This window comes from Pseudomonas sp. 1L-E-NC-VB-C3 (genome assembly GCF_057291535.1).
In genome coordinates, this window is record NZ_JBXAWD010000017.1 from 56,654 (window position 1) to 114,324 (window position 57,671).

General features: G+C 58.7%; 48 protein-coding genes, 4 tRNA genes and 1 riboswitch (2 of these 53 running past the window's edge). Of the genes, 18 read left to right on the top strand and 34 right to left on the bottom strand.

Annotation, left to right across the window (positions count from 1 at the left end; translation table 11 throughout):
- Positions 1–378, bottom strand: partial view of a chemotaxis protein CheV gene (locus AC0Z5Z_RS23380; RefSeq protein WP_016773611.1) — the 5' portion only. Its footprint begins 555 nt before the window's first position; only the first 378 of its 933 coding nucleotides appear in the window; its start codon is at positions 376–378; its stop codon lies beyond the left edge, outside the window.
- A gap of 82 nt (positions 379–460) precedes the next feature.
- On the opposite strand from AC0Z5Z_RS23380, the gene flgA reads away from it, so the two are divergent.
- The 4 genes from flgA (at position 461) to AC0Z5Z_RS23400 (ending at position 3,063) form a co-directional block, all read left to right on the top strand.
- The gene (gene flgA / locus AC0Z5Z_RS23385) at positions 461–1,222 is read left to right on the top strand and encodes a flagellar basal body P-ring formation chaperone FlgA (protein ID WP_073472167.1); all 762 of its coding nucleotides are present in this window, start codon (positions 461–463) and stop codon (positions 1,220–1,222) included.
- Between the two features lie 162 nt (positions 1,223–1,384).
- Positions 1,385–1,711 carry a flagellar biosynthesis anti-sigma factor FlgM gene (gene flgM / locus AC0Z5Z_RS23390; protein ID WP_016773609.1) on the top strand — a complete coding sequence of 109 codons (327 nt, stop codon included), beginning with the start codon at positions 1,385–1,387 and terminating at the stop codon, positions 1,709–1,711.
- 48 nt (positions 1,712–1,759) lie between these two features.
- The gene (locus AC0Z5Z_RS23395) at positions 1,760–2,227 is read left to right on the top strand and encodes a flagella synthesis protein FlgN (RefSeq protein WP_485611701.1); all 468 of its coding nucleotides are present in this window, start codon (positions 1,760–1,762) and stop codon (positions 2,225–2,227) included.
- An 89-nt stretch (positions 2,228–2,316) separates the two neighbouring features.
- On the top strand, positions 2,317–3,063 hold the full coding sequence (locus tag AC0Z5Z_RS23400) for a flagellar brake protein (protein ID WP_041479276.1): 747 nt from the start codon (positions 2,317–2,319) through the stop codon (positions 3,061–3,063).
- A gap of 73 nt (positions 3,064–3,136) precedes the next feature.
- On the opposite strand, the gene AC0Z5Z_RS23405 is transcribed toward AC0Z5Z_RS23400, so the two are convergent.
- From AC0Z5Z_RS23405 to AC0Z5Z_RS23420, 4 genes are all read right to left on the bottom strand, one after another.
- Positions 3,137–4,531 carry an MFS transporter gene (locus AC0Z5Z_RS23405; protein WP_485611702.1) on the bottom strand — a complete coding sequence of 465 codons (1,395 nt, stop codon included), beginning with the start codon at positions 4,529–4,531 and terminating at the stop codon, positions 3,137–3,139.
- Between the two features lie 69 nt (positions 4,532–4,600).
- Positions 4,601–5,842 carry a glutamine synthetase family protein gene (locus tag AC0Z5Z_RS23410; RefSeq protein ID WP_191637002.1) on the bottom strand — a complete coding sequence of 414 codons (1,242 nt, stop codon included), beginning with the start codon at positions 5,840–5,842 and terminating at the stop codon, positions 4,601–4,603.
- Positions 5,843–6,149: 307 nt separating this feature from the next.
- Positions 6,150–6,842 (bottom strand): sensor histidine kinase, encoded by a 693-nt coding sequence (locus AC0Z5Z_RS23415; RefSeq protein ID WP_016773604.1) that lies wholly within the window; start codon positions 6,840–6,842, stop codon positions 6,150–6,152.
- A complete protein-coding gene (locus tag AC0Z5Z_RS23420; protein ID WP_016773603.1) occupies positions 6,839–8,443 on the bottom strand; it encodes a tetratricopeptide repeat-containing response regulator in 1,605 nt (534 codons plus the stop codon). The genes AC0Z5Z_RS23415 and AC0Z5Z_RS23420 overlap by 4 nt, the downstream gene beginning before the upstream one ends.
- Before the next feature lie 289 nt (positions 8,444–8,732).
- Here AC0Z5Z_RS23420 and AC0Z5Z_RS23425 point away from each other — a divergent pair, with 289 nt between their 5' ends.
- Entirely contained in the window at positions 8,733–10,013 is a 1,281-nt protein-coding gene (locus AC0Z5Z_RS23425; protein ID WP_485611703.1) for a lysozyme inhibitor LprI family protein, read from the top strand.
- 150 nt (positions 10,014–10,163) lie between these two features.
- Here the strand turns inward: AC0Z5Z_RS23425 and AC0Z5Z_RS23430 are convergent.
- Positions 10,164–10,240 (bottom strand) — tRNA-Arg (locus tag AC0Z5Z_RS23430).
- 298 nt (positions 10,241–10,538) lie between these two features.
- Between AC0Z5Z_RS23430 and AC0Z5Z_RS23435 the strand changes: the two genes are divergently transcribed.
- Both AC0Z5Z_RS23435 and AC0Z5Z_RS23440 read left to right on the top strand, forming a co-directional pair.
- Entirely contained in the window at positions 10,539–10,772 is a 234-nt protein-coding gene (locus AC0Z5Z_RS23435) for a hypothetical protein (RefSeq protein WP_056788077.1), read from the top strand.
- A gap of 20 nt (positions 10,773–10,792) precedes the next feature.
- Positions 10,793–10,972, top strand: a complete 180-nt coding sequence (locus AC0Z5Z_RS23440; protein ID WP_016773599.1) for a PA3371 family protein — start codon at positions 10,793–10,795, stop codon at positions 10,970–10,972.
- Here the strand turns inward: AC0Z5Z_RS23440 and phnN are convergent.
- Positions 10,947–11,516: a phosphonate metabolism protein/1,5-bisphosphokinase (PRPP-forming) PhnN gene (gene phnN / locus AC0Z5Z_RS23445; protein ID WP_056788074.1), complete on the bottom strand. Its 570-nt coding sequence runs from the start codon at positions 11,514–11,516 to the stop codon at positions 10,947–10,949. The two genes, AC0Z5Z_RS23440 and phnN, sit on opposite strands and share 26 nt — an antisense overlap.
- Positions 11,517–11,904: 388 nt before the next feature.
- Here phnN and AC0Z5Z_RS23450 point away from each other — a divergent pair, with 388 nt between their 5' ends.
- The gene (locus tag AC0Z5Z_RS23450) at positions 11,905–12,231 is read left to right on the top strand and encodes an Arc family DNA-binding protein (RefSeq protein WP_003178899.1); all 327 of its coding nucleotides are present in this window, start codon (positions 11,905–11,907) and stop codon (positions 12,229–12,231) included.
- Positions 12,232–12,487: 256 nt separating this feature from the next.
- Here AC0Z5Z_RS23450 and mgtE read toward each other — a convergent pair whose 3' ends face one another.
- Positions 12,488–13,930: a magnesium transporter gene (gene mgtE, locus AC0Z5Z_RS23455; RefSeq protein ID WP_016773597.1), complete on the bottom strand. Its 1,443-nt coding sequence runs from the start codon at positions 13,928–13,930 to the stop codon at positions 12,488–12,490.
- A 321-nt stretch (positions 13,931–14,251) separates the two neighbouring features.
- On the opposite strand from mgtE, the gene AC0Z5Z_RS23460 reads away from it, so the two are divergent.
- A complete protein-coding gene (locus AC0Z5Z_RS23460) occupies positions 14,252–14,764 on the top strand; it encodes a hypothetical protein (RefSeq protein ID WP_056788070.1) in 513 nt (170 codons plus the stop codon).
- 19 nt (positions 14,765–14,783) lie between these two features.
- Here the strand turns inward: AC0Z5Z_RS23460 and AC0Z5Z_RS23465 are convergent.
- From AC0Z5Z_RS23465 to ltaE, 7 genes are all read right to left on the bottom strand, one after another.
- Positions 14,784–14,860, bottom strand: a tRNA-Arg gene (locus AC0Z5Z_RS23465).
- A 72-nt stretch (positions 14,861–14,932) separates the two neighbouring features.
- Positions 14,933–15,009: transfer RNA gene (locus AC0Z5Z_RS23470), tRNA-Arg, on the bottom strand.
- A gap of 107 nt (positions 15,010–15,116) precedes the next feature.
- Positions 15,117–15,207 (bottom strand) — tRNA-Ser (locus AC0Z5Z_RS23475).
- A 62-nt stretch (positions 15,208–15,269) separates the two neighbouring features.
- Positions 15,270–15,458, bottom strand: a complete 189-nt coding sequence (gene csrA / locus AC0Z5Z_RS23480) for a carbon storage regulator CsrA (RefSeq protein ID WP_002554426.1) — start codon at positions 15,456–15,458, stop codon at positions 15,270–15,272.
- 187 nt (positions 15,459–15,645) lie between these two features.
- Positions 15,646–16,887: an aspartate kinase gene (locus AC0Z5Z_RS23485; protein ID WP_016773595.1), complete on the bottom strand. Its 1,242-nt coding sequence runs from the start codon at positions 16,885–16,887 to the stop codon at positions 15,646–15,648.
- A gap of 90 nt (positions 16,888–16,977) precedes the next feature.
- Positions 16,978–19,593 carry an alanine--tRNA ligase gene (gene alaS / locus AC0Z5Z_RS23490; RefSeq protein ID WP_423664223.1) on the bottom strand — a complete coding sequence of 872 codons (2,616 nt, stop codon included), beginning with the start codon at positions 19,591–19,593 and terminating at the stop codon, positions 16,978–16,980.
- A gap of 146 nt (positions 19,594–19,739) precedes the next feature.
- Positions 19,740–20,744 (bottom strand): low-specificity L-threonine aldolase, encoded by a 1,005-nt coding sequence (ltaE, locus tag AC0Z5Z_RS23495; protein WP_485611704.1) that lies wholly within the window; start codon positions 20,742–20,744, stop codon positions 19,740–19,742.
- A gap of 275 nt (positions 20,745–21,019) precedes the next feature.
- Positions 21,020–21,191, top strand: a riboswitch (FMN riboswitch).
- A 103-nt stretch (positions 21,192–21,294) separates the two neighbouring features.
- On the opposite strand from ltaE, the gene AC0Z5Z_RS23500 reads away from it, so the two are divergent.
- Entirely contained in the window at positions 21,295–21,804 is a 510-nt protein-coding gene (locus AC0Z5Z_RS23500) for a 6,7-dimethyl-8-ribityllumazine synthase (protein WP_024014011.1), read from the top strand.
- A 137-nt stretch (positions 21,805–21,941) separates the two neighbouring features.
- On the opposite strand, the gene astE is transcribed toward AC0Z5Z_RS23500, so the two are convergent.
- From astE to AC0Z5Z_RS23535, 7 genes are all read right to left on the bottom strand, one after another.
- Positions 21,942–22,949, bottom strand: coding sequence for a succinylglutamate desuccinylase (gene astE, locus AC0Z5Z_RS23505; RefSeq protein ID WP_150637549.1), 1,008 nt, complete (start codon positions 22,947–22,949; stop codon positions 21,942–21,944).
- 12 nt (positions 22,950–22,961) lie between these two features.
- A complete protein-coding gene (locus tag AC0Z5Z_RS23510) occupies positions 22,962–23,252 on the bottom strand; it encodes a hypothetical protein (RefSeq protein WP_016773591.1) in 291 nt (96 codons plus the stop codon).
- Positions 23,253–23,309: 57 nt separating this feature from the next.
- Positions 23,310–24,656: an N-succinylarginine dihydrolase gene (gene astB, locus AC0Z5Z_RS23515; RefSeq protein WP_406227189.1), complete on the bottom strand. Its 1,347-nt coding sequence runs from the start codon at positions 24,654–24,656 to the stop codon at positions 23,310–23,312.
- A 163-nt stretch (positions 24,657–24,819) separates the two neighbouring features.
- Complete coding sequence (gene astD / locus AC0Z5Z_RS23520; protein WP_191637001.1) at positions 24,820–26,289, bottom strand: succinylglutamate-semialdehyde dehydrogenase; 1,470 nt, start codon at positions 26,287–26,289, stop codon at positions 24,820–24,822.
- Positions 26,286–27,311: an arginine N-succinyltransferase gene (gene astA, locus AC0Z5Z_RS23525; RefSeq protein ID WP_024014014.1), complete on the bottom strand. Its 1,026-nt coding sequence runs from the start codon at positions 27,309–27,311 to the stop codon at positions 26,286–26,288. Before astA ends, astD begins: the two co-directional genes overlap by 4 nt.
- A gap of 51 nt (positions 27,312–27,362) precedes the next feature.
- On the bottom strand, positions 27,363–28,382 hold the full coding sequence (aruF, locus tag AC0Z5Z_RS23530; RefSeq protein WP_024014015.1) for an arginine/ornithine succinyltransferase subunit alpha: 1,020 nt from the start codon (positions 28,380–28,382) through the stop codon (positions 27,363–27,365).
- 246 nt (positions 28,383–28,628) lie between these two features.
- A complete protein-coding gene (locus tag AC0Z5Z_RS23535) occupies positions 28,629–29,849 on the bottom strand; it encodes an aspartate aminotransferase family protein (RefSeq protein WP_016773586.1) in 1,221 nt (406 codons plus the stop codon).
- A 304-nt stretch (positions 29,850–30,153) separates the two neighbouring features.
- Between AC0Z5Z_RS23535 and AC0Z5Z_RS23540 the strand changes: the two genes are divergently transcribed.
- Complete coding sequence (locus AC0Z5Z_RS23540; RefSeq protein ID WP_485611705.1) at positions 30,154–37,917, top strand: dermonecrotic toxin domain-containing protein; 7,764 nt, start codon at positions 30,154–30,156, stop codon at positions 37,915–37,917.
- Positions 37,918–37,931: 14 nt separating this feature from the next.
- Here AC0Z5Z_RS23540 and argR read toward each other — a convergent pair whose 3' ends face one another.
- From argR to acs, 7 genes are all read right to left on the bottom strand, one after another.
- Entirely contained in the window at positions 37,932–38,912 is a 981-nt protein-coding gene (gene argR / locus AC0Z5Z_RS23545) for a transcriptional regulator ArgR (protein WP_041479242.1), read from the bottom strand.
- A 249-nt stretch (positions 38,913–39,161) separates the two neighbouring features.
- Positions 39,162–39,926 carry an ABC transporter ATP-binding protein gene (locus tag AC0Z5Z_RS23550; RefSeq protein WP_485611706.1) on the bottom strand — a complete coding sequence of 255 codons (765 nt, stop codon included), beginning with the start codon at positions 39,924–39,926 and terminating at the stop codon, positions 39,162–39,164.
- A 27-nt stretch (positions 39,927–39,953) separates the two neighbouring features.
- A complete protein-coding gene (locus AC0Z5Z_RS23555) occupies positions 39,954–41,066 on the bottom strand; it encodes a succinylglutamate desuccinylase/aspartoacylase family protein (protein WP_056788052.1) in 1,113 nt (370 codons plus the stop codon).
- A 1-nt stretch (position 41,067) separates the two neighbouring features.
- Positions 41,068–41,766, bottom strand: a complete 699-nt coding sequence (locus AC0Z5Z_RS23560) for an ABC transporter permease (protein WP_024014019.1) — start codon at positions 41,764–41,766, stop codon at positions 41,068–41,070.
- Positions 41,763–42,452, bottom strand: coding sequence for an ABC transporter permease (locus AC0Z5Z_RS23565; protein WP_016773583.1), 690 nt, complete (start codon positions 42,450–42,452; stop codon positions 41,763–41,765). Before AC0Z5Z_RS23565 ends, AC0Z5Z_RS23560 begins: the two co-directional genes overlap by 4 nt.
- A gap of 91 nt (positions 42,453–42,543) precedes the next feature.
- Positions 42,544–43,317: an ABC transporter substrate-binding protein gene (locus AC0Z5Z_RS23570; protein ID WP_485611707.1), complete on the bottom strand. Its 774-nt coding sequence runs from the start codon at positions 43,315–43,317 to the stop codon at positions 42,544–42,546.
- 694 nt (positions 43,318–44,011) lie between these two features.
- Positions 44,012–45,967 carry an acetate--CoA ligase gene (acs, locus tag AC0Z5Z_RS23575; protein ID WP_056788049.1) on the bottom strand — a complete coding sequence of 652 codons (1,956 nt, stop codon included), beginning with the start codon at positions 45,965–45,967 and terminating at the stop codon, positions 44,012–44,014.
- 442 nt (positions 45,968–46,409) lie between these two features.
- On the opposite strand from acs, the gene AC0Z5Z_RS23580 reads away from it, so the two are divergent.
- The 3 genes from AC0Z5Z_RS23580 (at position 46,410) to AC0Z5Z_RS23590 (ending at position 49,187) form a co-directional block, all read left to right on the top strand.
- Positions 46,410–46,670 carry a DUF2790 domain-containing protein gene (locus AC0Z5Z_RS23580; RefSeq protein WP_007912695.1) on the top strand — a complete coding sequence of 87 codons (261 nt, stop codon included), beginning with the start codon at positions 46,410–46,412 and terminating at the stop codon, positions 46,668–46,670.
- Between the two features lie 550 nt (positions 46,671–47,220).
- Positions 47,221–48,471 (top strand): ribonucleotide-diphosphate reductase subunit beta, encoded by a 1,251-nt coding sequence (locus tag AC0Z5Z_RS23585; protein WP_016773579.1) that lies wholly within the window; start codon positions 47,221–47,223, stop codon positions 48,469–48,471.
- A 491-nt stretch (positions 48,472–48,962) separates the two neighbouring features.
- Positions 48,963–49,187: a DUF2188 domain-containing protein gene (locus AC0Z5Z_RS23590; RefSeq protein ID WP_038369622.1), complete on the top strand. Its 225-nt coding sequence runs from the start codon at positions 48,963–48,965 to the stop codon at positions 49,185–49,187.
- An 87-nt stretch (positions 49,188–49,274) separates the two neighbouring features.
- Here the strand turns inward: AC0Z5Z_RS23590 and AC0Z5Z_RS23595 are convergent, their stop codons facing one another.
- The 3 genes from AC0Z5Z_RS23595 to dcm form a co-directional block, all read right to left on the bottom strand.
- Positions 49,275–49,703 carry a very short patch repair endonuclease gene (locus AC0Z5Z_RS23595; RefSeq protein ID WP_485611708.1) on the bottom strand — a complete coding sequence of 143 codons (429 nt, stop codon included), beginning with the start codon at positions 49,701–49,703 and terminating at the stop codon, positions 49,275–49,277.
- 121 nt (positions 49,704–49,824) lie between these two features.
- Complete coding sequence (locus tag AC0Z5Z_RS23600) at positions 49,825–51,036, bottom strand: type II restriction endonuclease (RefSeq protein ID WP_485611709.1); 1,212 nt, start codon at positions 51,034–51,036, stop codon at positions 49,825–49,827.
- 161 nt (positions 51,037–51,197) lie between these two features.
- Positions 51,198–52,634: a DNA (cytosine-5-)-methyltransferase gene (gene dcm, locus AC0Z5Z_RS23605; protein ID WP_485611710.1), complete on the bottom strand. Its 1,437-nt coding sequence runs from the start codon at positions 52,632–52,634 to the stop codon at positions 51,198–51,200.
- 573 nt (positions 52,635–53,207) lie between these two features.
- Between dcm and AC0Z5Z_RS23610 the strand changes: the two genes are divergently transcribed.
- Both AC0Z5Z_RS23610 and AC0Z5Z_RS23615 read left to right on the top strand, forming a co-directional pair.
- Entirely contained in the window at positions 53,208–53,717 is a 510-nt protein-coding gene (locus AC0Z5Z_RS23610) for a BRO-N domain-containing protein (RefSeq protein WP_485611711.1), read from the top strand.
- 275 nt (positions 53,718–53,992) lie between these two features.
- Positions 53,993–54,979, top strand: coding sequence for a hypothetical protein (locus AC0Z5Z_RS23615; protein WP_485611712.1), 987 nt, complete (start codon positions 53,993–53,995; stop codon positions 54,977–54,979).
- Between the two features lie 47 nt (positions 54,980–55,026).
- On the opposite strand, the gene AC0Z5Z_RS23620 is transcribed toward AC0Z5Z_RS23615, so the two are convergent.
- A complete protein-coding gene (locus tag AC0Z5Z_RS23620) occupies positions 55,027–55,746 on the bottom strand; it encodes a DUF6933 domain-containing protein (protein ID WP_485611713.1) in 720 nt (239 codons plus the stop codon).
- Between the two features lie 77 nt (positions 55,747–55,823).
- Entirely contained in the window at positions 55,824–56,639 is an 816-nt protein-coding gene (locus tag AC0Z5Z_RS23625) for a sulfite exporter TauE/SafE family protein (RefSeq protein ID WP_485611714.1), read from the bottom strand.
- A gap of 112 nt (positions 56,640–56,751) precedes the next feature.
- On the opposite strand from AC0Z5Z_RS23625, the gene AC0Z5Z_RS23630 reads away from it, so the two are divergent.
- The gene (locus AC0Z5Z_RS23630) at positions 56,752–57,519 is read left to right on the top strand and encodes an AraC family transcriptional regulator (protein ID WP_485611715.1); all 768 of its coding nucleotides are present in this window, start codon (positions 56,752–56,754) and stop codon (positions 57,517–57,519) included.
- A 93-nt stretch (positions 57,520–57,612) separates the two neighbouring features.
- Positions 57,613–57,671, top strand: the beginning of a protein-coding gene (locus AC0Z5Z_RS23635; protein WP_485611716.1) for a helix-turn-helix domain-containing protein. Its footprint extends 259 nt past the window's final position; only the first 59 of its 318 coding nucleotides appear in the window; the start codon lies at positions 57,613–57,615; the stop codon falls past the right edge of the window.

Below are 57,671 nucleotides of genomic sequence, written 5' to 3' on the forward strand. Positions count from 1 at the left end.
GCCCTTGGGTGGCGGATGGATCTCTTCCCAGTTCATGTTGACGATGCGCTCCACCGAGCGGACCAGGAAACCCTGGGTCTTGGTGTTGTACTCCGTGATGATCACGAACGGACTGTTCTTGTCTTTCAACGCACCGGAGCCCGTTGCCATTGCCAGATCCAGGATCGGAATGGTCGCTCCCCGTATATTCGCTACCCCGCACACGACAGGACTGGATTTGGGCATCAAGGTAAGGGACGGGCATTGCAACACTTCCCGTACCTTGAACACGTTGATCCCGTAGAGCTGCGGCCCGTCGAGACGGAACAACAGCAGCTCGAGGCGATTCTGCCCTACCAGTTGCGTGCGCTGGTTCACCGAATCCATTACACCAGCCATGCCCAGACTCCTACATCAACGCCAAGTGTTGTTGCGACGCACATTCATTGCTAAACGGCACGGCGCTTGCTTTTTAACTCGTATGAACGCTCAAACGACATTTTCCCGACGCCTGACATCTTCCCTTCGCAAAGGGCTTTGCGCGGTGTCCGCCGTTTGCTGCTTGCTTGCTGGCAGTCCTGCCCATGCAGATGCGGTTACCTTGCCTGATATGCTTATCGGCGTGACTCAGGGCTTTCTTGAATTCACCGTAGAAGACTATTTGGCTTCCAGTCAAACCGAAGGCCGCTACGAAATCGAAGTCAACCAGCTCGACCCGCGCATGCGCATGCCCATGTGCGACAAGGAATTGACAGCGACTCTGGAGAGCCCGGCACGCCCGCTGGGCCGCGTCACGGTGAAGGTTCGCTGCGAAGGCAGCTCGCCCTGGACGGTGTTCGTACCCGCTCAAGTCCGCCTGTTTCGCGAGATCGTGACGACCACTCGTCCGCTGAAACGCGCCGGCATTATCGAGCCGCAGGACGTGACCTTGCGCGAGCGCGACGTCAGCACGATCAACCAGGGTTTCCTGACCTCCGTCGACGAAGCGATCGGGCAGAAACTTACCCGACCAACGGTCGCCGATCAGGTCATCACCCTGGTGCATCTGGAACAGGCCGAAGTGGTCCGCAAGGGTGACCAGGTGGTGATCACTGCGCGCAGCGGCACCCTTGCCGTACGCATGCCGGGGGAAGCGCTCTCCAATGGCGGCATGAAAGAACAGATTCGAGTAAAAAACCTTAATTCTCAAAGAGTTATCAAGGCGCAGGTGATTGCGCCGGGACAGGTCGAAGTGGCCATGTAAAAGCCTCGTGGAGAAAACTGGCGCCGATCCCGTCGCTTCCCTAAACTGTGCCGCAGCAGGTCTCGCAACGGCGCATGCAAGCTTATGGTTGATTGGGCCTAAAGTTTTTCAGGGGATAGCCGAAAACATGGCAAGCGTCCAAATTCCCAGAGGTTTTTTATCATGGTTATCGATTTCAACCGATTGAACAGTTCCTCGTCACTAACCGGCAGCACACGTACCAGCAACGCCAAGGAAAGCGCTGAAAACAGCCCCTCCGCGCCGCTGAATACCCAGGCCGAACAGGCCAATGTCGCCAAAAGCGGGGAGTCGGTACACCTCAGCAATGAGGCTCAACAGTTGCAGAAGGTCACTGACAAGCTGCGCGATCAGCCTGCTGTCGACAAAGCCCGTGTGGCCGAGTTGAAAGCCGCGATTGCCGATGGCAGCTATAAAGTCGACAGCAACCGTGTAGCCAGCAAACTGCTCAACTTCGAAGCCCAGCGCTAGGCTTTTGCCGGCGCCAGGCTTTTGGACGCTTAAACCCCAAGGCCAGCCATGCACGACACTAACTTATTGCAACTGATCAACGACGACTTTGCTCCAGCGCAACAATTGCTGGAGTTATTGCAAACCGAATCCCTCGCTTTGCATGGTCGTGACATGCCGTTGCTGGAAGAAATTCTGGCGACCAAGCAAGCGTTGATCATTCTGCTCGAGCAGCATGGCCGCAAGCGCAGCGAAATCCTCGCCAGCCTCAACCTGCCGACCGATCGCACAGGTCTTGAGCAACTGGCCAGTCACTCGAGCATTGGCGACCAGTTGCTGACCCAGGGCGATGCCCTGACCGCGCTGATCGCCCAGTGCCAGGCTGCCAACGTCAAGAATGGCCAGTCGATCCAGATCCAGCAGGCGACCACGGCCAATCAGCTGAAGATCCTCACCGGCGGTGAGCCGCCAGCGCTTTACGACGCCAGCGGGACCTTTGCCAAACCGGTCAAGCCGCGAACGCTCAGCCAGGCATGAGCCATTCGGTGACCCTGTACTATCCACCTGCGCAACATGCTGGCAAAATACTGGCCAGTCGTCTTATTTTGTCTGGAGATTGAAGAACCGTGTCCAACACCCTAAGCGCGGATGATGCTCCGCAGCCTCCGAAGGTGCTCACCACGCCACTGGAAATCTCCAGCAACCTGCGCCAGCTGCAAGACAGCCACGATCCACTGATCATCACCTTCCATGAACGCAGCCAGCGTTTTCAGAGTTACCTGATCAAGGTCGACCGCGAAACCGCGACGATCGCCCTGGACGAAATGATCCCGCGCGATGGCGAGCGCTTCCTGCAAGCGGGCGAACCGTTCAAGGTCGAAGGCTTTCATGACGGCGTGCGCATCGCTTGGGAATGCAACGGCACGCTGAACATCGAAGAATCCGACGGCGACCGTTTCTACACCGGCGACCTGCCGAGCGAAGTGGTCTACCACCAGCGCCGCAACGCCTTCCGCGCTGCGTTGAAACTCACCGACCTGGTCAGCGTTGAACTGGGCGGCGAAAAGCTCAAGGTTCCTCTGCACGGCAAGCTGCTGGACATCTCCGCCACTGGCTGCAAATTCCGTTTCGAAGGCGACATCACTGATCGCCTGCAACTGGGCCAGGTCTACGACCGCCTGATCGCCCCGCCGCTGTTCGGCAATCAGCCAACATCGGTCGAGCTGCGCTACCTGCACTTCGAAGAAAAACTCAACATCACCTTCGCCGGTCTGCGCTTCCACAACATCAGTGGCCAGGCTGCGCGCAACGTCGAGCGTTTCGTTTACCAGTTGCAGCGTGAAGCACGGCGTTTCGACAAAGACGATCTCTGAGTCGCAGCGACAAATAAAAAGGGCAGTCCTGTGCGGGACTGCCCTTTTTTATGCGCCGGTGTTTATGTGCGACTCAAGGCCTGCCACCACTGATATCCGGCGCAGGCTTATCGTCATTGCCGCTGTCCAGTTCGGTTTCAACGACTGCTTCCGGCTGCGCAACGGGCTCGGGCTCCGGTTCGGGCTCAGGAGTGACCGGCGCCGGATCCTGCACCATCTGCTCCTGCACCACCTGCTCATCAACACGCGGATCGAGCGCCGCCACCAGCGGCGAACTCGACATGCTGTCCGGCATTGCCACGTGATGCAGCGGTGCGTCGTCGACCTGATGCAGGTTGGTCACTGCTTTCGGACGAATCCGCCAGACCAGCACCAGCGCGAAGAAGCTGAAGAACGCATACAGGCTCTGACTGCCGAGAAACTTCATCAGCACACCCGCGAGCAGCGGCCCGATGCTCGCGCCGACGCCATAGGTCACCAGCAACATCGCGGTCAGCGACACCCGGCGATCGCCTTCGACGTGGTCGTTGGAAAACGCCACCGCCAGCGGATACAGGCAGAACTGCACCAGCGAACAGAAGAAGCCGACGACGAACAACACCTCCAGCGGCACCTGCGGCATGATCGCCAACGGCAACGCCGCCACCGCCAGAAACCCGGCAAAGCAGCGAATCAGCAATGCGCGGTCATAACGGTCGGACAACCAGCCCAACGGCCACTGCACCAGCAAGCCGGCAAAAATGCAGCTACCCATGAACAGACCGACCTGCTCGGTCGTCAGCCCCTGTTGCGAGGCGTACAGCGGCGCCAGACCGTAGAACGAACCGATGATCAAACCGGCGCCGAGCACCGTGCTCAGCGATTGCGGCACACGTTTGATAAAGAAGCGCGGCTCCATCGGCGCGGGGTGCAGAGGCGCCGGGTGAATCCGTCGAGTCAGCGTCACGGGCACCAGGCACAGGGCAAAGCACAGCGCCACCAGCATCAGCAGTTCCAGCCCGAGGCCGGGATGCATGACCAGAATCAGCTGGCCCAGCACCAGGCCCAGATAAGAGGCGATCATGTAACCGCTGAACACCAGGCCACGCTGATTGGCATCGGCCTGCTCGTTGAGCCAGCTCTCGATGACCATGTACTGACACATCATGCCCAGACCGACGATCGTCCGCAGCACCAGCCACGCCGGCAGCCAGTCCACCAGACCATGACCGAGCACCGCCGCGCCGACGATCCCCGCACACGCCGAGTAGGCACGGATATGCCCGACCCGGGCGATCAGGCGATGGCCGATCTTGCCGCCCAGCACCAGACCGAAATAGTTGGCCGCCATCAGCGCACCGACCCACAGCCCGTCGACATTGTCGGCGGCCAGACGCAAAGCCAGATAAGTAGAAAGAAGGCCTGAGCCGATCAACATCATCAGCGAGGCGAAATACAGCGCTCGAAAGGATTTCCAGATTTGGCGCATCGGCGTTCCGAGCGGCTCCTTGCAGTAAATACCGGGCGGTCAGAACGACAGCCCGGCAGCAGCGATACGTCAGGCCTGGGCGGCCAGCACACGGCGCTCCCAGGGAGTGATTTCATCAAAGAAGCTGGTCAACTCCATGGTCTTCGAAGCGATGTAGCCTTCGATGAACTCCGACCCGAACAGTTCCCTCGCCAACTGGCTACGTTTCAGACGCTCCAGCGCGGCGTGCAAGGTACACGGCAAGGCCAGATTATCCGGCACGGCGAACTCACCCTGGATTGCCGCGCTCGGCTCCAGCTCCTGTTCGATGCCGTGCAAACCCGCGGCCAGACTGGCGGCGATCGCCAGATACGGGTTGGCGTCGGCGCCCGGCAAGCGGTTTTCGACCCGACGTGCGGCCGGCGAGCTGGCGGGAATACGCAAGCCGGCGGCGCGATTGTCATGGGACCAGCAGGCATTGTTCGGCGATGCGTACGGATGACACAGGCGCTGATAGGAATTCACGTTGGGCGCAAACAGTGCGGTGAAATCGGCGAGGCCTGCCTGTTGCCCGCCGATGAAGTGGCGGAACATCGACGTCGGCTCGCCGTTCGAGTCAGTGAAGACATTCTTGCCGCTGCCGATCTCAACGATGCTCTGGTGAATATGCATCGAACTGCCCGGCGTGTGCGCCAGCGGTTTGGCCATGCACACCACGCTCAGGCCATGCTTGAGCGCGACTTCCTTGAGCAGGTGCTTGAACAGGAACGTCTGATCGGCCAGCAGCAGCGGATCGCCGTGCAGCAGATTGATCTCGAACTGGCTGACGCCCATTTCATGCATGAACGTGTCGCGCGGCAGGCCGAGGGCGGCCATGCATTTATATACTTCGCTGAAGAACGGTCGCAGGCCGTTGTTGGAACTGACGCTGAACGCCGACTGACCATCCTCGCGGCGGCCGTCGAGGCCCACCGGCGGACGGAACGGCTGAGTCGGATCGGTGTTCGGTGCGAAGACAAAAAATTCCAGTTCGGTCGCCACCACCGGCGCCAGACCGTGCGCGGCGTAACGGGCGATGACCGCTTTGAGCTGGCCACGGGTCGAGAGACTTGAGCTCCCCCCGCTCAGTTCGTCGGCGTCGCAAATCGCCATGGCACGCGGCTCGTCGCTCCAGGGCAAACGGTGAATCTGCGCAGGATCGGCGACCAGCGCCAGATCGCCGTCATCGCTGCCGTAGAACCGCGCCGGCGGATAGCCGCCCATGATGCATTGCAGCAGCACACCCCGCGCCAACTGCAAACGCCGCCCTTCGAGGAAACCCTCGGCGGTCATCACCTTGCCCCGTGGCACACCGTTCAGATCCGGGGTGACACATTCAATCTCATCAATGCCGGTCAATCGCTGCGCGAGTGAACCCTGGCCATCGGTTGTCATGACGCAATCCTTGTTGTTGTGCGAGCCGCGAACGGCGACCCGGACAAAATAGGCTGCGGCTGTTCGGAATATCAAGCAGCGCCCACAAAAATCCCGATCTTGTGCAGGAGCCGTAGGAGCTGACGAGTGCAACGAGGCTGCGATCTTTTGATCTTGCTTTTTAAAATCAAAAGATCGCAGCCTTCGGCAGCTCCAACACCAGACCTCAGGGCAAGTAGAGGCTGAACACCCCACCGCCCAACGGCCCGCCATTGCTGATTTCGGTGCGCCCTTCCACGCCGTTGCGCTGATGCAGCGCCGCGATGCGATTGGCGAAATACAGACCGAGGCCGGTGCTGCCGCTGCTGTGATTGATGCCCTGCACATAATCGGCCTGACGCTCGAGCATCTCTGCCGGATAGCCGTCGCCATCGTCGTTGATGCTCAACACCAGTTGCCCGGCTTCGTCGCTGACAGTAATCAGCAACGACTCGCGGGCGTAGCGAATCGCATTGTTGATGCAGTTGCCGAGCACCGAGGCGATCAGCTCGCGATCGAAGAAACCCAGCGGGCTCAACGGATCGACTTCATAGGTGGCGATGATGCCGCGACTGGCAAACACTTCCTGATGCGCGGCCAGTTGCGCCTCGATGAAATCGTCGAGTTCGTGATACGCCGGCTGCAGCGGCAACTGATTCACGCCAAGTTTGTACAGCCCCAGCAACTGCACGAGCATGCCGTTGAGGTGGGCGAACTCGAAGTCGATCACGCCCTGCTCCGAGCCGTCGCGCAGCTCTTTCGGCAGACGCGCCAGCCATTGGCTGTGCGCCTGCATCAGCATGGCCAGGGAGTTCTTCATGTCGTGAACGGTGGAGGCAATCACCGTGGAAAAATCCAGCGCCGGATCTATTGGGTTCATTCGCCAAACGCCTTGCTTTTCAGCTTCTGATAACGCGCAAACCGCGCGTCGGTGTCGGGCATCAGGCCCACCAGTTTCAGGCAGGCCCGACATTCTTCCAGCTCCGCCGACGGCACACTGGTGTCGGTGCCGTGCAGCAGCGACTGGGCCAGGTTCAGCGCGATACTGATGTTTTTCGGTTGCAGCTTGAGCGCCTTGCGGAACACTTCGCGGGCCTCGACCAGATTGCCGGTCTTGTACACGCGCACGCCCTGGCGGTTGAGATCGGCCGCAGCGTTGCTCGAACTGAGAATCGTCGGATCGTCGGTGAGCTTGGCGATGTCTTTCATCACCGCCGGGTCATCACCGTAGATCTCCGCGCAACTCTTGAGCATCGAAGTGCCCGCCTCGGCCTGACCGAGCATCTGCAACTGCTTGGCCACCAGCAACGCCGCCTCGGGACTCATGAATTGCTCCATGCCATCAAGGCGCATCAGCGCCTGTTCGGTGAGCTTGTCGGCGGTTTCGGCGTCGTTGAGCAACAGGCTGGTGGCTTTCATCAAACGCGCACGAATCTGCAGACCGGGGTCGCTCGGGTTTTCTTTGGCCACAGCGCTGAGGGTGGTGTTGATCTCCAGTCGCGTACGCGTGTCGAGCCCGCGATCGCTACCCTTGCTGATCAGCGCGTGCGCCAGGCCGAGATTGCTTTCCGGGTCCTTGAAACGCGACTGCGCGCCCTGCGCCACGGCCTGACGATAAGCGCGCGAGGCGGTTTCGAAATCTTCGTTGGCCATCGCCAGTTTGCCCAGCAGAGCCTGACGGCGCACCGCCAGCGGCGACAGGCGAATCGCTTCTTCGAGCACCCGCTGCGCGCCTTTGCTGTCGCCTTCAGCCACCAGCACATCAGCCATGCCGTCATAAAGCGCCGGCATCATCGGGAACACTTTCAAGGCCTTTTCATAAACTTCTTTGGCCTGCGAGACCTGCCCGCGCTTGAACAGCAACTTGCCCAATCCAGCGAAGGCCCACGGCAATGGACGGTCGGCAATGATGCCGTCGTAGAGCCGCTCCAGCGCTTCGTTCTGGTTCATGTCACGCAGGGCGTCGGCGCGGTAGCGCAGGCACAGCGGCGAATAGCGGATGTCCTGCTTGCACAAGGCAATACAGGCATTGAGCACCTCGACCGGCTTACCGCGATCAAGGGCCTGCAGAATCGGTTTGAGCAACGTCTTGCGTTGCTCCAGACGCTCAAGGCGCTGGGCCAGCCCGGAACGGTTGAACGGCTTGGTCAGGTACGCATCCGGCTCGTGCTCCAGCGCGCTGAGCACCATCGCCTGACTGGTCTCAGCGGTGACCATGACGAAAACGGCTTCGTGACTGATGAGCTTTTCCGACATCAGGTCTTCGAGCACCTGCTGGCCGTTCTTCTTGCCGTCGCCGAGGTGGAAGTCCTGAAGAATGAAATCGTAGGACTTCTGCGAACACATCTTCAGCGCCTGCTCGCCAGTGTCGGCAGTATCGACATCCTTAACGCCGAGCTCACGCAACATCGAACGCACGGAACTGCGGAAATCGGAAAAATCATCGACGATCAGAAAGCTTTTTTGGTGATACGACGACATCGAGGATTTCCAGGCAATTGAAGAAAACGAACCGAGGCGATTTCAGGCGCGCAGATGATAGCTGGAGGCCATGCGCCATCAAGCGATTTCGCTGGAGTCTGAACTCACCGTTCGGGTTATCGGCCAAAAATGCCCGGGCCTGAGGGTGGTGCTTCAAGAATGTTGCCTGGAGTATTACTCTGCGCGCCTGCTCAAGGATTTGCATAAGGACTGAATCGTGTACATCAAGGGACGCTACATCCTGTCGGCCTTTTTGCTGCTGTTTATCCAGCCAATGAGTGCGGCGGCAATGGACTGCACCAAAGCGGCGAACGACGTGGAAAACATGATTTGCGCGAATAAATCGCTGTATGAGCTAGACGCGCAGATGGGCACGCTGTATCGCCAACTGATGACAACTGCCACAGCGACGCAACCTGAGCTCAAGCGCACCCAGCGCGCCTGGCTAAAAACCCGCAATGCCTGCGCAGTCGATGTCGCTTGCCTGGATGGCAGCTACCGCCAGCGCCTGCAAGCATTGCAGGCACAGTGGACGCAAGCCGCAATGTGGCAGCCGGACGCCGTGGATCTTCAGGCGATGAACGATCTGCAGGAAAGCATTCGTGCCGAGAGCAAAAACCACCCGGAATTTGCCCTGGAACATGCCTTGGCCGCACGGGCTTTCGAGTCTTCGCAGACATCGTTCGCGGGCGATCCAGTCGACAGCTACGGCGAGCAAACCAACTTCCCCAAGTCGCGTCCCAAAGGCGTGAGCGAGGACGAATGGAAAGCATTGAACGCCTCAAGCATCGACGGCGCCGCCGAGACCGGACGGTCTTCCTACGCACTGCTGGATCTGGACAATGATGGCCAGCGCGACCTTATCGTCGACACATACGCAGGCGGCACCGGCTTGTTCACCTACGTGGAAACCTGGCGCCGCAAGGGCGAGCGGTTCGTCAAGAGATCGGTCGAGCCGGAAAGCTCGCTGTTTTACACCAACGACCGTGGCGCTAATCAGGCAATCAGCTGGATCAAGCTTCACGACAGAATCTATGCCGCCTACCGAAACGGCGCCTACGGTGTCGACAACCTGTATCTGCTCAATCCGCTGAAGGTCAACCGTCAGGTGCCGACGGTGTCCGTGCGTTACAGTTACGCCCTGCAGGTGCCCACGACTCAACATAAAGAGGATGGCACCAGCACCTACGAGCTTGACGCGGATCTGCACGGGGCACTCGAACACGCCATCACCCAGGCAATGAAAGTCGGATCGGAATCAACCGCTAACGCGCCCCTTTGCCCTATTCCTCCCACGGGTGCCGGAGACGACGATTACTACAGCTACGGTCCAGGGCACTACACCATCGAAAAGATCGCCGATTTGCCGGTAATGATCGGCGGCGAATGCTACATCGGGGCGCTGATTGACTGGTTCGGAAGTTACAGCGAAAAGACGGGGTTATTCGCTCAACTGGCCGTGCGCAAGCCGGGCGTCGAGGCGAGCGGGACTACTTACGAAGTCCACGGCCGTCGGCATGTCACAGACGTCAGCAGCACTCTCGGCAAAGTCGAACTGAACGGCGACTGATCGTCAGTCAGCACCGGCGCAGGATGATCCGCTGCAACCGCAGAGGTGGAACCCCGGAGTTTGTAACAGTGCAGAACGCCTGTTCGTCGACCAAACCAAAAAGCCCCGTCGCAATGGATAAATGCGACGGGGCTTTTCGTTTTCAAGAAGTGGTGTCCCAGGCGGGGTTCGAACCTGCAACCTTCCCCTTAGGAGGGGGATGCTCTATCCAATTGAGCTACTGAGACACTGATTGAAGCGCGCTGTACGCGGGGCGACAGACGGCGTGCATGTTAACGGCCGGCCCCTGTTTTGTCATGTCGTCCGTAGGGCTTTTTAAGTGTAGGCAGGCGCCGTGCAAGATTGCGGGAACTTTTACCGGGCAATTTGCACTACGCGAAAAAGCGGTCATTGCAGTTTGCAATCAGTGCCGCCCGAAAAACCTTACCAAACCCTTGTTTTTAAAGGACTTATCAGCCGTTACACTGTTGGCACGGCGACTGCTATGGCTGTTCTATCAAAAAGAACAATTTGGAGCGTCGTGCCATGAACAGCACCCTCTTGCTTGCAAACGCAGCGGCATTGGCCTTCTTGCTCGGATCGCATTTTTTTCCCAAGGCGGACATCGAGCAGCCAGTGGCGCAGCGCATGCCGCATTACTTGCAGGTGCAGAAAGCGCCGCAGTGGGCGGTGCTGAGTGATCGCAGCGATGCCTCTACGCAAATGGTCAGCGAGCCTGAGCTAGCCTCGGCGCCGACCACCGAACGTCTGGTTTTTTGAAATATCCTCAGGAGTACAACATGTCCAAATCAGCGACGGGATTTCTGATCCTCGCTTTACTGAGTGGCGTTACCCATCTGGCGCTGTTCGAGGAGACGGAAGTCACCTTGCCTCTGGTTGGCTGTGGCGTGTTTGCGGTGCTGTTTGTGCTGGCGCTGATTGCAGGGCGCAAGATCAAGTTTGATCCGGTTCTGCGTTGAGCCGGATCAGCTCAAGTAATGCAGAGACAGCTTCAGCAAGATCAACAGAATTTTCGATCTGATGAACGGGGCTGTCGCTGGATCTGCGGTCTTTGAACAGTGCGTTGCGCGCGAGTCTTGCGTCGATTTGCTCAGGGGTTTCCCGGCCACGCTTGAGCAGGCGCTTACGCAGGACCTCATCGTTGACTGTCAGCAGAACCGGCACCAGCGTTGGATATTTCTCCATTGCTTGACGCAGGTTCGCTCTCGACCCGTTAACCAATACGTGCCGGCCCGCTTGCAACCATTCATCCATTTCCCTTGGAATGCCGTAAGAGAGGCCGTTGGCTTGCCAGGCTAAGGAAAAAGCGCCAGCGTGCTGTCGCCGGTCGAACTCTTCAGGCGTCACGCCGATTGCATCTTCGCCGACTGACTCCGCCGATCGGGTAATCACCCGGCGCATCACTTCACAGTTCAACTCACGCAGTGGCTCACGCGCTGCTTCGATCAGGCTGTCCTTGCCCGAACCGGACGGCCCCATCAGGTAAAAAAGCTTGCCATCCATCCCGAAAACGCCCTCCGACGGGTCCTGCCTCTAGTAAATCGGCAAATTGCCACTATCCTGTACACATAGGGATCAAGAATAGCGAGCCGCATAGCATGCACGTTCTAAGGTCTTCGGACATCAACAGATGTGCATGCGAAAGCGGGCAGCGATACGGAAGGATGGAAAGTTTTCAAACCAGTCCGCATTTCTGACAACTGGTGCTGGCATTACGCCTTTACCCGGCTCAATATTTGTCACAGAATTGACGCCAATGATCTGGCAATTTTGAGGCATGATGCCGGCCTCTTAACAATTCAGGTTGAACCAATTGGTCCGGATGCTTGTCCTACCACACATCCTGCGGCCAATCCCGAGAACCGCTCCCCTGAACTAACCGGTTAAATATATGCGCCCATTGAAACAGGCAATTTATTCCAGCCGTACGGCTGACAAGTTTGTCGTACGTCTGCCAGACGGAATGCGTGAACGCATTGCCGAGGTGGCTCGCAATCATCATCGCAGCATGAACTCCGAAATCATTGCGCGCCTTGAGCAGAGTCTTATTCAGGAAGGCGCACTGGGCGAAGAGCTGAGCATGCGCCTGGACAGCCCGGAGCTGTCGCTGCACGAGCGCGAGCTGTTGCAGCGCTTCCGTCAGCTGTCGCACCGTCAGCAGAACGCCCTGGTGTCGCTGATCGCCCACGACGCTGAAATGGCCGCAGACGCGTCCTGAGTTATACCGAACATATTGAAGCCAGCATGATTGCTGGCTTTTTTTTGCCCGCGATATGACAGATGGCCGCTTGGCAATGGAGTGTGGCGAGGGGATTTATCCCCGCTGGGCTGCATGGCAGCCCCAAAAACAATGGGACTGCTGCGCAGTCCAGCGGGGATAAATCCCCTCGCCACCGTTACTTGTACTTGCGCCCGTATTTGTTTGGCAGGCACAAAAAAGCCCGTCGATTTGACGGGCTTTTCATTGCACAAGGTCAGAGCAGGAAGATTGTCGCCAACCCGAGGAAGATGAAGAAGCCACCGCTGTCGGTCATTGCGGTGATCATCACACTGGCACCCATCGCCGGATCGCGGCCCATCTTCGCCAGCGTCATCGGAATCAACACCCCCATCAACGCCGCCAGCAACAGGTTGAGTGTCATCGCCGCCGTCATTACCACGCCGAGTGACCAACTGCCGTAGAGCATGTACGCGACCACACCGATCACCCCGCCCCAGACCAGACCATTGATCAAACCGACCGCCAGCTCTTTGCGCATCAAGCGCGAAGTGTTGCCGGTGCTGACCTGATCCAGCGCCATGGCGCGCACGATCATGGTGATGGTCTGGTTACCGGAGTTGCCACCGATACCCGCCACGATCGGCATGAGCGCCGCCAGTGCCACCAATTTCTCGATCGAACCTTCGAACAGACCGATCACCCGCGATGCCACAAATGCAGTGATCAGGTTCACCGCCAGCCACGCCCAACGGTTACGCAGGGATTTCCACACGGAGGCGAAGATATCTTCCTCTTCGCGCAGACCGGCCATGTTGAGGACTTCGCTTTCGCTTTCCTCACGGATCAGGTCGACCATTTCATCGATGGTCAGACGCCCGATCAGCTTGCCGTTCTTGTCGACCACCGGCGCGGAGATCAAGTCGTAACGCTCGAACGCCTGAGCAGCGTCGTAGGCATCTTCGTCCGGGTGGAAGCTCACCGGATCGCTGGCCATCACTTCCGCGACCTGCTTCTCCGGATCGTTGACCAGCAGACGCTTGATCGGCAGCACGCCCTTGAGCACGCCGTCGTAATCAACCACGAACAGTTTATCGGTATGACCGGGAAGCTCTTTGAGGCGACGCAGATAGCGCAGAACCACTTCAAGGCTGACGTCCTCACGGATCGTCACCATCTCGAAGTCCATCAGCGCACCGACCTGATCCTCGTCATAGGACAGCGCCGAGCGCACGCGTTCGCGCTGCTGGTTATCCAGACTCTCCATCAACTCATGGACAACGTCTCGCGGCAGCTCGGAGGCCAGGTCAGCGAGTTCGTCGGCGTCCATGTCCTTGGCGGCAGCCAGGAGCTCGTGATCGTCCATGTCGGCGATCAGCGTTTCACGGACGGAATCGGATACTTCGAGAAGAATGTCGCCGTCGCGGTCGGCCTTGACCAGTTGCCAGAGCGTCAGACGATCGTCCAGCGGCAAGGCTTCGAGAATGTAGGCGACGTCGGCGGAGTGCAGATCATCGAGCTTGCGTTGCAGCTCGACGAGGTTTTGCCGGTGAACCAGGTTTTCCACGCGGTCGTGGTGCGGACCTTCCTGGCGATGAGTCAGGTCTTCAACGACACGCTGGCGCTGCAGCAACTCGACGACCTGAGCCAGGCGGTCCTGCAGGCTTTCCTGTGTTTTCTTTACTTCGATTTCGGACATAGGCGAACTCCACTCCCAGCAGCGGGGCACGCCGGAAGGATCAATCAGTCAATTCATGATTGGTGAAACGGTTTACTGAACAACTACTGGGTAAGTCCATGGAGGTTTTCCATAAGCCCCGGCGGGGCTGACGGGCGCAATGATACACGCCTGACGGTTTAAAACGTTGAAAAAATCACGGCTGAAACAAGCGCTTGCGAAACAAACCTGAGCACCTGCCTGACCCGTGCAAATGCGACGACTCATCTCGAAAAGAAAACACACCGGCAATGCAAAAAGCAGCGACTACCCTTGAGCTTAGATCGTCATGGAGGACATCGAATGCCAGCAAAACCAGCGCTTCTTCTACTGACCGCCCTGCTCCACTTCACGCCTGCCAACGCCACCACACTTCATCGTTGCCAGGCTGCTGACGGCAGCGTCACGTTTACGTCGATGAGCTGCGCAACTGGCGAGCAACTCTCAATTCAGGAGGTCCACCCGTATTCACCCGGCTGGGTCGCAATCATGCCGGAGTTCAATCACGAAGCTGTGACCGGCATGAAAGACAGCGGACGCGAACCGGGCATCGTCGGCGGCACTGAACATAAATGTGGAAACCTGATCGACAACAGACAGCGGCGCGAAGCGATCATCAATCGGCGAGTGATTGCCGGCATGAGTCAGCGGGACGTCGAAAGCGCACTGGGCAAGCCCGACAAGATCAACACCCGCACATCGACCACGAGCTATCGTTACGACCTCAAGCGAGGCCGCAGTGCTCAAATTGATTTTGATGAAAGAGGCTGCGTGAAGGGAAAAGCCAAATCCCGGACAGCAAAAAGCCCGCGTTAAACGCGGGCTTCTTGGTATATGGTGCACTCGACAGGATTCGAACCTGTGACCGCTCGGTTCGTAGCCGAGTACTCTATCCAGCTGAGCTACGAGTGCATTTTGTGTTTTTAGACCAGACCACAACTGGCTGAAGCCGAGTTACTCACCTTACAGCAAATAACTCTTAAATGGTGCACTCGACAGGATTCGAACCTGTGACCGCTCGGTTCGTAGCCGAGTACTCTATCCAGCTGAGCTACGAGTGCATTTGTTGCCGCGCATTATAGGCCGTCTAATCTCTATGTCAAACACTTTTTCTAGTAATTTCAACAACTTACAGAAGAAGCCAGATTACGACGTACTAAGCAAATAATGGCGGAGAACGGGGGATTCGAACCCCCGACACCCTTTTGAGGTGTACTCCCTTAGCAGGGGAGCGCCTTCGGCCACTCGGCCAGCTCTCCGCAACACGGGGCGTATATTAACCAGCTTCTTCCCCGTTTGCAAACATAAAAATCGATAAAAATTAATGGCTTGGTTCTTCGTCCTTCTCTTTCTTTATACGCAGGTAAATTTCCTCACGGTGCACCGCAACCTCTTTCGGAGCGTTGACGCCGATACGCACCTGGTTTCCTTTGACGCCGAGCACGGTCACGGTGATTTCGCCGTCACCGATAATCAGGCTTTCCGCGCACCGACGAGTCAGAATCAGCATACCTTTCTCCTTACGCCATTCATTTCAGGGACAACAGTCTGCAAAAAAAAGGCACCCGACCTACAACCGCAGCGATCGTAGCCCTACATGCCTGAGTATTGACCAGCGCGAGCAAAAGAACAGTTCCGGGGCTCGCGCCATTCAAAAATAAAGGGCGCGGTCAGACCGCGCCCTTCACAGAAGCGGATTACTCGCCCTGACGGGCCGGAGCATCCAGTTCGAAAGCCGTGTGCAGCGCGCGCACGGCCAGTTCCAGGTACTTCTCTTCGATCACTACGGAAACCTTGATTTCCGAAGTCGATATCATCTGGATGTTGATGCTTTCTTTTGCCAGGGATTCGAACATGCGGCTGGCCACGCCTGCGTGAGAACGCATGCCGACGCCGACGATCGAGACCTTGGCGATCTTGGTGTCGCCAACCACTTCACGGGCACCGATTTCGCGAGCGGTGTTTTCCAGCACGGTCTGTGCAGCCTGGTAGTCGTTGCGGTGCACGGTGAAGGTGAAGTCGGTGGTGTTATCGTGCGCGACGTTCTGCACGATCATGTCGACTTCGATGTTCGCGGCACTGATCGGGCCGAGAATCTTGAACGCCACGCCCGGGGTGTCTGGCACGCCACGGATGGTCAGCTTGGCTTCATCGCGGTTGAAAGCGATGCCGGAAATGATCGGCTGTTCCATGGTTTCCTCTTCATCAATAGTAATGAGGGTGCCCGGACCCTCCTTGAAGCTGTGCAGTACGCGCAGCGGAACGTTGTACTTGCCGGCGAATTCCACCGCACGGATCTGCAGGACCTTGGAACCGAGGCTGGCCATTTCCAGCATCTCTTCGAAGGTGATCTTGTCCAGACGCTGAGCGACCGGCACCACACGCGGGTCGGTGGTGTAGACACCGTCGACGTCGGTGTAGATCTGGCATTCATCCGCTTTCAAGGCCGCAGCCAGTGCCACGCCGGTGGTATCGGAACCGCCGCGACCGAGGGTGGTGATGTTGCCGTGCTCGTCGACACCCTGGAAACCGGCGACAACCACCACGCGACCAGCCTTCAGATCACCGCGAATCTTCTGGTCATCAATCTGCAAGATACGCGCTTTATTGTGCGCACTGTCGGTCAGGATCCGCACCTGATTACCGGTGTACGACACCGCCGGCACACCGCGCTTGATCAGCGCCATGGCCAACAGGGCAATCGTCACCTGCTCACCGGTGGAGACGATCACGTCCAGCTCGCGCGGAACCGGTTGTGCCTCGCCACTGATTTGCTTGGCCAGATCGATCAGACGGTTGGTTTCGCCGCTCATTGCAGACAGCACAACCACCAGGTCATCGCCGGCATCGCGGAATTTCTTAACCTTGTCGGCGACCTGCTCGATTCTCTCGACAGTGCCGACCGAGGTGCCTCCAAATTTCTGTACGATCAAAGCCATTTCAAAGCCGCCTCTGCCCATGAAGGGCGCCCAATAATCTTTCGAACAGTCGCCAGGCCCACCACTAGACTGCGGGCCTGGCGAGCCGTCTTATAAAGCCTGCTCGACGAATGGAACGGTCAGCGCCAGTGCGCCATCCAGCGCGCCGGCATCGACACCACCGCCCTGCGCCATGTCCGGACGACCACCGCCCTTCCCGCCCACTGCCGCAGCAGCCTGTTTCATCAAATCACCGGCTTTGAGTTGGCCAGTCAGGTCCTTGGTTACGCCTGCAACCAGTACGACCTTTTCCTCATGGACACCGCCGAGCAGGATCACTGCGCGGCCGAGTTTGTTTTTCAGCTGATCGACCAGCGCCAGCAGCGCCTTGCCATCCTGACCGTCCAAACGGGCGGCCAGCACCTTCACATCCTTGACGTCCACCGCCGAGGCCGACAGATCGTCGCCCGCCGCGCTGGCTGCCTTGGCCTGCAACTGCTCGAGTTGTTTCTCCAGCAGACGGTTGCGCTCCAGTACCGCCGAGAGCTTGTCGATCAGGTTGTCGCGGCTGCCCTTGACCAGGCTGGCCGCTTCCTTGAGTTGTTCTTCCGCCGCGTTCAAGTAGGCCAGCGCCGCAGCACCGGTGACTGCCTCGATACGACGCACGCCCGATGCCACACCGCCTTCGCTGATGATTTTCAGCAGGCCGATGTCGCCGGTACGGTTGGCGTGGATACCGCCGCACAGTTCGACCGAGAAGTCGCCCATGCTCAGCACGCGCACGCTGTCGCCGTACTTCTCGCCGAACAGCGCCATGGCGCCTTTGTTCTTCGCGGTTTCGATGTCGGTTTCTTCGGTTTCAACGGCGGAGTTCTTGCGAATCTCGGCGTTGACGATATCTTCCAGCTGCTTGATCTGCTCTGGCTTGATCGCTTCGAAGTGGCTGAAGTCGAAACGCAGGCGCTGACTGTCGACCAGCGAACCTTTCTGCTGCACATGCTCACCGAGCACTTGACGCAGCGCGGCGTGGAGCAAATGGGTGGCCGAGTGGTTCAGCGCGGTGGCGTGACGCACTTCGGCGTCGACGTGGGTTTCCACCGGCGCGCCGATGGTCAGGCTGCCCGAGGCCAGCACACCGTGGTGCAGGAATGCGCCGCCGGTCTTGGTGGTATCGCGCACGTCGAAGCGGCTGCTGCCGGCCTGAATGAAACCGCAGTCGCCGATCTGGCCACCGGATTCGGCGTAGAACGGCGTCTGGTTGAGCACGATCACACCTTCCTGACCTTCGCTCAGCACGTCGACCGACTGGCCATCCTTATAGATGGCAACGATTTTCGCCGAGCCGCTGGTGGCGGCGTAACCGGTGAACTCGGTGGCCACGTCGACCTTGACCAGGGTGTTGTAGTCCAGACCGAACGAGCTGGCCGAACGCGCGCGAACACGCTGCGCTTCCATCTCGCGCTCGAAGCCGGCTTCGTCAACGGTCAAGCCGCGTTCGCGGGCGATGTCGGCGGTCAGGTCCATCGGGAAGCCGTAGGTGTCGTAGAGTTTGAACACCACGTCGCCCGGCACCACGGTGCCTTTGAGTTCGGCCAGATCCTGCTCGAGGATTTTCAGGCCGTGCTCCAGGGTCTTGGAGAACTGCTCTTCTTCAGCCTTGAGGACGCGCTCGATGTTGCTTTGCTGCTTCTTCAGTTCCGGGAAGGCTTCGCCCATTTCGGCGACCAGCGCCGCGACGATCTTGTAGAAAAAGCTGCCGGTGGCGCCGAGCTTGTTGCCGTGACGGCAGGCGCGACGGATGATCCGGCGCAGCACGTAACCGCGACCTTCGTTGGACGGCAGCACGCCGTCGGCGATCAGGAAACCGCAGGAACGGATGTGGTCGGAAACGACTTTGAGCGACGACTGATCGCCGTTTTCGCAGCCGATCGCTTCAGCCGAAGCCTTGAGCAGGTTCTTGAACAGGTCGATGTCGTAGTTGGAGTTGACGTGCTGCATCACCGCACTGATCCGCTCCAGGCCCATGCCGGTGTCCACCGACGGCGCTGGCAACGGATGCAACACGCCATCGGCGGTGCGGTTGAACTGCATGAACACGTTGTTCCAGATCTCGATGTAGCGGTCGCCATCTTCTTCCGGCGAGCCCGGCGGGCCGCCCCAGATGTGCTCGCCGTGATCGTAGAAAATCTCGGTGCACGGGCCGCACGGGCCGGTATCGCCCATGGTCCAGAAGTTATCGGAAGCGTACGGCGCACCCTTGTTGTCGCCGATGCGGATCATGCGCTCGGCCGGCACACCGATTTTCTGTGTCCAGATGTCATACGCTTCGTCGTCGGTAGCGTAGACGGTGACCCAGAGCTTTTCCTTCGGCAGCTTGAGCACGCCGGTGAGGAAGGTCCAGGCAAAGGTAATCGCGTCGTGCTTGAAGTAGTCGCCGAAGCTGAAGTTACCGAGCATTTCGAAGAACGTGTGGTGACGCGCGGTATAACCGACGTTTTCCAGGTCACTGTTCTTGCCGCCGGCGCGCACGCATTTCTGGCTGCTGGTGGCACGGGTGTACGCACGTTTTTCCTGGCCCAGGAAGCAGTCCTTGAACTGGTTCATCCCCGCGTTGGTGAACAGCAGGGTTGGGTCGTTGCCCGGAATCAAAGAGCTGGAGGCTACACGGGTGTGGCCTTGCTCTTCGAAGAAGCGAAGGAAGGCTTCACGGATTTCTGCGCTTTTCATTAGGTTCTTCCACGGAGGCTGCGGCCAAAGGCCTGTTCGAAACGTCATGAGACGAAGCGACGGCAAAGGGCCGCATTATATCGGCCCTGCGCGCGGGGTACAGCGTGTTTATACGATAGAAACGGTCAATTGGACGGCTGACGCTGTCACTTGCGTGAAAACTCGACGAATGTCGCGATCACTTGCTCGATTTGCGCGCGGCTGACGTCCATGTGCGTGACCATGCGCAAGCGCGCAGCGGCGCTGAGCCTGATCCCGCGTTCGCCGGCAAAAACCTTGAGTGCTGCGGCCTTGTCGCCCATTTGCACATAAACCATGTTGGTTTGCACGGGCTCGACGACGAAACCGGCCTCACGCAGCCCCTCGGCGAGCAACTGCGCGTTGGCATGGTCATCCGCGAGCCGTTCGACGTGATGATCCAGCGCGTACAAGCCAGCCGCCGCGAGCAACCCGGCCTGACGCATGCCGCCACCGACCATTTTGCGCAAACGCCGCGCCTTGCCGATCAGTTGCTCGGAACCGCACAGCACCGAACCGACCGGTGCGCCGAGGCCTTTGGACAGGCACACCGACACCGAATCGAAATGCTGGGTGATCTCCCGGGCATCGACGCCAAGCTTGACCGCCGCGTTGTACAGCCGCGCGCCGTCCAGGTGCAATTGCAGGCCGTGTTCCTGAGTAAAGCGTCGCGCGCGCGCCAGATATTCCAGCGGCAGCACTTTGCCCTGCATGGTGTTTTCCAGCGCCAGCAAACGCGTGCGGGCGAAATGGAAATCGTCCGGTTTGATCGCGGCGGCGACCTGATCCAGATCCAGCGAACCGTCGGCCTGCACTTCCAGCGGCTGCGGCTGAATCGAGCCAAGCACCGCCGCCCCGCCACCTTCGTACTTATAGGTGTGCGCCTGCTGACCGACGATGTATTCGTCGCCACGCTCGCAGTGCGCCATCAGGCCGAGCAGGTTGCTCATGGTCCCGGTCGGCACGAATAGCGCGGCGGCAAAACCCAAGCGTTTGGCCAGTTCGGCCTCGAGGCGATTGACCGTCGGATCTTCGCCGTACACATCGTCGCCGGTGTCCGCTGCGGTCATCGCGTCGAGCATGGCGGGAGTCGGTTGGGTGACGGTGTCGCTGCGAAGATCGATAACGCTCATGAACCTGGCCTCTGGTCAGATGGGAAATCCCTTTGTGAAGTGGGATTACTGCGGTCATCGCACAGATTAATCAACCCTAGAACGAGGAAAAATCCCATTCTTCCTCGAGAAGACAAAGCCCATGTGGCAGCGAGCCTGCTCGCGAAAGCGGAGTAACAGTCAGCATCTTCGTTGAATGTGAAGCCGCTTTCGCGAGCGGGCTCGCTCCCGCAGTGTCATGTGCATGGCCGGGAAATATGTGTTACAAACTTGCCGCCGCCCGCCTATGGGCGGCGAAACGTTCTCAGGGCGGGGTGCAATTCCCCACCGGCGGTAATTGCGCGCAATGCGCATAGCCCGCGAGCGCTTGGCGCTGCACACGACTTGAGTCGGGTGCGTCGGCAAGGTCAGCAGACCCGGTGTGATTCCGGGGCCGACGGTCATAGTCCGGATGAAGAGAGAACGGGATCGACGCCAAAGGGCCGTCCGCGTGCATCCGTGCCTGCGTTCGCACCCTTGCATCCCTTTCGATTCATAACGCCCTGTTTTTCACACAAACAGGAGTCAGAACATGCAACCCACCGCTATCGACAGCAAAAGCAAACACCCCCAGGGCGAGCGCGTCGCGTTCATCCAGGCCTGCTGGCACAAGGAAATCGTCGACCAGAGCCGTAAAGGCTTCGTCGCTGAAATGCTGGTGCAGGGTTATCAGGAAGCGGACATCGACTTTTTTGAAGTCGGCGGCGCCTTTGAAATGCCGCTGCACGCCAAGCTGCTGGCCAAGTCCGGCCGTTACGCTGGTATTGTCGCCGCCGCTTTGGTGGTGGACGGCGGCATTTATCGCCACGAATTCGTCGCGCAATCGGTGGTCAGCGGCCTGATGCAGGTGCAGTTGGAAACCGAAGTGCCGGTGTTCTCGGTGTCGCTCACCCCGCACCACTTCCATTCGGGCGAAGAGCATCAAAAGTTCTTCTTCGAGCACTTTGTGCACAAGGGTCAGGAAGCGGCGCGGACTTGCGCGGATACGTTGCAGAAGATTCGCGCGTTGCGTCGCACGGAGCCGCGCGCGGTAGCAGTCTGATTCTCACATGATCGTTCCCACGCTCTGCGTGGGAATGCCTCAATGGATGCTCTGCGTCCGCTGTTGGGACGCGGAGCGTCCCGGGCTGCATTCCCACGCGGAGCGTGGGAACGATCACAACACGGGATGGGGTGAACTCAGGCGAGGTTTTCGTCAGTGGTCGGGACGATCAGAATGCCGGCGCGCAGGCCGTTCTTGACCTTGGGGTTGGGGAAGATGATCCGCGCGCCCTGCTCTTCGATCACCCAGCGGGTATTGGCCAGATCCTCGGCCAACACATAACCCGGCTCCAGCTCGGAAAAGTTCTCGATATCCGCCGGCAGATTCAGGCGGAACGCATCGCTGTGCTTGATGATTTCCCGCGCCACGCTGAACAGCTGCAAGCCATCCAGCCCTTCTTCTGTCTCCGGCTCAGCGCCTTCGATGATCTGCTTCAGGCGGGTTTCCAGCAGTGAAACGTTAACGCCGTCGTTCTGCCCGAACGGCCGCGCCTTGCCCAGTTCCAGGGTGAAAGCCTCGGCGTCGAGTTTGTCGTAGGTGTACGAACTGAACACGATGGATGGTTTGTTCTGCAACAGCACTGCTTCCATGCCGGCGGCGCGCAGGCGCGCCAGTTCGCGACGGGAATGCTGGCGCCCTTCCTTCCACGGGTACAAGGCGAACTGTTCGATCTTCGACCCACGAATCGCCGTGTGCAGGTCGTAGTGCAGACGCTCGCGATCGGGCTTGCTGAAGAAACTCGCCGCCAGCCGTTCCAGCTCACAGGCGCGCAACGCTTCCGAGCCGCTGCTTTGTTCGTGGCGACCGTTGAACAGTCGATTGACGTCCTGCTCGACGAAACGCTCGCCCTTGCGGATGGCTTCCGGGTTGCCGAACAGGAACAGAATGCGTGCGCGCGGCTTGAGATCGCCGCGTGCGATGTCGTGCAGCAGCCGATCGAGCAACTCGATCGGTGCCGTTTCATTGCCATGGATGCCTGCCGACAGCAGCAGGTCCAGGCCATTGTCGCGCGCTTCCGGGGGCCGCACTTCCAGCGCCCCTTCGCTCAACCAGCGCATGCGCACGCCTTCGACAGTCAGTTGAGTCTTCTCCGCCGGTTCGCGGCCGGCGAGGGTCAGTTCAAGCAGTTTGCCGAGGGCGAGCATAGAGCGGTTTCCTTAGTGGTCGTGGTTGCAATCCGGGCCGTGTACGTGATCCTCGTCAGCGCCGAGGTCAGCCGGTTCCATTTCCAGTTGCAGACTTACCAGATTAGTCGCCAATGGGCGCAGCAGCAGGTTGGCGTACTCTTCGTCACCTTCCTCAACGTCCACGCCGATCAGCAGCTGGCCACGGCCGTCCTGCTGGATCCACAGCTCTTTGCCTTGCCACATGACCGCAACGCGGGTGCACGAGGTTTGCAATTGCGTGCCGTCGGTGTCTTCAAGGATCAGCTGCAGGGAATCGCTCATGTTTTTACTCTCTTGGGGTGACACGCCGCGCGCCACGTTCGGGCAGCGCGCTGGCGATCAATTGATCTGGAAGGGATAAACCGCGCCCAGTTTAAGGATTTGCGTCAGTTCATCCAGTGCCGTCCGGCATTCAAGCAACAATTGCGGGTCCGCCAGATCGGTTTCGCTCAGGCGGTCGCGGTAGTGCTTTTCAACCCATGCGGTCAACGAACCGTACAACGGGGCCGTCATGATAACGCCTGGGTTGACCGCCGCCAGTTCGGTTTCATTCAGCGCCACGCGCAGACGCAGGCACGCTGGGCCACCGCCGTTCTGCATGCTCTGCTTGAGATCGAAGACTTTAACTTCGCGGATCATTCCGCCGGAGCTGGTCAGGCTCTGCAGATAAGCCCAGACGCGTTCGTTGGCCTGACACTCTTGCGGCACGATCAACAGCATCGAACCGTCAGGACGCGAGAGCAACTGGCTGTTGAACAGGTAGGAACGCACCGCGTCATCCACGGTGACTGCCGAGCGCGGCACGCAAACGGACTGGAAGTTACCGCCGACCTTGGCCAGTTTGCCTTGCAGTTCGGCGAGCATCTTGTCGGTCTCGAGGAACGCATCCTCGTGATAGAACAGCACTTCACCGTTGCCCACGGCGATCACGTCGTTGTGGAACACACCCTGATCGATGACGTTGGGATTCTGTTGCGCGTAGACCACGCCTTCGTCACGCAGACCGTGCAGACGCGCGACGGCTTGCGAGGCTTCGAGGGTCTGCCGTGCAGGGTATTTCTGCGGCGCCGGGAAACGGTTGTCGAACGCACTGCGGCCGAACACAAAAAACTCGACGCCAGCGTCGCCGTACTCACGGCAGAAACGCGTGTGGTTGGCCGCGCCTTCGTCGCCGAACTGCGCCACTGCCGGCAATGCGGCGTGATGGGCGAAGTGCTGTTGATTGGCGAACATCGCGCCGAGCACGCGGCTGGTGGTCGGGTGTTCGATGCTGCGGTGATATTTGCAATTGAGGTTGGCAGCGGTGAAGTGCACGCGGCCGTCAGCGGTGTCGGCACTCGGGCTGACCGTGGCGGCGTTGGCCACCCACATGCTCGACGCCGAGCAACTGGCGACCAGCAGCGGCATCGCTTCCTTGGCGGCGCGCTCGATCACTTGCGCGTCAGTGCCGCTGAAGCCCAGACGGCGCAGCGCCGCCACATCAGGACGTTCCTGCGGAGCCAGCACGCCTTGCTGAAAGCCCATGTCCATCAGCGCTTTCATTTTTGCCAGACCTTGCAGCGCCGCTTCCTTCGGGTTCGAGGATTGCTGACTGTTGCTCTGCGAGGCGACGTTGCCGTAGGACAGACCACCGTAGTTATGGGTCGGCCCCACTAGACCGTCAAAATTGACTTCATAGGATTTCATCAGCGAGGCTCCACGAGAATCTGTTGTTATAGGCTTCAGTAACTATTCTTTGCGACCGCAGTGCGGCCTTCGCGAGCAGGCTCGCTCCCACAGGATTTAGGTTGGACACAAAATGTGTGAACACCACTGAACCTGTGGGAGCGAGCCTGCTCGCGAATGGGCGCTACGCCATTTTCACGCCAGGCGTCAGAGCCGATGGCAACACCAGGCTCGGGGTTTCCAGCGACGCCACCGGGTATGCGCAGTAGTCCGCTGCGTAATAGGCGCTGGCGCGGTGGTTGCCCGAGGCGCCGACACCGCCGAATGGCGCGCTGCTCGCGGCACCAGTCAGTTGTTTGTTCCAGTTGACGATGCCGGCGCGGCTTTCCAGCCAGAACTGCTGGTAACGCGCTTCGGAATCGGAGAGCAAACCGGCGGCCAGCCCATAAGCGGTGTTGTTGGCTTCACTGATCGCCGCACCGAAATCGGCATAGCGGATCACTTGCAGCAGCGGCCCGAACAGTTCTTCGTCCGGACGCTCAGCCACGGCCGTTACATCGACAATGCCCGGGGTCAGCAAAGCCGACTGCGCCTGTGGCTGACTCATTTCCAGCAGCGCCACCGCGCCGTTGGCCAGCAATTGCTCTTGCGCATCCATCAGCGCTTTCGCCGCGCCGAGGGAAATCACCGAGCCCATGAACGGCGCCGGTTGCTGATCGAAGGCACCGACTTCAATGGTCGAACTGACTTCAACCAGACGCTTGAGCAGGCTGTCGCCCCACGCGCCTTGCGGCACCAGCAGACGGCGGGCGCAAGTGCAGCGCTGGCCGGCGGAAATGAATGCCGACTGAATGATCGTGTACACCGCCGCGTCCAGATCAGCGACCTGATCGACCACCAGCGGGTTGTTGCCGCCCATCTCCAGCGCAAGGATCTTGTCCGGACGCCCGGCGAATTGCTGGTGCAGATGATTGCCGGTGCGGCTCGAACCAGTGAAGAACAGACCGTCGATACCCGGATTCGCCGCCAGAGCGATGCCGGTTTCCCGCGCGCCCTGCAGCAGGTTCAACACGCCTGCCGGCAGGCCGGCTTCGATCCAGCACTTGACCGTCAACTCGGCGACTTTCGGCGTCAGTTCGCTGGGCTTGAACAGCACGCTGTTACCGGCCAGCAGCGCCGGGACGATATGACCGTTAGGCAGGTGACCCGGGAAGTTGTAAGGACCAAACACCGCAACCACGCCGTGGGGCTTGTGGCGCAACACGGCGGTGGCGTCGCCCAATGGGCCGCTCTTTTCCCCGGTCCGCTCGCGGTAGCTCTGCACCGAAATCGCGATTTTGTTGACCATGCTGGTGACTTCGGTCGCAGCTTCCCATAGCGGTTTGCCGGTTTCTTCGCCGATGGTGCGAGCCAGTTCGTCAGCGTGGTTTTTCAACGCAGCAGCAAAAGCTTCGAGGACGCTGATGCGCTCCTCGAGGGTGCGACGTGCCCACTGAGGAAATGCCTGGCGAGCAGCCTGAACCGCCGATTCGACCTGCGCGACAGTGGCGCCCTCGCCCGCCCACAGCACTTGCTGGGTCACCGGGTTCAAAGATTGAAAGGCCTCGCCCTGACCGGCCAGCCACTCACCTGCGATGTATAGCGAATTCATTATTTCGACTCCCGTGCAGCGGACAGCGCCACGGCGCGAACCTGATCGCCGGCGCTGAGTTGAAGACGTTTCGCGGTCTGCGGATCGACCACCAGGGTGCCCGCAGCCAGGCGCGCTGGTGCAGCCGTGATGCGGCAATCCTCGCGCTTGCGGTTGTGGATGATGAACGGCGTGGCGTCATCGCCCGGCGTGCCTACGGCCAGCACCAGTGCTTCGCTGTCACGCACCGCGCGGATCTTGCTGGTTTCGCATTCGATGGCCGGGCCGGCGTCGAAGATGTCGACGTAACCCTGGTAGCTGAAGCCTTCGCTCTTGAGCATGGCCAGCGCCGGCTCGGTGTCCGGGTGCACCTGGCCGATGACGTTGCGCGCGTCCGGCGAAAGGAAGCAGGTGTACAGCGGGAATTTCGGCATCAGTTCGGCGATGAACGCCTTGTTGCCGACGCCGGTCAGGTAATCGGCCTGGCTGAATTCCATCTTGAAGAAGTGCCGACCGAGGCTTTCCCAGAACGGCGAGCGCCCGGCGTCATCGGACACGCCACGCATTTCGGCGATGATCTTGTTGCCGAACAGCTCCGGGAACTCAGCGATGAACAGCATGCGCGCCTTGGACAGCATCCGGCCGTTGAGGCCGTTGCGGTAATCAGCGTGCAGGAACAGCGAGCACAGCTCGGAATTGCCGGTCAGGTCGTTGGCCAGAAACAGCGTCGGGATTTCGCGGTAGATATTCAGCTCTTGCGAAGCGCTGACCGTCAGACCGACGCGGAAGTTGTACCAGGGCTCACGCAGGCCGACCGCGCCGGCGATGGCGGAAATCCCCACCACGCGGCCGTCATCGTCTTCGAGCACGAACAGATAGTCCGCATCGCCACGCCCGGCTTCGCCGCGAAAGGTCTTCTCGGCCCAGCCGACCCGGTGGGTCAAGCGCTCTTCGTTGGCCGGCAATGTGGTCAGGCCGGTGCCGGTGCTGCGGGCCAGGTCGATCAGCGCGGATAAATCGCTGCTGCGTACGGGACGAACAATCATGCTATCTCCTCAAACGGGCCGCTCGCGCCACCCGTGAAACTCGCTAAGGCGTTAAACCGCCACCAGGCGCACGCTGGCACCTTCACCGACGCCCAGGGCTTCGGCCGCTTCCATATCCAGCGTCACCGGTTTGCCCGGCGCGTAATCCAGCTCGAGCAACACCGCGCGGTAATCCTGCAACTGCGCATTGGCCACCAGGTACTGACGCCCGGCACCTTTCACTGGCTCGCCGATCTTCACCGGCACCACGCGGCTCTGAGCGATCGAACGGATCCCGGAAACCCGTGCATGCAGGGTCGGGCCGCCGTCGAAGATGTCGATGTAGTGATCGGTTTCGAAGCCTTCGCGCATCAGGATGTCGAAAGTGATCTGCGCACGCGGGTGCACCTGGCCCATCGCCTCTTGGGCGGAGTCCGGCAGCAGCGGCACATAGATCGGGTAATGCGGCATCAGCTCGGCGAGGAAGGTGCGGCTTTTCAGCCCGCACAGGCGCTCGGCCTCGGCGTAGTTGAGGTCGAAGAAATTACGTCCGATCGCATCCCAGAACGGCGAGTCGCCATTCTCGTCGCTGTAACCGACGATCTCGGTCACCACCGAATCGGCAAAACGCTCTGGATGGCTGGCGACGAACAGCAGACGGCCACGGGAATTGAGCTCGGCCCACGGCGATCCAACCAGTTCGCGCTGCACATAGAAACTGGTCAGCAGGCTGTTGCCGGTCAGGTCGTGGCACTGCGAGAGCACGTGGATCTTGTTGTGGATCTTCAGCTCGCGGGAGGCGTGGACGAAAGTCTCGTTGCGGAAGCTGTAGAACGGCTCCGAATAACCGGCGGAAGCGACAATGGCCGAGCAGCCGACCAGTTTGCCGGTGCTCGAGTCTTCGAGGACGAAGAAGTAGCTCTCTTCACCGTTGAAGCTCACTTCGGCGGCAAACGAAGCTTCGCTCGCGGCGATCTTGTCGCTCAGACGTTCCACGTCATCCGGCAAGGAAGTGACACCAATCGGGCTGTCCGCAGCCAGACGCTGTACCTCGCCCAGATCAGCCATTTGCGCGGGGCGCATCACCAGCATGGTGTCACTCCTTTCTCTTCAATATTCACAGAAAAAACCGGGCCCACATAAAGATCGATGCAGGAATGGGACTTGTGGCGAGGGGATTTATCCCCGCTGGGGGGCGAAGCACCCCCAAAAATCTGGGGCCGCTGCGCAGCCCATCGGGGATAAATCCCCTCACCACAGGTTCAATCCAACAGGTGAATGTGCCCGGTATCAAAAATTGGTTCGGCGCCGGAAAAACTCCAGGCGCCGAAAGGTCCATCAGGCTTGCGTCAACTTCGCCGCAGCACGTTCGAAGCGGTCGAGACCGGCATCGATATCGGCATCTTCCACCACCAGGCTCGGGGCGAAACGGATCACGTCCGGGCCAGCCTGGAGAATCATCAGGCCTTCCTGTTCGGCGGCGTTGAAGATGTCCTTGGCCTTGCCTTTCCACGCTTCGCTCAGCACGCAACCGATCAGCAGACCGAGACCACGCACCTGAGTGAACAGGCCGTATTTCTCGCCGATCTGTTGCAGGCGGGTCTTGAACTTGTCGTGCTTGGCGTTCACGCCGTTCAGCACCTCAGGGGTGTTGACCACGTCGATCACCGCTTCGGCGACGGCGCAGGCCAGCGGGTTGCCGCCGTAAGTGGTGCCGTGGGTGCCGACGACCAGATGTTTGGCCAGCGCTTCGGTGGTCATCATTGCCGCGATCGGGAAACCACCGCCCAGGCTCTTGGCGCTGGTGAGGATGTCCGGGGTCACGCCGTAATGCTGGTAGGCGAACAGCTTGCCGCTGCGGCCCATTCCGGTCTGCACTTCGTCGAACACCAGCAGCGCGTTGTTCGCGTCGCACAGTTCGCGGGCACCTTGCAGGTAAGCCAGCTCGGCCGGCAGTACGCCGCCCTCGCCCTGGATCGGTTCCAGCACGACCGCGCAGGTCTTCTCGGACACCGCGGCTTTCAGCGCGGCCAGATCGTTGTAGGGAACGTGGGTGATGCCAGTGATTTTCGGGCCGAAACCGTCGGAGTACTTCGACTGGCCACCGACGTTGACGGTGAACAGGGTACGGCCGTGGAAGCTGTTCAGAGCGGCGATGATTTCGTATTTCTCGGTGCCGAAACGGTCGAATGCGACGCGACGGGCCAGCTTGAACGCGGCCTCGTTGGCTTCGGCGCCGGAGTTGCAGAAAAACACGCGCTCGGCAAACGTGGCGTCGATCAGCTTGTGCGCCAGACGCAGGGCCGGTTCGTTGGTGAACACGTTGGACACGTGCCACAGCTTGTTCGCCTGTTCGGTCAACGCGCCGACCAGCGCCGGATGCGCATGGCCCAATACGTTGACGGCAATCCCGCCGGCGAAGTCGATCAGCTCGCGGCCGGCCTGATCCCAGACCCGGGAACCGGCGCCACGCACCGGAATGAAAGCGGCAGGCGCGTAGTTGGGAACCATTACCTGGTCGAAATCGGCGCGTTGTACCGCAGCGTGCTCAACGGACATCGGAGTCTCCTGAAGAGGAACACCCGCCTGGAACTGGCGAGCGATGAGGGGATTGTAAGGACAGTTGGGTGCCCGGCCTTGTCGCCAAGCGACAACTTCTTATAGCGCAAACCCCGGATTTTCCCGGGTTTACGGCAATGCGACATATAGCGTCGCAAAGGCGCAGTTTACCGGGCGCGGCCGATTTGCGGCAGGTCGCGCAGGATACCAAGTCAGCCCCCACGGCAGAGACATAAATATCTACCGCACGGTGGTCGCTTGCCGCTGATTTGCTGAGGGTTCTTCCCAACGCCAAGGAATGGCCATGCATTTGTCTGAAGCACCCCCATCGACAACCCCGGACGCCGTACATGACGCGCAACATGCGGACGAGCATTACCAACCACTGAAAAACGCGATTCCGGCCTGGCTGGGCGACACCTCAGCCACGCGGCGCGAAGCGCTGAAGAACAGCGTCCCGCAACAGCCGGCCGCGCTCAAGGTCGCGCCAGCCGAACAGCACGCGTTGATGAAAAGCCTTGGGGCGGCGCATATCACCGCGCAGAGCCGGGTCGACAAGAGCCTTGAGCACTTGCAGGACGCTGCCGCCTTCGCCGAGCCCCTGCTCAAGGCCGAGCTGAAAAGCTGCTTCGATCTGGAACTGGATGTCAGAAACACCTACGTGCGCCTGTACATTCCTGCCACCACCCCATGGTTTCCGATCCGCACCGGCGCCCGCGCCTGGTCCGTGTCACTGCTTGAGGCGGCACTGCATAACTTCGAAGAAAGGGAAACCGAAGACGACGCCTTCGAAGCCGAGTCGACATTTACTAGCGCACCTTCGGCTACAGGACAGTTTGAAACCCTGCCCGACATCAAGGCGAAACTGAGCATTCCCGCATTCACAAAACTGTGCCGTCGACTGGATATCGGCGCGAAATACAAAGCCAGTCTGGAAGACAATCTGGGCTACTCCGATCCGATGGTCGCGTCGGTCTTGCGCGGCAAGATCGACGCCAGCCAGAAGGCCGCGATGAAATCGGCCCTGCAATGGGCGCGGATGAACCGCGACGTGTCGGAAAACGCGGTACGCCTGATCGAAGCCATGCTCGACGGTGTGAAAGGCCTGCATGTGCACGGCGCCCCGCTGCTGTGTCATGACATGACGATGCTTTGCGCACCGCTCACCGGCATCGTGGTATTCGCCCCGGACCTGTACATGACACGCAATGCAGCGCGCGTCGTCGCCTACGTCCCGGATGACCCCGAACATCCGTTCAAGGAGTACGCCTCGCCATTGGAAATGGTCGTGGAACTGACGCGCCAGTTGCGCTCCAGGGACTATCAGCAGTTCTTCAGCCGCTTCGTCAATCACGACCAGCGCGGCTTCTTCTTCAGCACCCTCAACAGCCGGCTGAGTGAAATCCGCTGGCACCCGCACGAACCCGGCGACCCTCGGCCGGCGTGGCGCGAAGCCGCAGTGGAGCGGCCCGATCTGCAGACTGCGCTGACGCCGTTTTACGACGATGTGTGGCAACACCTGTACCAGGCAAAACTGAACAAGATTTTCAATGACGCCCGAACCATTGCCGTACCGACTGCGTTGGTCGATCAAAGGGCGCGCTGGGCGTTCTGGGATTCGCTGCTCAACATCCTCTCTTCCATCGCCCAGACCGCCGCGATGATCGTCGCGCCCTTCGTGCCGGTGCTCGGTGAAGCGATGATGGCGTACATGGCCTATCAGATGCTCGATGAAGTATTCGAAGGCATTGTCGAGTGGGCGCAGGGACGCACGACCGAAGCGGTCGAACACTTGATGGGCACCGTGGAATCGATGATCCAGCTGGGCATGTTCGCCGTCGGCGGCGCGATTGGCGCGGCCGAGTTTCGCAAGGTATTGCCCAAGGAAATTGTGGCGTTCATCGACCGCTTCAAACCGGTACAACTGGCCAATGGTGACACCCGCTATTGGCAACCGGATCTCGAACGCTACAAACATCCGCAGCGCCCGAGTGCCGATTCGCAACCCGATGCCTTGGGTCTGCATACCCATGAAGACAAGCGCCTGCTGCTCCTGGAGGACGCGCACTTTGCGGTCACGGAAAGTCAGGTGCCGGGGCAGTACCGCATCGAACATCCGAGTCGCCCCGACGCATACCAACCGGTGCTGCGCCACAATGGCGAAGGTGCCTGGCACACTGAACTGGAGCAACCGCTGGAATGGGATGGCGCAACCGCGCTGCGCCGTATCGGCCCTGCGGTCGAGAGCTTGTCCGCGAGCGAGCGCGAAACCGTGCTGCAGATCAGCGGAACCAGCGAAGACGCGTTGCGCAAAATGCATGTCGAGCAGGAAAGCGTTCCGCCTCTGCTGGCCGACAGCATCCAGCGCTTCAAGATTGATCAGCAGTTGCAACGCTTCATCGACCAGCTCGACAGCGCTGACGCTGAAGTTTTCTTGCGCGCCGACCCGGCCATGCAACTGCAGGTGCTCAGCGAATACGGCCGCTGGCCAGGCGACCAGTGCCTGCGTCTGCTCGATCGCCAAGGCGAGCAACTGTGGCAATCGTCTGCCGACACAAGCCTGCCGGTAATCGAACTACGCCACGACACGCTGGCCGGTGGCGACGTGCTCAAAACCCTGCTCCAAGCCCTCGACGAGACGCAGATCAAAACCTTGCTGGACGAGCCCTTCGCGGGACCGACGCCGTCCATCGAGGTCCGCAGCCACAACCTGCGCAAACAAGTGGCCGACCTCGCCAGACGCAACACCAGCGCGCTGTTCGAGTCACGCTATCAAGCCCTCCAGCACCTCGACGACCCGCTGGCTGCACGACTCAAGATTCACCCTCCGCAATTGCCGGCCAGCATTACCCGCGAACTGCTCGATACCGCGACCGGCAGCGAACTGTTGCAGATCAGCGAAGGACAATTGCCCCCGCGCCAGCAAGCACTCATGCAGATGGCCAGTGACGAGGTGCGCGTTGCCCGCGCTTATGAGGGCCTTGAGCTGGATTCGGTGAGCAATCACGACTCTGATTCTCTGGCGCTGCACAGCCTCAAATTGTTGCCGGGCTGGAGCGGCGATGTACGCATCGAAATCCGTGACGGGCGCTACGAGGGCCGGTTACTGGACACGATCGGCCGTGACGATGCGCCCGAATACAAGGTGCTGGTTCGCCGCGACGATGGCCAATACCAACCTTATGACGATCGTGGGCAGCAGCTGCATTCGCTCGCTGATTTCTATTCCAGCCTGTTGTACGCATTGCCCGACAGCGAGCGCCAGAGCCTCGACATGCGGATCGGCCAGGGTCAGGCGCTGAAGGCGGCCATTCGTGAACGCACGCTCGAGCGCAACGAGTGGCGTCAGGTGATTGCCCATTCGCAGTCCCGAGCACCGGCTGTCGACACCCTGCGCCTGCTCGGTACCGACGGTTACGCCCATGCTCCGCGTCCGCCGCGCCCCGCTTACCAGCCGCACACCCTCGAAGAAGACATCCGAGTGCTCTATCCACGCATGTCGAACCATGAAGTGCGCTTCCTCGCCGAAAGCATGCGAAGCAGTCCCGCAGGCCCGCGCGCCGAAATGCTTCGTTTGCAAAATGACTACCTGCAATTGCAGAACGAACTGCATGTCTGGGCCAACAATCCGCCCGCCGTGCACCCGGAAACCGGCACGGCGCTCACCTCGCTGGAGAAGCGCGCCGAAATCCAGAATCGCAGGCTGCTCAGGGAGCAATTGCTCAAAGCCTGGAGACGGGAGCACGTCACGGGTATCAATCACCGGGGCTTTGCCGCCGGATACGCCTTGCGCCTTACACCTGCGGTGATGGGCGACTTGCCCGTGTTGTCAGCAGACTTCAGTCATATCACCTCGCTCGCCATTGATGGCAGCCCGATGACCACCTCCGTCGACAGCTTTCTGCAGTCCTTCAGCCAGTTGCAGAATATCGATGCGCGCAATCTCAATCTGTCGAGCCTGCCGCAAGCACTGACTTCGATGCGCTCGCTGCGCGAATTGCGCTTACGCAATTGTCGGATCAGTCTGACGACGGTCACAGAGTCAGTGCTCGCGGCCATGCCGCAGCTCACCCTGCTCGATCTGCAAGGCAATGCGCTGGGCCTGCCTCCGGACCTGCACACACTGCCTTCGTTGCGCTACGTGAACCTGTCGGATACCGGCATTCACACGGTGCCCGACGATCTGCTGGATCATCCGCGCCTGATTTCGGCGCAATTCGATCACAACCGCATCACGCGGATACCGGACAGTTTTTTCAACCTGGCAAGCTCCCTCAGCGATGGTTATACCTTCGCCGATAACCCGTTGACGGCGGCTTCTCGCGAGCGGGTAAAAGTGTTCTACGAGCACACCGGAAGGCACTTCGGCGTCCGGCCCGTGCAGGAGGATCTGCAACGCACCATCACCTTGTTTCCATCCCTCGACACGGAAGGCGCAACACAGGTGCTGTACCGATTGCCCGGGCCATTGGCGGAGTGCGGCGCACAGTTGTCCCGCTGGGAAAACGAACTCGGCGTGCTGAATCTCGAACTCAGTCAATGGATCAACCAGGCCACCGTGACCGCCTCTGAGTCGGGGGAACGTCTTCCCCTCGAGGCACAGGCCCGCGAACTGGAGGCCCGGCGATCCTTTGCGCAACAGATCGAGCAATTCTGGCGCAGCCCGCCCCTGTACCCGCGCCTTGAAGAACTCAGGGCAACGGCGACGTTCAGTGGGGATATGCCGATACTCAGCGCCGGTCTCGAGCGCGCGACGCAGCTGAACCTCACCGGCACCGCCAATAGCACCGCTGCCCTGCGCTTCGTGGAGTGCTTCCCCAACCTTGCCAAGCTGAAAATGAACGGTTTCGAACTGGGACCGCTTGCGCTGGGCGAAGCAAAACTGCCTCAACTGAGCGATCTGGAGCTGAAAAATTGTGGCGTGGTCATGACCCCGGAAAACCAGGCTGCGCTGCTGTCACTTGGCAGCCTCGACTCGCTGGACCTGAGCGACAATGCGTTGGGTACGTTCCCCGACCTGAACTCGTTGCCCGAATTGATCTATCTCGATCTGTCCAACTGCGGGCTGACCGTCGTGCCTGAAGGACTGGCCAGCCATCCGGGGTTGCGAACCGCAGTGCTCGCAGGCAACCGCATCACGCAACTGCCCGAGGCGCTGTTCGACCTCCCCGCCGAGCGCAGTGACGGCATTGACCTTGCCGACAACCCGCTATCGGCCGCCACCCGCGACCAGATCAAAAACTACTACCGCCTCCATCGCAACGACTTCGACGTACTGGCGGCCGAGCCGGACGTGAGCCTCGCCCGGCAGTTGTTTCCCGGTCTGAACAAGCAAGAGGCCAGCGAGATGATTTACGACTTGCCCGGCGACCTGGCCGACGGTCGCCAACAGCTGCTTCGCTGGCAAGCAGAACAGCAACAGATGCGCGATGACCTGACCCGCTGGGCCTTGGCAACGCCGTCTGCGCACCCGGTTACCGGTCAGGCCTTGAGCGCAAGCGAGCGTTTGGCGCAACGATCCGCACGCTCGGACTTCAAGCAATTGATAAAGGATTTCTGGGGCGAAAGATCGATGGGTACCGGCAGGCGCACGACTTCTTTCGCGGCAGACCTCAAGTTCCTCGGCGAAATGCCGCGCCTGACGGTCAACTTCGATCACGTTACCAGCCTCAAGCTGGCGGGCAACGTGACGATCGCGGGACTGGAGCCGTTCGCTGCCTTGTTCCCGAATCTTCAGATGCTGGAACTGAAAGCTTTCACACTCTATGACATCCCTTCATTCGTCAGCCGTCTGCACTATCTCAAAGAGCTCAAACTCAATGACTGCGCGCTGACGCTTACCCCTGCCGGGCAGCAGGTACTTGGCGCGCTGCCCGAGTTGCGGTTGCTCGATCTGAGCCATAACCCACTGACAAACGCGCCAGACCTGACAATCCTGCCCAAGGTGACGAACTTCTCGCTCGGCCATAGCGAACTGACGAGCGTGCCGAAGGGCATCGCCGAGCATCCGCTGCTGCGAGAGCTCCATCTCAATAACAACCAGATAACCGTGCTGCCCGACGCTGTTTTCAGTTTGCATCCCGAGCGGGCCGACAGCGTCTATCTGAACGACAATCCTCTCTCCATGAATGCCCGCGAGCGCGTCAAGCGCTACTACGCCGCACAAGGGCGCAACTTCCGGATCAAGCCGGCATCGGCTGACATTGCCATAGCGCAGAGACTGTTCCCGCGACTGGGCGAAAACGCTGCGATCAACATGATTTATCGCCTGCCCGGGACATTACAGACCGGCACGGCGCAACTGATCAGATGGGAGGCGGAAATCGCCCGCATGACCAGTGATCTCAACACATGGAGCGCGCGCCTGCCGGTCAACAACCCTTCGACAGAGCTGCCCTGGACTGCGCCGGAAAGATTTGCAGAACTCGCTGCCAGACAAAGATTCAGCAGCGACCTTGAGAAACTCTGGCGCGGCCGGCAAAACGAAAACTCAGCCCTGCGGTTCAATACTTTCGAAGCCGATGCGACATTCACCGGCGAATTGCCGGAACTGACCGCTGACTTCAGCCACATCACGCATCTCAACCTTCAGGGCAATCCGGGGCTGAACATTCCCGATGGTTTTTTCCGAAGCTTCAGCGGGCTGCGCGGACTGGAACTGCAGGATTTCGCCTTGGGCCGGATACCCCAATCGCTGCCAAGCCTGCCGTTGCTTGAGAGGTTGATGCTGAGCAAGTGCCAGATCACTCTGGATCCTGCCGGACAAGCGATCCTGTCCACGATGACCCGATTGAAATCTCTGGATTTGTATAGCAACCCTCTGCAGGTGACGCCCGATCTATCGACCCTGCAGAACCTGACGTTCATCGACCTGATCAACACCGGCATCGATAGTGTTCCCGCCGGGCTGGAACAGCTGCCGCACCTGGAAGTCGCGTTGCTGAGCGACAACAACATCAGCGAATTGCCGGCGCAACTGACGCAGTATTCCGATCGCGGTATTGAATTGGGCGGCAACCCGTTGTCGGTTGCTTCCAGAGAACGGATCAAGGCCGCATTTCAGGCCAAGGCTGACAACTTCGGTGTCTGGGTCCAACAGCAAGACATCGATCTGGCGCAAAGCCTTTATCCATCGCTGTTCGGCTTCGATGCCAACGATCTGGTCTACAAGCTTGCGGGCACGCTGGCCGATGGACGTGTTGAGCTGATGCGCCGCAAAACCGAACTCACCAGCCTGCTCGAACGCCTGGATAGCTGGGCCAACGAGACTCCCAACGATACTGACACGCAGATGCCGCTTGCGACCGAAGCGGCAGCCAGGGAAAGACTCAACCGCCAGCACTTCAGGCAAAACCTCGAAGACGACCTGCGCCGTGCGCCCTCGTTCCTGACAGGGCCAAGGGTCAGCTGCGAGTTGTCGTTTACCGGTGAGCTGCCGCCGCTGACCGCGCGTTTCGACCACATCGAACAACTGAAACTGACCACCACAGCGTCCGCTGCGCCTCGGATCGATCGTCTGCTGGAGCTGTTCCCGAAGCTCAAAGGCATCGACATCCGCAATTATCCGCTGGGCGAGTTTCCCGCCCCGATTTTCGCCACGGAAAGGCTGCGCAGCCTGTATCTGCCGGGCTGTGAAATCACGCTGACTGCGCAGACCGCAGGAGCATTCGCAACGCTGAGAAACCTGAGTTCGGTGGACCTGAGCGACAATCCGCTCAACATCGCTCCGGATCTGAGTCATTTCCCGCAGATGACCGATGTGCGTCTGGGCAACTGTGCCTTGAGCAAGGTGCCTGACGGCCTGTTCGGACTGCCTCGATTGATGTACGCCGACTTGTCCGGAAACGCGATCACCGAGTTGCCGGGCGAGTTTCCTTTACAGCCCGGCGACGTGCTGACCGAATACGACTTCAGCGACAACCCGCTGACTGCCGAAAGTTTGCAGCGCCTGCAGCGGTATGAGGCGGCGTATCAATTGCGCCTGCTGGAGCAGCAGTCGAGCAACGACACCGCGTATCAGACGATTGAGGATTTCCATGATTTCTCCGGCGGCATGGAAATCGATTGAGGGTCGATCCGCGCTCAGCCACGCTCCGGCGGCACTGACGACAATTCGAACGGGCTGCTGCTGCGCCGCTGGTTGCGATCTTCGCGCGGCGTGGCACCGAAGAAATTGCGATAGGCGCTGGAGAAATGCGGCCCTGAGGAGAAGCCGCACGAGAGGCCGATCTGGATGATCGACTTGCTGGTCTGCATCAACATCTGCCGGGCCTTGTTCAGGCGCAATTCCAGGTAGTACTGGCTCGGCACGCGGTTGAGGTATTGCTTGAAGATCCGTTCCAGCTGCCGACGGGACACGCACACATGCTGGGCGATTTCGTCGGTGGTCAGCGGCTCTTCGATGTTGGCTTCCATCAGCAACACCGCTTGGGTGAGCTTCGGATGGCTGGAGCCGAGGCGATTCTGCAACGGGATGCGCTGACGCTCACCGCCCTCGCGGATGCGCTCGACCACCAGTTCTTCCGACACCGCACCGGCCAGTTCCGCGCCGTGATCGCGGGCCAGCACCGCCAGCAGCAGGTCGAGCACCGACATGCCACCGCAGGCGGTCAGACGATCGCGATCCCAGTCGAACAGATGACTGGTGGCGATGACTTTCGGGAAGCGCTCAGCGAAATCGTCCTGCCAGCGCCAGTGCACGGCGGCGCGATAACCGTCGAGCAAACCGAGCTGGGCCAGCGGATAGACACCGGCCGACAGACCACCGATCACGCAACCGGCACGCACCAGTTGCTTGAGCGCACTGCTCAGCGCCGGCGCCAGGGTGGTCGGCGGCTCGTCGGCGAGCAGGAACAGTTTCTGGAAATTCTCGAGCTTGCCGGCCCAGGGTTCGCCGGGCAATTGCCAGGCCCCTTCGGTCTGCGGCTCGGCCTGCAAGAACGACAGTTCGTAAACCACGTCCGGGTGCACCCGCTGCGCAACACGCAAGGCCTCCTCCGCCAGCGCCAGCGTCAACGCTTTAGTGCTGGGCCAAATCAGGAAACCAATTCGATGGGCAGTCATGGGCGGGCAATCCGAAACGAACAACGGTGATGAAGGCATGGGCCAATGCTAGCCCGGAAATGAACACAAATCCTGAAACCGGTGAAGATCAGAATGTGGGAGCGAGCCTGCTCGCGAAGGCGGTGTACCAGTCAACATAATTGCTGGCTGTTGTACCGCTTTCGCGAGCAGGCTCGCTCCCACAGGGATCTGAGCCAGCCAGAAGATCGCGAAGCATGACCTAATCTGGTGCACAACGGCAGCCCTGATTTATTTCAGGCTGCCCGACAGAAACTGCTGCAAGCGCTCCGACTGCGGGTTGACCAGCACTTCGCGCGGGTTGCCGCTTTCTTCGACGACGCCTTTGTGCAGGAACACCAGCTGGTTCGACACTTCACGGGCGAAGCCCATTTCGTGGGTCACCACGACCATGGTGCGGCCTTCCTGCGCCAGCGCCTGCATGACTTTCAGCACGTCGCCGACCAGTTCCGGGTCAAGGGCCGAGGTCGGTTCGTCGAACAGCATCACCTCCGGCTCCATCGCCAACGCACGGGCAATAGCCACACGCTGCTGTTCGCCACCGGACATGTGCCCCGGGAACGCGTCTTTGCGATGGGCCACGCCAACCTTGTTCAGGTAGTACTCGGCTTTTTCGCGCGCTTCGTACTTGGGTACGCCGAGCACGTGCACCGGTGCCTCCATGATGTTTTCAATCGCGGTCATGTGCGACCACAGATTGAAATGCTGGAACACCATCGACAGGCGCGAACGCATGAGTTGCAGCTGTTTTGGATCAGCGGCTTTCAGCGCGCCATCCTTGTTCGCCACCAGTTTCAGCTCTTCGTTGTTGAGCAGGATCTTGCCGGCGTGCGGCTGCTCGAGCAGGTTGATGCAACGCAGGAAAGTACTTTTGCCGGAGCCACTGGAGCCGATGATGCTGATCACATCGCCGGCGGCGGCTTTCAGGGACACGCCCTTGAGCACTTCGTGACTGCCATAGCGTTTATGCAGGTCTTGGACTTCAAGTTTGTACATGCGGTCGGTTCTCACAAAAACAGTCAGTCAGTCGTTGAGCAAGCGCCCGTGACGCAGCGCTTCGCGCCCCGCCACCTTGGCCAGCCAGAAACCGGGTTGGGCATAGCGCAGCCGTTCAATGGCAAACAGCACCCCGGACGTACCAGCACATACCGTGCTGACCCGATCGGACACAGGGTCGATCACTTGAAAAATCTCATCGCCCGCCTCGACCCATTCGCCAGGCCTGCGGGAAAAACTCACCACACCGGGGTGCGGTGCGAACAACAATTCGGTGCCTTCGAAGGGCATGCCTTCGCACGGTTCGAAGGCCGGGTCCGGCCACTCGCCGGTGATCAGACCTTGCTCGGCAAGGAACGCCAGAATGCCTTCAGCATAAGCCTCGGCTTCGACGCGGCCGGTGTCGGCCTGCCCGCCCAGCTCGATCGTCGTCGCCAGACACGCCAGCGGAATCTGCGCCTCGGGGAACTGCCGCGACAGGCGCAGCCATGGCAACGAGCAGGCTTCATCGAAGGAGCTGCCGCCGGAATCTTCCGCGAGCAAACCTACCTTGACGTTCAGGTGTGCCGACAGCGAACGCCACTGCGGCCAGTGCTGCGGCAGCGCATACATGTGCAGCGCGGCTTCGGCATCGCAGTGCAGATCCAGCACTACATCGGCGGTGCAGGCGTGGCTGAGCAGCACACGTTGCATGCCTTGCAACTGGCTGCTCGCTTCAGGCAATCCGGCCAGGTGGTCGGCCATTGCCTGACGGATCAGGCGCACATTGGCGTGCGGATCATCACCGAGTTTTTCGCCCAGCGCCGCCGCGACCGGCGCGCTGAGCTCGACGAAATCACGATTGAAATTCTTGCCGCTGCCCGCCTCGAAACGGCCCTGGAAATTGCCTTGCAGCAATTGCCCGAGGCCGATCGGATTGGCCACCGGCACCAGCTCGATCACGCCGTTGAGCAAGCCTTGGGCTTCGAGTTCGCCGAGGCGCTTTTTCAGCTCCCAGGCGGTGCGCATGCCCGGCAGTTCATCGGCGTGCAGGCTGGCTTGAATGTAGGCCTTGCGCTCGCCCTCACCGAACCGGAAAACCGAAACCTTGCGCTCGCTGCCCAGGTGGCTCCATGGCAATACGTGGTCGATGCGTTGCATATCAGTGCTTCCGTGGCGCGAGGTAGCTCAACCAGCGACGCTCGGCCAGTTTGAACAGCTTGACCAGAATGAAGGTCAGGCACAGGTAGAACACGCCGGCAGTGATGTACGCCTCGAACGGCAGGTAGAACTGCGCGTTGACGGTACGTGCCGCGCCAGTGATGTCGATCAGGGTCACGATCGACGCCAGACTGGTGGTCTGCAGCATCATGATCACTTCGTTGCTGTACTGCGGCAGCGCCCGGCGCAGGGCCGACGGCAGCAGGATGCGCTTGTACAGCTTGAAGCGCGACATGCCCATGGCCTTGGCCGCTTCGATCTCACCGTTCGGCGTGGCCTTCAGGCTGCCGGCAATGATTTCTGCGGTGTAGGCGCTGGTGTTGACGGCAAAGGCCAGACAGGCGCAGAACGTTGCGCTGGACAGCCACGGCCACAGGAAGCTTTCGCGCACCGCTTCGAACTGGGCCAGACCGTAGTAGATCAGGAACAGCTGCACCAGCATCGGCGTGCCGCGAATCACGTAGGTGTACAGCCACGCGGCGCCATTGACGAACGGGTTTTTCGAGACGCGCATCAGCCCCAGCGGCAACGCCGCGAGCAAACCGAAGAACAGCGACAGCGCGAGCAGTTTGAGGGTGGTCAGCAGGCCGCTGAAGTACAGCGGCAGTGCCTCCCAGATGACGTTGTAGTCGAAGATCATAGATCAGCCGCCCTTACGCCTACCGAGTAGCGCTTCTCAAGGTGACGCAGTGCCAGCAACGAGACACTGGTGATCACCAGGTACATCGCCGCCACTGCGAGGAAGAAGGTGAAAGGCTCGCGCGTGGCATCTGCCGCCTGCTTGGCCTTGAACATCATGTCTTGCAGACCGACCACGGAAATCAGCGCGGTGGCCTTGGTCAGTACCAGCCAGTTGTTGGTGAAGCCGGGAATCGCCAGACGAATCATCTGCGGCACCATCACCCGGAAGAACACCTGGAAACTGCTCATGCCGTACGCCATGCCCGCTTCGGCCTGGCCTTTGGGGATCGCCATGAACGCGCCACGGAACGTCTCCGAGAGGTACGCACCGAAGATGAAACCGAGGGTACCGATACCGGCGGCCAGCGGATTCAGGTCGATGTAGTCGTCATAGCCGAGCATCGGTGCGACGCGGTTGAGCAAGTCCTGACCGCCGTAGAAGATCAGCAGGATCAGCACCAGGTCGGGAATGCCGCGGATCACCGTCGAATACAGGTCGCCCAGCCACGCCAGCCAGCGCACCGGCGACAGGCGCAACGCGACACCGATCAGCCCGAGAACGATGGCCAGAGCCATGGACGACAAGGCGAGCTGAAGCGTCAGCCATGCGCCATCGAGGATGACAGCCCCGTAGCCTTTCAACATGATTCAGGTCCTCGAAAGTTGGGATGAAAAAATGGCGCAAACCGCAGAGATTCTGTTGCTTGCGCCATTTCGGACTTGTCGCAGAGACGTGTTACTTGCCGTAGATATCGAAGGCGAAGTACTTGTCCTGGATTGCCTTGTATTTGCCGTTCTCGCGGATGGCCGCGATGGCAGTGTTGATCTTGTCTTTCAGGGCGTCGCCCTTGCGCACCGCGATACCTACGCCGTCACCGAAGTATTTGACGTCGGTGAACGCCGGGCCAACGAACGCGAAGCCTTTGCCGGCGTCGGTTTTCAGGAAGCCGTCGTCCAGCAGGGTGGCGTCAGCCACGGTACCGTCGAGGCGACCGGCAGCCACGTCGAGGTAGATTTCGTTCTGCGAGCCGTACGGCTTGATCTCGGCGCCCAATGGAGCGAGAACTTCGCAGGCGAAACGCTCGTGGATCGAGCCACGCTGTACGCCGATGTTCTTGCCCTTCAGTTCAGCCAGACCTTCGCTGACCTGAGTGCCGGCCTTCATGACCAGACGCGCCGGGGTGTTGTAGTACTTGTTGGTGAAGTCGACCGATTTCTTGCGATCTTCGGTGATCGACATCGACGACAGGATCGCGTCGATCTTGCGCACTTTGAGAGCCGGTATCAGGCCGTCGAACTCTTGCTCGACCCACACGCACTTGACCTTCATTTCTTCGCACAGCGCGTTGCCGATGTCGTAGTCGAAACCGACGATGCTGCCGTCCGGTGCTTTCGAAGCGAACGGAGGGTAAGCCGCTTCGATGCCGATCTTCAGCGGTTTTTCGTCAGCGAAGGCATTCATCGACAGCACGGACAGTGCCAGGGCGCCAAGCAGCACAAGTTTCTTCATCTTGGGACTCCATCGGTAAAGGGCAAAAACGGCAGAGTGAGCGACAGCCCAATATGCGAATGGGTGAATCGGAAATCGGTTGCGCATCGGAGGAAATTTCCCATTGGAACCGCAGGCGATTTCAACGTCAGCCACGATGAGCGAGTGATCGGCATTCTAACGACAGGCCCGAAGCCGATATTTCTTCAATGCGACAACTAATTACAGATGCACCGAGAAAGCGGTTTGAGCTCATTGACAGCCCTGCAAATTCATGCAAGAGCGAAAGACAGTGAACCGATACATATTGCAAGTTGCGGGCCTATTATTCGTAAACCCTTCTAATCCGGCAAGCGCAGCGTTATGTCTTATTTTTCAGCAGGGCTTTGGAGGCTCTGAAACGGCGCACCGCGTTTCCCTTCGCCCCGGTTTGGCGCGGGCGGTTACACATTGGGTTGTGGCGGGTAACAGCGGGAAAGGTCTGACGGGGGAGATCGATAATTATTGGTTGGGGTGTTGCGGTTTCCTACAGCTGACTACTGCGGTGTCTGACAGATCGCCTTCGCGAGCAGGCTCGCTCCCACATTTGAAATGCGCCCGCTTCCTTGTGGGAGCGAGCCTGCTCGCGAAGAGGCCCTCCCAGCTACCACAAACCTCACAGCCATAAAAAAGCCCCGCCCGGCATCACCGGACAGGGCTCCTATGCTTCTAACGCTTAAGCAACATTCATGGTCTTGTGCGTATCAATCAAATGCTGCACCACACCCGGATCCGCCAGGGTCGAGATATCGCCCAGCCCGTCGTATTCCGCCGTGGCGATCTTGCGCAGGATGCGGCGCATGATCTTGCCCGAACGGGTCTTCGGCAGCCCCGGCGCCCACTGGATCACGTCCGGCGAAGCAATCGGGCCGATCTCCTTGCGCACCCAGTTCTTCAGCTCCAGGCGCAATTGCTCGGTCGGCTCCTCGCCGTTCTTCAAGGTCACATAGACATAGATGCCCTGCCCCTTGATGTCATGCGGCACACCCACCACCGCAGCTTCGGCAACCTTCGGATGCGCGACCATCGCGCTTTCGATCTCGGCGGTACCCATGCGGTGGCCGGAAACGTTGAGCACGTCGTCCACACGCCCGGTGATCCAGTAGTAACCGTCGGCATCGCGACGCGCGCCGTCACCGGTGAAGTACATGCCACGAAAGGTCTTGAAGTAGGTATCGACGAAACGATCATGATCGCCGTACAGCGTACGCGCCTGGCCTGGCCACGAATCGAGAATCACCAGATTGCCTTCAGCCTCGCCCTCAATGATGTTGCCGAGGTTGTCGACCAGCGCCGGCACCACACCAAAGAACGGACGCGCCGCCGAACCCGGCTTCAGCGCGTGAGCACCCGGCAGCGGGCTCATCATGTTGCCGCCGGTTTCGGTCTGCCACCAGGTATCGACGATCGGGCAACGCGACTTGCCGACATTCTTGTAGTACCAGTCCCAGGCTTCCGGGTTGATCGGCTCGCCCACCGAACCGAGCAGACGCAGGCTGCTGCCATCGGCGCCTTCCACCGCCGCCTGACCCGAGGCCATCATCGCGCGGATCGCGGTCGGCGCGGTGTAGAGGATGTTGACCTTATGCTTGTCGATGATCTTCGCCACCCGGGTGATGTCCGGGTAGTTCGGCACACCTTCGAACAGCACGGTGGTCGCGCCATTGGCCAGCGGGCCATAGACGATGTAACTGTGGCCGGTGACCCAACCGACGTCGGCGGTGCACCAGTAGATTTCGCCCGGCCGGTAGTCGAACACGCGCTCGTGGGTCATGGCCGCATACAGCAGATAACCGCCGGTGGTGTGCTGCACGCCCTTCGGCTTGCCGGTGGAGCCGGAGGTATAAAGGATGAACAACGCTTCTTCGGCGCCCATCTCTTTCGGCGCGCAAACGGTGCCCGCGACCTTCATCAGGTCTTCGTACCAGATGTCGCGATGCTGGTTCCACTTGATGTCGCCACCGGTGCGCTTGCACACGATGACCTTCTGGATGCTGCTGGTTTCCGGGTTGGTCAGCGCGTCGTCGACGTTGGCCTTGAGGGAAATCTTCTTGCCGGCGCGAATACCCTCGTCAGCGGTGATCACCACTTTCGATTTGCAGTCGATGATGCGACCGGCCAGGGCTTCCGGCGAGAAACCGCCGAACACCACCGAGTGAATCGCGCCGATCCGGGTGCAGGCCAGCATGGCGACCACGGCTTCGGGAATCATCGGCATGTAAATGGTCACCACATCGCCACGGTGCACGTCCTGACCCCGCAGGGCGTTGGCGAGTTTGCACACTTGTTCGTGCAGTTCGCGGTAAGTGATGTTGCGGCTCTCGGAAGGATCGTCACCTTCCCAGATGATCGCGACTTGATCGCCGCGCTCAGCCAGATGGCGGTCGAGGCAGTTGTAGGAAACGTTCAGGGTGCCGTCGGCAAACCACTTGATGTCGACATGGTGATCGTCGAACGACGTCTGCTTCACCGTGGTGAAAGGCTTGATCCAGTCCAGACGCTTGGCTTGCTCGCGCCAGAAGCCGTCAGGGTTGACGACCGACTGCTGGTACATGGCTTTGTAGGTCGCCTCGTCAGTCAGCGTGTTAGCCAGAACCTCGGGACGAACGGGATACAGAGAAGCCGCACTCATCTTTCCTACCTCGGTGTAATAGTTGTTTTTGTATGACCCTGTTGTAGCCGGGTGGGCCCCATAGAACCATTCGACGATGGTAGTAACAACCCTCCCCCTGCGCACGCGCCCCTGTAGGAGCTGCCGAAGGCTGCGATCTTTTGATCTGTTTTCAAGATCAAAGTCAAAAGATCGCAGCCTTCGGCAGCTCCTACAGGGAATGGGGTGTTTGGGGGATTGTTACCAAATATGCCAAAAGTGTTTATCAAAACCCGCTCTGTTTACCCCGGCCCCACCACCCTAAAATTCACCTCGCCAACAAGGCAACCGCGATTAACAACGTTACAGCCCCCACGAAGGCCGTTAATCCAGCTCTCCAAGTAACGCATCAAATACTCAAGCTCCACACGCAACCCTAAAAAGGTTGCGTGACCCCACTCGACCTCAAAAAGGTGAATTAGAAATGAAAGCTTTATTGGTTCTGGCCCTCAGCAGTCTGTGCGCAACCGCCATGGCAGACGAGGTCCCGACTGATGTCGCACAGCAACAACCGGTCATCGAGGAATATACTTACTCCACACATCTGGACATCGCCAAAGTTGTATCGATGAGCGAAGTGCCAAATGTCTGCGAAGTAGTACCGGCAAAAATGGAATACGACGACTCCAAAGGCCAACGCCACATCCTGCGCTACAGCATCATGGGCAACGGCTGCACGAACTGAACCAGACTGCACCGAATCGGATCGCTCAGCGCTACATTGAGGGTCGATTCCAGCCCGGCTACGGTCGGGCTCAGTTGTGTCTGGAGCCGTGAAAAACGCTTGCAAAACACTAGATATAGTGAAAAACCCGCTTTTCTGGCTATTTTTTAAACAAAAAACCACCTGGCAAAAAATTAACGAAAAAAAATCTGCCGGGGCCGATTCCGCGCAAAGCCCTGTAATCCCTCGGTCGGACCGAAATCCACCGCCTCCTCGGCCTCGCCATGAGCCGATTCGCCGCACCACGCCGGTAAAAATTTCCCTATAATGCCGCCCCATACGGGTCAGCAATATTCCCTTACAGGGAGCAAAAGCCATTCTGAAGCCCCGCAACAGTGCCATACGCTGATTGCGCCCATCAGAGGCTCTCGGAACCCGTCAAAATTTCTGTTTATTTGCCTGCGTGCAGCGCTGCAAAAAACGACATCCAACGCGGCTTGTTTGGCCGTGTGAAAAACCAACCCTTCAGGTTTCACACGGGCACAAGCCCTCACGCAGGAGACGACACGTCATGCTGAGCTGGGACGAATTCGATAAAGAAGACAGTGAAGTCGCAACCGTGAAAGGCGCCAACGCCGGCCACGCAAGCGAAGCCAACATGGACCGCCTCGACAACGCCGGCGGTGCCGCAGCGCTGGAAGCCCGCGCCGTCACCGCCGACGACTCGGCCGCCGTGGCCCGCGCCAAGGCTGCACTGAACTCCCTCGACGTCGCCGAAGGCCTCGCCGAACTCGAAGGCGCCTCCGCCCGTGTCGCCGTTGACGAAAAGCGCATGATCAACTGCCGCGCCGACCTCAACCAACTCGTACCTTTCAAGTACGACTGGGCTTGGCAGAAGTACCTGGACGGTTGCGCAAACCACTGGATGCCGCAAGAAGTCAACATGACCGCCGACATCGCCCTCTGGAAAAACCCGGAAGGCCTGACCGACGACGAGCGCCGCATCGTGATGCGCAACCTCGGCTTCTTCTCCACCGCCGACTCCCTGGTTGCCAACAACCTGGTCCTGGCCGTGTACCGCCTGATCACCAACCCGGAATGCCGCCAGTACATCCTGCGCCAGGCTTTCGAAGAAGCGATCCACACCCACGCCTACCAGTACTGCATCGAATCGCTGGCCATGGATGAAGGCGAAATCTTCAACATGTACCACGAGATCCCATCGGTCGCGAAGAAAGCAGCCTGGGGCCTGAAGTACACCCGCTCGATCTCCGATCCGAAGTTCGAAACCGGCACCCCGGAAACCGACAAAGAGTTGCTGCGCAACCTGATCGCCTACTACTGCGTTCTGGAAGGCATCTTCTTCTACTGCGGCTTCACCCAAATCCTCTCCATGGGCCGCCGCAACAAAATGACCGGCGTCGCCGAGCAGTTCCAATACATCCTGCGCGACGAATCCATGCACCTGAACTTCGGCATCGACGTGATCAACCAGATCAAAATCGAAAACCCACACCTGTGGGATGCCGAAATGAAGGAAGAAGCGACCCAGATGATTCTGCAGGGTACCCAGCTGGAGATCGAATACGCACGCGACACCATGCCTCGCGGCGTACTGGGCATGAACGCGGCGATGATGGAGGATTATCTGAAGTTCATCGCTAACCGTCGTTTGTCGCAGATTGGTTTGAAAGAGGAATATCCAGGGACGACTAACCCGTTCCCTTGGATGAGCGAGATTATGGACTTGAAGAAAGAGAAAAATTTCTTTGAGACACGGGTTATTGAGTATCAGACTGGTGGGGCGTTGAGCTGGGATTGATTTCTGAGTGCGCAGCCTGAAACATCGACGAGGCTGTTAGCCCTTCGTGTTTTTTGTGAATTTGAATTAGATCAGAGCGAAGCCGCTGTCATTACGATTAGCGGCTTCAATTTGTCGTATCTCGCGGACAGCTCCTAACCACTCAGCATTCAGCACAGAAATAGCTACAAGTAGCCTCTGCGTCTGCTTTCGAGAGATCGCGAAAAAGATGAGGGGATAAAAACAAGGAACTCACAGCAACCGTTGGCGCGGATGCTGTGAGTCTTGACCGTACTGGTGAACAAAGCCCACTTGTACGGGCCGTAATCGAGGGGACCCACAATCACGAAAGCATTTGGGAAATGCGGGGCGTGATTATGGACGACCTTTGAGCGGTGTCAACGGCTGATCGTCGGAGATTGGGTTTCGTACGAAATCTTATTTCCATGGTAAATCGGCAAGCTAGGCAATTTTGCCAAAGCTTAGACATCCACATTGATAGGATTCTTATCATGTCCAAGAAAAATCAGCATGTAGTACCGCATGGAGACGACTGGGCCGTGAAAGGGGCGGGCAACTCGAAGGCTACAAAAGTTGTGAACACGCAAGCAGAGGCTATTCAGCTCGCGCGCGAAATCGCAAAGAACCAAGGCAGCGAAATGTTCATTCACGGACAGAATGGGCAAATTCGAGAGCGCAACACCTACGGAGATGATCCGTTTCCTCCGAAGGGCTAATTGTATCGGCTCAAGGAAGAGCCGATTTTTTGCTACAGAATAAGCAGCTCTCTCGAACTCACCCAACGCTCTCTGCCCACACCATCATTAAGCTGACTGGTGTAAAGCGATCACGCGCAATTTCTCATACAGCCCCTCCAAAGTATCGGGGTCATTCTTAAGACTGCACTCCCAAACTATCAGAACGTGCCAGCCGGCAGATTCAAGAGCCTCAATATTGGCTGAATCCCTCTTTACATTTTTCTGAAATTTTTCCTCCCAGAATTCATGGCGTGTTTTGGGAGTAGTTGCGTAGGCGCAACCCGGATGACGATGCCAGAAGCAACCATGGACGAAAATGCACACTTTCAGGCGGGGAAGTACAAGATCTGGCTTCCCAGGAAGGTCTTTCCGGTGGATCCGATACCGATAGCCTCGCGCATGCAGGAACCTTCTGACCAACATTTCCGGGGCAGTATTCTTTCCACGAATGCCGGACATCATTCTGGAGCGAGTTGCCGAGTCAACTATGTCCATGACAACTCCACCTAGAAACCTCGTTGCTAAGAAAGGTTCAGCTATTCAGCCTATGCGTCGAAGAGAGGCGTGGGACGAATCCGTCTAGCCCCCCTCTCGAGTGCATCATTGATTAGGTGTGTCAGCGTATATCTTTGGCTTCCACAATAAAGTCATTCAGCGTCATAAGCTGTCCACGCACTTCATCCGGGTATTTCGTATGCAATGGCTTAGGAACCACTAGTTTGACATTCTCATCCTTCATCTCTGCAAATTGATGAGGAGAAACGCCCTCTTGAAGCGTAAAAAGGTGAATCTGTTCCACCCTTTTGGCTTCATTTAAAACCTGACGCCAGCGGTCTTTGCAGGTTGTCTTGACAGCCAGCATGCGCAGATTCTCCTCAGGGTACGCTGGGTCATGATAGTCAGCACATGAAGGGAAGATAAAATCGGGCCGCTTGTTCCCTTCAGTTCTGCATTGGGAACTAAATTGCTCAAGTCCGAACTGCCGAAATAGATGCTCGAGATGTATCTCTAAAGATCTTCCAGATCTCGATTTACGCCGATTGCTGACCGAGTTCGCCGCCTGCATAAATTCGTCAACGGAACTGAATCCCTGTTGAACTCTGTGCAGAATATGAAGCTCTTCAATCTGGCGGAACAGTTTGTACTCGTTGTCACGCCGCTCGATGATGAGATCATCGGGCATTGTCTTGCCGAAACGAAAAACCGTGGGAAGGTAGGCAATAATCTCTTCACCAGTTGGGAATCGGTCTTCCCAAACTGGAGGAATCGCAACATGGCTAGGCTCTTTATCCAAACCAGCAGCGAAGCCGGCAAACAACCGGTCACCTCTTTCAAAAAGCGAGCTGCCGGGAATTACTTCGCCAATTTTGCTCTCGACAAACTCTTCCTCTTCCAACCCTTTACAGATCCAGATATCCAAAAATTCGGAATCTCGCCCCAGATGAGGCACATGAAAAGCAAAAATCGCTAATGCTCCAGTATTCTCGGGATCCTGTGCAGGGCTGTTTCTAAAATCTGTATTCCATCTTGTCAAACGATGTTCGTTGCGAGACCCAGTACCTTCGAAATGACGATTGTTGTAGTAGATACCCCTCAGCGTTTGCTCTGGAAGACCATGTGAAGTGATTCGTGCAGTCAGACTGCAATCAGGATTGAGACAACAGGTGCTTGAAATGGACGGGAGCGCTTTCGCGACAACAGCTTTGGGGACATAGATACCTACCCCGTTGCCCCCCGTCAGCCCTGTGTCGTTGGCTGAAAGCCGCTTAATGAATATCCACCATTCATCTTGATTCTTGTCTTCAATCCATTGGGAAAGGCTTGTCATGGGTATGGCCGCTGAACAATTAAGGAGTGGAAATCCCTGACAGGTTCGCAGAATTGCCTTTCTGAGAGAAGCCTCAAGAGAGGGGTAAGCTGATGACGCAAAGCCCTGCATTGGGCGTCAGGGCTTTTACACATCAACCACTCAAGAGCGAAGGCAGCGCATTATTCAGGAAGAGCGAACTCCAGCTGGGGGCGCTCCTTGTCAGCAGTTTTTTCCTTCGCTGCCAAAATGCGGTCTTTCATCAACCGAGCCACAGCCTCAAAAACAGGAACCGCCACGGAGTTCCCAAACTGTCGATACGCTTGGGTATCGGAGACAGGAATCACAAATTTACTTTCCCCAGGCTTGTCAAAACCCATCAGGCGCGAGCACTCATGCGGAGTCAATCGCCGAGGGCGATTGAGATGATTCAATTCACTGTTGAAGTCCAAGGTATCGACAAACCCACGGTCAACCAGGATTTCCGAACCATCCTTGTGATATCTCGCCGAGAGTGTACGAGCAACATCGTTTGGACGAGTCAGGCCAAAGCCAAAACCATTGCCTTTCTCACGGTGCTTCTCTGCATACCGGTAGAGGTAATCCCAAAGCTTGGGAGTGAGGATGTATTTTTCGTCCACTTCCTTATCAAGCAGATCACCAAAACTAGGTCGCTGCTTCGGTATGAGTTTACTGATGTCGCTCAGTGTGAATCCTTGGTGAACATTCAAGTCGCGCCGGAAGCCGACCAGCACGATTCGCTCACGATGCTGCGGCACGAAGTGTCTGGCATCGATGACTTTGGGATCTGAGCCTTTTGGCGCGTTGACATCTGCAACCTCGTAGCCCAGTTCATCCAACGCTTCGCAGATGATCCGGAACGTATTGCCCTTGTCATGGCTTTTAAGGTTTTTCACGTTTTCAAGCAAAAAAGCGGCCGGGCGCTTTGCGGCGATAATCCGCGCCACGTCGAAAAACAGAGTGCCTTGGGTCTCGCATTCGAAACCGTGCTTACGACCCAAGGAATTCTTCTTGGATACACCTGCAAGAGAAAACGGCTGACATGGGAAACCTGCCAGCAGAACATCGTGATCAGGAATTTCACGATCAATATTCTTGTAGGCTTCCTCGTCACTGATTTCGGGCTTGTCTGAAAGCGTGACCGAGCGGATATCGAGATTGAAGCGATGACGAGCAGGATCGCAGTAGTGGTTCGCCTTGTACGTTTTAACGGCGTATTTGTTCCATTCGGATGTGAACAAGCACTCGCCACCGATGGCTTCAAACCCTTTCCTGATACCGCCAATGCCGGCAAAGAGATCGATAAAAGTGAATGAAGGTTTGTGGTTCAAGCGCTTGGGCAGCAGATCCTTCAGACGAGTGAACTCAATGTGGGAGAGCTTCGGCGAGGCCTTTCCCTTGATCCAGCGATTGATGGTTTCACGGCACCAGTGGCTCGGGCTAACGTCGTTGAGAATTTCAGCCAACTGCCCTTGGTCGTAGATCTCCAGCAGCTTGTGCAGCAGCGCCAGATCAGTAACAGGATGGGTATCAGGCTCGTACGAACCCGAGGTTGTTTCGCTCAAGGATTCAAAAGACGGTGTTTCAAAAAGATTCATGAGCCCGAAGATCCTCTGGGTCAAAGCTGTGACGAATGGTCACCATTCTATCCCGCAAAACTCCAAAGTAAATGAAATTTCCTGGATTCCGTGAGGTGAGTCGTGGCGACACGGATATGGCAGCTGCGTGATTCAATGGCAATCAAGCACTGGATATAAACACAGCATAATTTACTCTGCATCTTTGTCCAGGTTTCGTTTCGCTTCAGGATCAGTAGGAAAAGTCGCTGCTTGACGACCATCCCTGATGCCCATACCCTCAGCTCCGAGCCTAAGAAACTCTAAAAACCAGAGCGGTCCTCCGCACCCGAGAGTCCTGCGGCTTTTTTTCGTCTGCGGTTTCTCTACGCCTGCGAAAAATCCCGTTATGTCGGGAGTGGGCGAATACAAGACCCGAAAGGGGAATATGTCCGGCCCGTCTCTGGTGGGTTTCTTAGCTCCCGACACCCTAACGAATGCCCTAAGAAAGCAGCCAGAGGTAAATGGAAATGCCTGACTATCCAGTCTTCATGATGAAGGTGAATCGCTGTACCTGTAGAACACCCTCATCGCTTCCGACTTCGGAGGCCCGCCATGTCTGAGCCACTTTTACCGACTCGCTTTAGTCGCAACAAAACCCATCTGCACGCCCTTCTAGTCGAGAACCAAGCATGGTTCTGCGTCCATGAACTGGGCCGGTTGATGGGCAAACATCTTGATGAACGTCAGTTGCGCAAACTCGACGCTGATCAGCGGCAGACGATGTGCCTGGAGACCTATGGCGAAGCTGAGGACCACATGATGGTCAGTGAGTCGGGTGTGTATGCACTGCTGATCTATCACTACTGTCCTGAGCATCGACAGCTTCGTGAGTGGCTGACGCATCAGGTTGTGCCTGCTCTGCGTGATGCTCGTACGGCGCGCTCGGTTGAGCGTCCGACGTTGAGTGTTTTGAGTTGGCCGCAAATGTCGCTGAGTACGTTGCACTGGCAGGACGAGCCGTGGATTCGTTTGCGGGATATGCCTTGTTTGTTGGCGGAGGATTCGTTCAATCGGCAGGAATCATGGTGGCGTAGAGCTTCGCGATTGTTGCGTGGTTGCTGAGGGTTTCAAAATCCGCTGTTTGAGGTCCAAGCAGCGGATTTTTTTGTTTTTTTGAATAAATGGGGCAGCTTCGCTGCCCATCGGGGATAAATCCCCTCACCACAATTCAATGTGTTGCTGCTGGGTCGGTGTCTGGATTCGAGATTAGGTTGATGCCACCAATCGCCAGCAGGCTGTCTCCCAAAGAATCCGCATCACCCCGAAAACAATCAGTGCAACCCGCGCCGCCTCCCGCTATTAATACCCCTCCCCCACTCAAGGATCCGAGCCCCACCATGAAATTCGATCTCGCCTACTGCCTCAGCCTCGACGACAAGTTGTCGATCTATGACGTTCGCGATCTCAATTTCGACGAGACGGTGGCGTTTGACTCCGCGAAGGAACACTTCCAGTGCCCCAACGATGCGTGTCGTTCGGCGTTCGAGGCTTCCAACGAGTTGGGCACGTTCAACGCCAAGAACGTGAATTACGTTCGCACGCCGCACTTCAAGAATCTGCCCACTACGCAGCATGTGGCGGGTTGTCCGTATGTGAGTTTGAAGGCGTCGGCGTCGGGTGTTGAGACGGCGGATGGCGAGGTGGATGACGGGCGTGAGGAACACTTCCCCTCAGAGTTGTTGCTGACCCGGCGTGAGTATGTGCGCAAGCCTGTCGCGCCCGCGGGAGTGGCGGATGTGTTGCGCGATGACCCGGTGCGGGCGGCGGCGGAGAGTGGTAAAGAGTCGGCGATTCGTGAGTCGGCGCCGGATAAGACCAGTGTGTTTGCGCATCCGGTGGAGTGTTTTGTTTCCAACTTCGCCGACAAGGATTTGCTCAAGCGCATGCCGTTGAAGGTCGGCGAGCATTCGGCGCCGTATAGTTCGTTCTTCAAGAAGATCGAGTATCTGACGGACAACAAGGGGCTGATCTACTGGGGGCGGATCAAGAAGATCGAGGACTTCCACAGTGCCAGTTTTCGGATCGACTTCGAGGATAAGGTCTGGTTCAAGAAACCCGAAGACAGCAAGAAGAAGCCGTATCCGGTCAGCGTTTATCTGAACAAGAAGCTGATCGACAACTACCGCAAGCGCAAGGCGTTTCTGGAAGAGATCAAGCACGCTGTGGATAGCGACAAGGCGTTGTTCTGTTTCTTCTATGGGGTGACGCCGGAGTTGAAGCAGGTGCCCGGCAAGAAGAACCCCGAAAAACCTTTCGAGGTCTTCAATGCCAATATCGAGAACCTGGATCACTTCATTATTCGTGAAGCGCCGGGGTTGGAATGAGGGGACATGGGGTTGTTACTCAACCTGTGAGTGCATCATGCCCCGGCTTAATCATTCGAATTCTGCCTCTCATACTCTTCCCTAAAAGCCTTGCGCTCCATCTCCGCTATCTCCCGCGCGACTTGACGCCTACGCTCTTTCGCAGCATGCAGCTGGACATCATCGAGAAAGCAATAATGGCGCAGCCAGTGAAGCGTCATTTCCTCGTCCGGGAAGTAGTAGGACTTGGCTCCCTTGCTGTTTCTTGGCGTGTCGTTCATTTGTTCGTCGAAAACCATCGCCGTGACTTCATTGGGTGGCAAGCACCCTGTTCCAGCGACCTTGTTGCGGAAACACCAGGCAATTTCATCAATGTGTTTTTGCGCGCTGCGATGGCCGCGCCGATAGAATCGCTGGTGCTCACAAGTCTGTTGCATCCGCGCCAACATCACCTCGGGGTCTAGCCATTGTCCGAGGCCATGGTTTTGGGCATTGATCATCAGGCCATTCACCCAACGCTCGGTGAAGCGCAGAACGAACTCGTGATCGTCGGCTTTTTTCGCGTCAGCCAGGATCACGCAATAGCGGGTTTTGATGTGCAGGACCAACAACACATGTTTGCGCTGCACAGTGATCGCATGAACCAACCACTGTTCGTCCGCACCATTCAGCTCGTCATCCTCAACAACTGATGACGGCGGTTTGGTGTCCACCGGCGTGATCGTTTGGCCTTTATGAACACGGCTGAAAAACTTGCTGGCGGCTTCGGTGCAATTGAAGATCAACATCCTGGTTCTCTGCTGAAGACTGGAGGGCGACGCTCTGCCGCCGATTCTGATTTCTTTCGACTGCGTCAATCAACGATTCATTTGAGCGAAATGCTCAGCAGCACCACGATCAGCAGACCAATATAGATCCACGCATGCACCCGATCCGGTATCCGCCCTATCCACCGCGCAGCCAATCTGATCCCCAGCAACGAACCAACCGTCAGCAGCGCAAACGCCAGCACATCGACATACCCGATATACCAAATCCCCAGATCAGACTCAGTGAACCCGGCCAGCGCCATGTACGTCAGTGTGCCGGCCAACGCCACCGGCACGCTGAGCGGATTGGCCATGGACGTTGCTTGCGACATGCTCAGCCCGCAGCGGCGCAGCAGCGGAACGGTCATGATGCTTCCTCCTACACCTAGGAAGGTCGCGATGGCGCCGATGCCTACGCCGCCGGCGGATGTTTCCGTCGTGGTCAGTCGCCGTGGGATTGTCGTCTGGGACTGGGTGAGAAATCCGCGACGCAGCAGGCAATCGACGATGGTCACGCCCAGGTAGGCGATGAAGGCGTAGCGGATCACTTGACCGCTGACCCACATCGCAGCGATGGCGCCGACGACCGCGCCTACGCCGATAAACCCGCCCAATGGCCAGAGGTAGTCCCGGAGCAGATTGCCGGCGCGTTGGTGTTTGCGTGTGGCGATCAGGGCGTTGACGATCATCACGCAGGTCGAGGTGGCCACGGCGATGTGCATGGCCGATTGCGCGATGGGGTCGTCTGCTGCGTGGCTGGCGGTGAGCATGCGATAGAGCAGCGGCACGATTACGAAGCCGCCGCCGAAACCGAAGAGCACGGCGCTGATGCCGGTGAGGCAACCGAACAGCGTAAGCAGGAGGTAGAACATGGTGGGCGTCCAGGATCGGGGGAGCCCAGGACATTAGAGCGTGATGCACTGGCCGGCTTCAGTAGTTGGGCCAATAATGTTCGCGTTTACGCCAATCGCTGGAACACGCCTGATGCGCAATATTTCGATCAATCAGCTCGATGATACGCCTCGCCCGGTCGTGGCCATCGGTACCGATTATTCCCACGGCCACCTACTCCCGTTTCATACGCATCGCCGTGGGCAATTGCTCTACGGCGCCACCGGCGTGATGCAGGTCAGCACTCAGAACGGTAATTGGGTGGTTCCGCCGCAACGCGCAGTGTGGATTCCGCCGGGCGTGGCCCATGAGGTATTGATGCTCGGGGTGAGCACGCGCAGCGTGTATATCGAGCCGGGAAACGTGGAATTGGGGCCGGACTGCCAAGTGCTCAACGTGTCGCCGCTGCTGCGGCATTTGTTGATGGACGCGGTGGACGTGCCATTGATGTACGACCAGGCCGGACGCGACGGTGTGCTGATCAACTTGCTGTTGCATGAACTGGCACGCAGCGCGCCCCTTGCCCTACACATTCCCATGCCAGCCGAAGGAAAGCTCCTCAGTCTGTGTCAGACCTTTCTGAACATGCCCAATGCCCATCAATCCCCGCAGGATTGGGCCGACCAGTTACACATAAGCTTGCGTACCTTTAACAGATTGTTTCGGCAGCAGACCGGGCTCAGCTTTCGTCAGTGGCGTCAGCAGGCGTGCGTCGTGCAGGCGTTGGCACGGTTGGCGGCGGGGGAAGCGGTGACGCGGATTGCCCTGGACTTCGGCTATGAGAGCCCGGCGGCGTTTTCGACGATGTTTCGGCGTGTGCTGGGACAGGCACCGTCCGTCTGGTTGGAGCCGACGAACTAGGCAAATTCGAAAAATGCGTTTGATCCCGGCCGAAAACAACTGTACAAAAACACAGTACATTTTCAATCAGCACTTTTGAGCCCGGAGCACACCATGGCCTCTCTTGCGATGAACCACGTCCTCGAACGCATTGCCCTTTTCCAGTTCACCCC

Excerpts from the sequence above, each read along its gene's own strand:
- AC0Z5Z_RS23485 (WP_016773595.1), bottom strand. The coding sequence starts at position 16,887 with ATGGCTTTGATCGTACAGAAATTTGGAGGCACCTCGGTCGGCACTGTC.
- csrA (WP_002554426.1), bottom strand. The coding sequence starts at position 15,458 with ATGCTGATTCTGACTCGTCGGTGCGCGGAAAGCCTGATTATCGGTGAC.
- AC0Z5Z_RS23535 (WP_016773586.1), bottom strand. The coding sequence starts at position 29,849 with ATGTCCGTTGAGCACGCTGCGGTACAACGCGCCGATTTCGACCAGGTA.
- AC0Z5Z_RS23630 (WP_485611715.1), top strand. The coding sequence starts at position 56,752 with ATGCGCAATATTTCGATCAATCAGCTCGATGATACGCCTCGCCCGGTC.
- dcm (WP_485611710.1), bottom strand. The coding sequence starts at position 52,634 with ATGAATCTTTTTGAAACACCGTCTTTTGAATCCTTGAGCGAAACAACC.
- AC0Z5Z_RS23615 (WP_485611712.1), top strand. The coding sequence starts at position 53,993 with ATGAAATTCGATCTCGCCTACTGCCTCAGCCTCGACGACAAGTTGTCG.
- AC0Z5Z_RS23405 (WP_485611702.1), bottom strand. The coding sequence starts at position 4,531 with ATGCGCCAAATCTGGAAATCCTTTCGAGCGCTGTATTTCGCCTCGCTG.
- AC0Z5Z_RS23435 (WP_056788077.1), top strand. The coding sequence starts at position 10,539 with ATGAACAGCACCCTCTTGCTTGCAAACGCAGCGGCATTGGCCTTCTTG.
- AC0Z5Z_RS23590 (WP_038369622.1), top strand. The coding sequence starts at position 48,963 with ATGTCCAAGAAAAATCAGCATGTAGTACCGCATGGAGACGACTGGGCC.
- AC0Z5Z_RS23460 (WP_056788070.1), top strand. The coding sequence starts at position 14,252 with ATGCCAGCAAAACCAGCGCTTCTTCTACTGACCGCCCTGCTCCACTTC.
- AC0Z5Z_RS23450 (WP_003178899.1), top strand. The coding sequence starts at position 11,905 with ATGCGCCCATTGAAACAGGCAATTTATTCCAGCCGTACGGCTGACAAG.
- argR (WP_041479242.1), bottom strand. The coding sequence starts at position 38,912 with ATGACTGCCCATCGAATTGGTTTCCTGATTTGGCCCAGCACTAAAGCG.
- astB (WP_406227189.1), bottom strand. The coding sequence starts at position 24,656 with ATGAAATCCTATGAAGTCAATTTTGACGGTCTAGTGGGGCCGACCCAT.
- AC0Z5Z_RS23585 (WP_016773579.1), top strand. The coding sequence starts at position 47,221 with ATGCTGAGCTGGGACGAATTCGATAAAGAAGACAGTGAAGTCGCAACC.
- phnN (WP_056788074.1), bottom strand. The coding sequence starts at position 11,516 with ATGGATGGCAAGCTTTTTTACCTGATGGGGCCGTCCGGTTCGGGCAAG.
- AC0Z5Z_RS23425 (WP_485611703.1), top strand. The coding sequence starts at position 8,733 with ATGGACTGCACCAAAGCGGCGAACGACGTGGAAAACATGATTTGCGCG.
- mgtE (WP_016773597.1), bottom strand. The coding sequence starts at position 13,930 with ATGTCCGAAATCGAAGTAAAGAAAACACAGGAAAGCCTGCAGGACCGC.
- AC0Z5Z_RS23620 (WP_485611713.1), bottom strand. The coding sequence starts at position 55,746 with ATGTTGATCTTCAATTGCACCGAAGCCGCCAGCAAGTTTTTCAGCCGT.
- acs (WP_056788049.1), bottom strand. The coding sequence starts at position 45,967 with ATGAGTGCGGCTTCTCTGTATCCCGTTCGTCCCGAGGTTCTGGCTAAC.
- AC0Z5Z_RS23550 (WP_485611706.1), bottom strand. The coding sequence starts at position 39,926 with ATGTACAAACTTGAAGTCCAAGACCTGCATAAACGCTATGGCAGTCAC.
- AC0Z5Z_RS23555 (WP_056788052.1), bottom strand. The coding sequence starts at position 41,066 with ATGCAACGCATCGACCACGTATTGCCATGGAGCCACCTGGGCAGCGAG.
- flgM (WP_016773609.1), top strand. The coding sequence starts at position 1,385 with ATGGTTATCGATTTCAACCGATTGAACAGTTCCTCGTCACTAACCGGC.
- AC0Z5Z_RS23395 (WP_485611701.1), top strand. The coding sequence starts at position 1,760 with ATGCACGACACTAACTTATTGCAACTGATCAACGACGACTTTGCTCCA.
- alaS (WP_423664223.1), bottom strand. The coding sequence starts at position 19,593 with ATGAAAAGCGCAGAAATCCGTGAAGCCTTCCTTCGCTTCTTCGAAGAG.
- AC0Z5Z_RS23560 (WP_024014019.1), bottom strand. The coding sequence starts at position 41,766 with ATGATCTTCGACTACAACGTCATCTGGGAGGCACTGCCGCTGTACTTC.
- AC0Z5Z_RS23600 (WP_485611709.1), bottom strand. The coding sequence starts at position 51,036 with ATGACAAGCCTTTCCCAATGGATTGAAGACAAGAATCAAGATGAATGG.
- AC0Z5Z_RS23570 (WP_485611707.1), bottom strand. The coding sequence starts at position 43,317 with ATGAAGAAACTTGTGCTGCTTGGCGCCCTGGCACTGTCCGTGCTGTCG.
- AC0Z5Z_RS23500 (WP_024014011.1), top strand. The coding sequence starts at position 21,295 with ATGCAACCCACCGCTATCGACAGCAAAAGCAAACACCCCCAGGGCGAG.
- astA (WP_024014014.1), bottom strand. The coding sequence starts at position 27,311 with ATGATTGTTCGTCCCGTACGCAGCAGCGATTTATCCGCGCTGATCGAC.
- flgA (WP_073472167.1), top strand. The coding sequence starts at position 461 with ATGAACGCTCAAACGACATTTTCCCGACGCCTGACATCTTCCCTTCGC.
- AC0Z5Z_RS23565 (WP_016773583.1), bottom strand. The coding sequence starts at position 42,452 with ATGTTGAAAGGCTACGGGGCTGTCATCCTCGATGGCGCATGGCTGACG.
- AC0Z5Z_RS23410 (WP_191637002.1), bottom strand. The coding sequence starts at position 5,842 with ATGACCGCCGAGGGTTTCCTCGAAGGGCGGCGTTTGCAGTTGGCGCGG.
- AC0Z5Z_RS23580 (WP_007912695.1), top strand. The coding sequence starts at position 46,410 with ATGAAAGCTTTATTGGTTCTGGCCCTCAGCAGTCTGTGCGCAACCGCC.
- astE (WP_150637549.1), bottom strand. The coding sequence starts at position 22,949 with ATGCTCGCCCTCGGCAAACTGCTTGAACTGACCCTCGCCGGCCGCGAA.
- AC0Z5Z_RS23420 (WP_016773603.1), bottom strand. The coding sequence starts at position 8,443 with ATGTCGTCGTATCACCAAAAAAGCTTTCTGATCGTCGATGATTTTTCC.
- aruF (WP_024014015.1), bottom strand. The coding sequence starts at position 28,382 with ATGCTGGTGATGCGCCCCGCGCAAATGGCTGATCTGGGCGAGGTACAG.
- AC0Z5Z_RS23415 (WP_016773604.1), bottom strand. The coding sequence starts at position 6,842 with ATGAACCCAATAGATCCGGCGCTGGATTTTTCCACGGTGATTGCCTCC.
- AC0Z5Z_RS23625 (WP_485611714.1), bottom strand. The coding sequence starts at position 56,639 with ATGTTCTACCTCCTGCTTACGCTGTTCGGTTGCCTCACCGGCATCAGC.
- ltaE (WP_485611704.1), bottom strand. The coding sequence starts at position 20,744 with ATGAGCGTTATCGATCTTCGCAGCGACACCGTCACCCAACCGACTCCC.
- AC0Z5Z_RS23440 (WP_016773599.1), top strand. The coding sequence starts at position 10,793 with ATGTCCAAATCAGCGACGGGATTTCTGATCCTCGCTTTACTGAGTGGC.
- AC0Z5Z_RS23610 (WP_485611711.1), top strand. The coding sequence starts at position 53,208 with ATGTCTGAGCCACTTTTACCGACTCGCTTTAGTCGCAACAAAACCCAT.
- AC0Z5Z_RS23510 (WP_016773591.1), bottom strand. The coding sequence starts at position 23,252 with ATGAGCGATTCCCTGCAGCTGATCCTTGAAGACACCGACGGCACGCAA.
- AC0Z5Z_RS23595 (WP_485611708.1), bottom strand. The coding sequence starts at position 49,703 with ATGGACATAGTTGACTCGGCAACTCGCTCCAGAATGATGTCCGGCATT.
- AC0Z5Z_RS23540 (WP_485611705.1), top strand. The coding sequence starts at position 30,154 with ATGCATTTGTCTGAAGCACCCCCATCGACAACCCCGGACGCCGTACAT.